The sequence below is a fragment of the Streptomyces sp. NPDC002324 genome, assembly GCF_053593335.1.
On record NZ_JBSFCF010000046.1, the window covers coordinates 1 to 57,671 of the forward strand.

General features: G+C 71.7%; 39 protein-coding genes. 28 read left to right on the forward strand and 11 right to left on the reverse strand.

All coding sequences use genetic code 11. The features are described 5' to 3' along the window. Positions 1 to 281: 281 nt before the first annotated feature. On the forward strand, positions 282 to 1,733 hold the full coding sequence (locus tag ACWCRJ_RS38150) for an aldehyde dehydrogenase family protein (protein ID WP_450943601.1): 1,452 nt from the start codon (positions 282 to 284) through the stop codon (positions 1,731 to 1,733). Positions 1,734 to 1,890: 157 nt separating this feature from the next. Here ACWCRJ_RS38150 and ACWCRJ_RS38155 read toward each other — a convergent pair whose 3' ends face one another. Further along, positions 1,891 to 4,743 (reverse strand): glycoside hydrolase family 3 C-terminal domain-containing protein, encoded by a 2,853-nt coding sequence (locus ACWCRJ_RS38155; protein WP_450943602.1) that lies wholly within the window; start codon positions 4,741 to 4,743, stop codon positions 1,891 to 1,893. A gap of 377 nt (positions 4,744 to 5,120) precedes the next feature. On the opposite strand from ACWCRJ_RS38155, the gene ACWCRJ_RS38160 reads away from it, so the two are divergent. The 6 genes from ACWCRJ_RS38160 to ACWCRJ_RS38185 all read left to right on the forward strand — a co-directional run bounded on the left by ACWCRJ_RS38160 (position 5,121) and on the right by ACWCRJ_RS38185 (position 14,176). After that, entirely contained in the window at positions 5,121 to 6,806 is a 1,686-nt protein-coding gene (locus ACWCRJ_RS38160) for an extracellular solute-binding protein (RefSeq protein ID WP_450943603.1), read from the forward strand. Positions 6,807 to 6,832: 26 nt separating this feature from the next. Then, the gene (locus ACWCRJ_RS38165) at positions 6,833 to 7,873 is read left to right on the forward strand and encodes an ABC transporter permease (RefSeq protein ID WP_450943604.1); all 1,041 of its coding nucleotides are present in this window, start codon (positions 6,833 to 6,835) and stop codon (positions 7,871 to 7,873) included. Next, positions 7,870 to 8,841: a carbohydrate ABC transporter permease gene (locus ACWCRJ_RS38170; protein ID WP_450943605.1), complete on the forward strand. Its 972-nt coding sequence runs from the start codon at positions 7,870 to 7,872 to the stop codon at positions 8,839 to 8,841. Before ACWCRJ_RS38165 ends, ACWCRJ_RS38170 begins: the two co-directional genes overlap by 4 nt. A 244-nt stretch (positions 8,842 to 9,085) precedes the next feature. Continuing rightward, entirely contained in the window at positions 9,086 to 11,308 is a 2,223-nt protein-coding gene (locus tag ACWCRJ_RS38175) for a 1,4-beta-glucanase (RefSeq protein ID WP_450943606.1), read from the forward strand. Beyond that, positions 11,308 to 13,299, forward strand: a complete 1,992-nt coding sequence (locus tag ACWCRJ_RS38180; protein WP_450943607.1) for a beta-galactosidase — start codon at positions 11,308 to 11,310, stop codon at positions 13,297 to 13,299. The genes ACWCRJ_RS38175 and ACWCRJ_RS38180 overlap by 1 nt, the downstream gene beginning before the upstream one ends. Positions 13,300 to 13,429: 130 nt before the next feature. Next, positions 13,430 to 14,176, forward strand: a complete 747-nt coding sequence (locus ACWCRJ_RS38185) for a glycoside hydrolase family 12 protein (protein WP_450943608.1) — start codon at positions 13,430 to 13,432, stop codon at positions 14,174 to 14,176. A gap of 75 nt (positions 14,177 to 14,251) precedes the next feature. Here ACWCRJ_RS38185 and ACWCRJ_RS38190 read toward each other — a convergent pair whose 3' ends face one another. After that, positions 14,252 to 16,462 (reverse strand): alpha-galactosidase, encoded by a 2,211-nt coding sequence (locus tag ACWCRJ_RS38190; RefSeq protein ID WP_450943609.1) that lies wholly within the window; start codon positions 16,460 to 16,462, stop codon positions 14,252 to 14,254. A gap of 105 nt (positions 16,463 to 16,567) precedes the next feature. On the opposite strand from ACWCRJ_RS38190, the gene ACWCRJ_RS38195 reads away from it, so the two are divergent. The 5 genes from ACWCRJ_RS38195 to ACWCRJ_RS38215 all read left to right on the forward strand — a co-directional run bounded on the left by ACWCRJ_RS38195 (position 16,568) and on the right by ACWCRJ_RS38215 (position 23,395). Beyond that, a complete protein-coding gene (locus ACWCRJ_RS38195) occupies positions 16,568 to 17,608 on the forward strand; it encodes a LacI family DNA-binding transcriptional regulator (protein ID WP_450943610.1) in 1,041 nt (346 codons plus the stop codon). 92 nt (positions 17,609 to 17,700) lie between these two features. After that, complete coding sequence (locus ACWCRJ_RS38200) at positions 17,701 to 19,029, forward strand: ABC transporter substrate-binding protein (protein WP_450943611.1); 1,329 nt, start codon at positions 17,701 to 17,703, stop codon at positions 19,027 to 19,029. Positions 19,030 to 19,069: 40 nt separating this feature from the next. After that, on the forward strand, positions 19,070 to 19,993 hold the full coding sequence (locus ACWCRJ_RS38205; RefSeq protein ID WP_450943612.1) for a carbohydrate ABC transporter permease: 924 nt from the start codon (positions 19,070 to 19,072) through the stop codon (positions 19,991 to 19,993). Next, positions 19,990 to 20,820, forward strand: a complete 831-nt coding sequence (locus ACWCRJ_RS38210) for a carbohydrate ABC transporter permease (RefSeq protein ID WP_450943613.1) — start codon at positions 19,990 to 19,992, stop codon at positions 20,818 to 20,820. The genes ACWCRJ_RS38205 and ACWCRJ_RS38210 overlap by 4 nt, the downstream gene beginning before the upstream one ends. Before the next feature lie 100 nt (positions 20,821 to 20,920). Next, entirely contained in the window at positions 20,921 to 23,395 is a 2,475-nt protein-coding gene (locus tag ACWCRJ_RS38215; RefSeq protein WP_450943614.1) for a CBM35 domain-containing protein, read from the forward strand. A 67-nt stretch (positions 23,396 to 23,462) separates the two neighbouring features. Here the strand turns inward: ACWCRJ_RS38215 and ACWCRJ_RS38220 are convergent, their stop codons facing one another. From ACWCRJ_RS38220 to ACWCRJ_RS38235, 4 genes are all read right to left on the reverse strand, one after another. After that, positions 23,463 to 24,650, reverse strand: coding sequence for a sulfotransferase family protein (locus tag ACWCRJ_RS38220; protein WP_450943615.1), 1,188 nt, complete (start codon positions 24,648 to 24,650; stop codon positions 23,463 to 23,465). A 109-nt stretch (positions 24,651 to 24,759) separates the two neighbouring features. Further along, complete coding sequence (locus tag ACWCRJ_RS38225) at positions 24,760 to 25,806, reverse strand: AI-2E family transporter (protein WP_450943641.1); 1,047 nt, start codon at positions 25,804 to 25,806, stop codon at positions 24,760 to 24,762. 305 nt (positions 25,807 to 26,111) lie between these two features. Next, positions 26,112 to 28,163 carry a glycoside hydrolase family 31 protein gene (locus tag ACWCRJ_RS38230; RefSeq protein WP_450943616.1) on the reverse strand — a complete coding sequence of 684 codons (2,052 nt, stop codon included), beginning with the start codon at positions 28,161 to 28,163 and terminating at the stop codon, positions 26,112 to 26,114. A 239-nt stretch (positions 28,164 to 28,402) separates the two neighbouring features. After that, entirely contained in the window at positions 28,403 to 29,413 is a 1,011-nt protein-coding gene (locus ACWCRJ_RS38235; protein WP_450943617.1) for a LacI family DNA-binding transcriptional regulator, read from the reverse strand. A gap of 458 nt (positions 29,414 to 29,871) precedes the next feature. Between ACWCRJ_RS38235 and ACWCRJ_RS38240 the strand changes: the two genes are divergently transcribed. Next, entirely contained in the window at positions 29,872 to 31,812 is a 1,941-nt protein-coding gene (locus tag ACWCRJ_RS38240; protein ID WP_450943618.1) for an acyl-CoA dehydrogenase family protein, read from the forward strand. Positions 31,813 to 31,945: 133 nt separating this feature from the next. Here the strand turns inward: ACWCRJ_RS38240 and ACWCRJ_RS38245 are convergent, their stop codons facing one another. Next, a complete protein-coding gene (locus ACWCRJ_RS38245; RefSeq protein WP_450943619.1) occupies positions 31,946 to 32,401 on the reverse strand; it encodes a lamin tail domain-containing protein in 456 nt (151 codons plus the stop codon). 200 nt (positions 32,402 to 32,601) lie between these two features. On the opposite strand from ACWCRJ_RS38245, the gene dxr reads away from it, so the two are divergent. From dxr to ACWCRJ_RS38275, 6 genes are all read left to right on the forward strand, one after another. After that, the gene (gene dxr / locus ACWCRJ_RS38250; protein ID WP_450943620.1) at positions 32,602 to 33,885 is read left to right on the forward strand and encodes a 1-deoxy-D-xylulose-5-phosphate reductoisomerase; all 1,284 of its coding nucleotides are present in this window, start codon (positions 32,602 to 32,604) and stop codon (positions 33,883 to 33,885) included. Then, positions 33,882 to 35,186 (forward strand): M50 family metallopeptidase, encoded by a 1,305-nt coding sequence (locus tag ACWCRJ_RS38255; RefSeq protein WP_450943621.1) that lies wholly within the window; start codon positions 33,882 to 33,884, stop codon positions 35,184 to 35,186. Before dxr ends, ACWCRJ_RS38255 begins: the two co-directional genes overlap by 4 nt. A gap of 277 nt (positions 35,187 to 35,463) precedes the next feature. Then, positions 35,464 to 36,600, forward strand: coding sequence for a flavodoxin-dependent (E)-4-hydroxy-3-methylbut-2-enyl-diphosphate synthase (gene ispG, locus ACWCRJ_RS38260; RefSeq protein ID WP_005479680.1), 1,137 nt, complete (start codon positions 35,464 to 35,466; stop codon positions 36,598 to 36,600). 242 nt (positions 36,601 to 36,842) lie between these two features. Then, on the forward strand, positions 36,843 to 37,697 hold the full coding sequence (locus ACWCRJ_RS38265; RefSeq protein ID WP_450943622.1) for a GNAT family N-acetyltransferase: 855 nt from the start codon (positions 36,843 to 36,845) through the stop codon (positions 37,695 to 37,697). Positions 37,698 to 37,793: 96 nt separating this feature from the next. Continuing rightward, on the forward strand, positions 37,794 to 38,324 hold the full coding sequence (locus ACWCRJ_RS38270) for a GNAT family N-acetyltransferase (RefSeq protein WP_450943623.1): 531 nt from the start codon (positions 37,794 to 37,796) through the stop codon (positions 38,322 to 38,324). A gap of 90 nt (positions 38,325 to 38,414) precedes the next feature. Next, on the forward strand, positions 38,415 to 40,121 hold the full coding sequence (locus ACWCRJ_RS38275; protein WP_450943624.1) for a proline--tRNA ligase: 1,707 nt from the start codon (positions 38,415 to 38,417) through the stop codon (positions 40,119 to 40,121). A 148-nt stretch (positions 40,122 to 40,269) separates the two neighbouring features. Here ACWCRJ_RS38275 and ACWCRJ_RS38280 read toward each other — a convergent pair whose 3' ends face one another. From ACWCRJ_RS38280 to ACWCRJ_RS38290, 3 genes are read right to left on the reverse strand one after another with little or no spacing between them, the layout of a single operon-like run. Further along, complete coding sequence (locus tag ACWCRJ_RS38280) at positions 40,270 to 41,202, reverse strand: aminoglycoside phosphotransferase family protein (protein ID WP_450943625.1); 933 nt, start codon at positions 41,200 to 41,202, stop codon at positions 40,270 to 40,272. Positions 41,203 to 41,230: 28 nt separating this feature from the next. Beyond that, the gene (locus ACWCRJ_RS38285; RefSeq protein ID WP_450943626.1) at positions 41,231 to 41,686 is read right to left on the reverse strand and encodes a ferritin-like domain-containing protein; all 456 of its coding nucleotides are present in this window, start codon (positions 41,684 to 41,686) and stop codon (positions 41,231 to 41,233) included. Beyond that, positions 41,683 to 42,246: a hypothetical protein gene (locus ACWCRJ_RS38290; RefSeq protein ID WP_450943627.1), complete on the reverse strand. Its 564-nt coding sequence runs from the start codon at positions 42,244 to 42,246 to the stop codon at positions 41,683 to 41,685. Before ACWCRJ_RS38290 ends, ACWCRJ_RS38285 begins: the two co-directional genes overlap by 4 nt. 257 nt (positions 42,247 to 42,503) lie before the next feature. On the opposite strand from ACWCRJ_RS38290, the gene rimP reads away from it, so the two are divergent. From rimP to ACWCRJ_RS38335, 9 genes are all read left to right on the forward strand, one after another. Then, positions 42,504 to 43,022, forward strand: coding sequence for a ribosome maturation factor RimP (rimP, locus tag ACWCRJ_RS38295; protein ID WP_450943628.1), 519 nt, complete (start codon positions 42,504 to 42,506; stop codon positions 43,020 to 43,022). Positions 43,023 to 43,024: 2 nt separating this feature from the next. Then, positions 43,025 to 44,011, forward strand: coding sequence for a transcription termination factor NusA (gene nusA / locus ACWCRJ_RS38300; RefSeq protein WP_013000332.1), 987 nt, complete (start codon positions 43,025 to 43,027; stop codon positions 44,009 to 44,011). Between the two features lie 148 nt (positions 44,012 to 44,159). Beyond that, positions 44,160 to 44,456, forward strand: coding sequence for a YlxR family protein (locus tag ACWCRJ_RS38305; RefSeq protein WP_450943629.1), 297 nt, complete (start codon positions 44,160 to 44,162; stop codon positions 44,454 to 44,456). A 147-nt stretch (positions 44,457 to 44,603) separates the two neighbouring features. Continuing rightward, complete coding sequence (gene infB, locus ACWCRJ_RS38310) at positions 44,604 to 47,744, forward strand: translation initiation factor IF-2 (RefSeq protein WP_450943630.1); 3,141 nt, start codon at positions 44,604 to 44,606, stop codon at positions 47,742 to 47,744. Between the two features lie 196 nt (positions 47,745 to 47,940). After that, on the forward strand, positions 47,941 to 48,234 hold the full coding sequence (locus ACWCRJ_RS38315) for a DUF503 domain-containing protein (RefSeq protein ID WP_046913123.1): 294 nt from the start codon (positions 47,941 to 47,943) through the stop codon (positions 48,232 to 48,234). A gap of 60 nt (positions 48,235 to 48,294) precedes the next feature. Continuing rightward, entirely contained in the window at positions 48,295 to 48,741 is a 447-nt protein-coding gene (rbfA, locus tag ACWCRJ_RS38320; RefSeq protein WP_450943631.1) for a 30S ribosome-binding factor RbfA, read from the forward strand. Further along, on the forward strand, positions 48,738 to 49,652 hold the full coding sequence (gene truB, locus ACWCRJ_RS38325) for a tRNA pseudouridine(55) synthase TruB (RefSeq protein WP_450943632.1): 915 nt from the start codon (positions 48,738 to 48,740) through the stop codon (positions 49,650 to 49,652). Before rbfA ends, truB begins: the two co-directional genes overlap by 4 nt. Positions 49,653 to 49,916: 264 nt before the next feature. After that, a complete protein-coding gene (locus ACWCRJ_RS38330) occupies positions 49,917 to 53,729 on the forward strand; it encodes a trypsin-like peptidase domain-containing protein (RefSeq protein WP_450943633.1) in 3,813 nt (1,270 codons plus the stop codon). 134 nt (positions 53,730 to 53,863) lie between these two features. After that, positions 53,864 to 54,817 (forward strand): bifunctional riboflavin kinase/FAD synthetase, encoded by a 954-nt coding sequence (locus ACWCRJ_RS38335; protein WP_450943634.1) that lies wholly within the window; start codon positions 53,864 to 53,866, stop codon positions 54,815 to 54,817. A 115-nt stretch (positions 54,818 to 54,932) separates the two neighbouring features. Here ACWCRJ_RS38335 and ACWCRJ_RS38340 read toward each other — a convergent pair whose 3' ends face one another. After that, positions 54,933 to 57,542, reverse strand: a complete 2,610-nt coding sequence (locus ACWCRJ_RS38340; protein ID WP_450943642.1) for a nucleotide-binding protein — start codon at positions 57,540 to 57,542, stop codon at positions 54,933 to 54,935. Positions 57,543 to 57,671: the final 129 nt, after the last annotated feature.

Genomic DNA, 57,671 nt, shown 5'->3' on the forward strand with positions numbered 1-57,671 from the left:
CTTCGACCCCGGGCGGGGGGCCGGGTGGGGGCTGATCGCGCAGTTCCCCGCGCCCCTGAAAAGCAGGGGCTGCGCCCACTGCTTTTCATTGAACTGCGCGAGAAGCCCCACCGGCCCGCCCCCACTCCACCACCCCGGCCCAACCACCCCACCCCACCCCTCCAATCCGGCGCACCTCCCAGCCGTAGTCATACGTGCCGGACAAGCGCCCCCTCGCCGTCCCGGCTCTACCGTGGAGCCGGAAGACGACATGTGTACCCACCGAAGGGCCGGGAACGACTATGACCGCCACTACCGCCTTCTGGCTCGCCGGCCGTCGGGCCACCGGTGAGACCACGTTCGATGTGACGTCGCCCTGGGACGGCCGCCTGGTCGCAGCGGTGAGCGTGCCGACGGACGAGCAGGTCGAAGAGGCCGTGGCCGCCGCGTACGCCGTACGGGACGAGTTCGCGGCGACGCCCGCGCACGTGCGGGCCGCCGTGCTCGACCACGTCAGCAGGAGTCTCGTCGAGCGGACCGAGGAGATCGCGCAGCTGATCTCCGCCGAGAACGGCAAGCCGGTCAAGTGGGCGCGCGGCGAGGTCGGCCGTGCGGTCTCGGTGTTCCGGTTCGCGGCCGAGGAGGCCCGGCGGTTCAACGGCGGCGAGGCACAGCGGCTCGACACCGACCTGGGCGGACAGGGGCGGCTCGCCCTCACGCGCCGCTTCCCCAAGGGCGTCGTCCTCGGGATCGCGCCCTTCAACTTCCCGCTCAACCTCTGCGCCCACAAGATCGCCCCGGCGATCGCGGCCGGTGTGCCGATCATCCTGAAGCCCGCCCCGGCGACGCCCCTGTCCGGGCTGATCATCGGTGAGCTGCTCGCGGACGCGGCGACCGCGCTGCCCGCCGGTTCCTGGAGCATCCTGCCGGTCGCGAACGACCGCATGCCCGCCCTCGTCCAGGACGAGCGGCTGCCCGTGATCTCCTTCACCGGGTCCGAGAAGGTCGGCTACGCGATCATGGACTCGGCGCCGCGCAAGCACTGCACCCTGGAGCTGGGCGGCAACGGCGCGGCGGTCGTGCTCGCCGACTACGCGAGCGACGAGGACCTCGACTGGGCCGCCGGCCGCATCGCGACCTTCTCGAACTACCAGGGCGGCCAGTCCTGCATCTCCGTGCAGCGGGTGATCGCGGACGCGTCCGTGTACGACCGGCTGCTGCCGCGCATCGTCGCGGCGGTCGAGGCGCAGGTGACCGGCGACCCGTCCGACGGCGCGACCGATGTGGGGCCGCTGGTCAGCGAGGACGCCGCCAAGCGGGTCGAGGCATGGGTGCAGGAGGCGGTCGACGCCGGCGCCACGCTGCTCACCGGCGGCAAGCGCGACGGCGCCTCGTACGCGCCGACCGTCCTCACCGACGTACCCGCCGACGTGAGCGTCTCCTGCGAGGAGGTCTTCGGGCCCGTCCTCACCGTACGGAAGGTGGAGGGGGAGGCCGCGGCCTTCGCCGCCGTCAACGACTCCAAGTACGGCCTCCAGGCGGGCGTCTTCACCCACGACCTGCAGACCGCCTTCCGCGCCCACCGGGCCCTGGAGGTCGGCGGCGTGGTCATCGGTGACGTGCCGTCCTACCGCGCCGACCAGATGCCGTACGGCGGGGTGAAGCAGTCGGGCGTCGGGCGCGAGGGTGTGCGCTTCGCCATGGACGACTACACCTACGAGCGGGTGATGGTGCTGACGGGGCTCCAGCTCTGAGCGCCCTCGGTACGATTTGCCGCCCGCAGTTCCCCGTCACCTCTAGCTTGTGACAATCGTTTTCATGTAGTCTCGGGTCAGATCCCGGGATGAAGGGGCCCGGCACCGATGCCTTCCGGTGCCGGGCCCCTTCTGTGTGCCGGCTCGCTCCGGACCCTCAACCGGAGAAGCCGACGTGCGCCAGCCGCAGTGGGCCGCGCAAGCCCAGGCGGACGTCGTGCGTCCCGGCCGCCGGTACGGCGGCGCGCAGGGTCGTGTAGGCGTACGGACCCGCGGTGGGCGGGTCGAGCGTCAGGGTGGCCAGTACCGGGCCGCCCACGAGCGAGAACTCGACGCTTCCCGCCCCCGCCGCCTCCACCGTGATCTCGGTGACGCCCGCCCCGAAGTCGCAGGCGCGGTAGAGCAGTTCACCGGGGCCGTCGCCCGCCGGTGTGACCGCGTCGCCGGACGCCTTCGTGCGGTCGACGATCTCCGTGCCGCGCTGTTCGTCGAAGTCCGCCGCGTCCAGACCGCGGGTCACGACCGGGCGCGGGGCGACCGGTGCGCCGTCGACGGTGACGGTCGTACGCAGGCGGATGTCCTCACTGGACGCGCCGGCCAGCACTTCGTAGGCGCCCGGCTCCAGATGCCAGGCGCCGTGGGCCACGTCCCAGAACTCCAGTACCGAGAGCGGGAGTCGGAAGGTCAGCTCCGTCGAGGCGCCGGGCGCGAGCGTGACGCGGCGGTGGCCGGCCAGCTCGCGGCGCGGGCGCGGGACCGACGGGGTCTCGGCGCGGACGTAGAGCTGGGCGACCTCGTCGGCGGTCACCGTGCCCGTGTTGGTGACGGTGAAGGAGACCGTCAGATCGCCGTCCCCCACCTGGGCGGCCAGGTTTCCGTACGCGAACTCCGCGTAGGACAGGCCGTGGCCGAACGGGAACAGCGGGGTGCCCTCGAAGTAGAGGTACGTCTGGCGAGCGCCGATCACGTCGTAGTCGAGGAGGCCGGGGAGGTCGGCGTCGGCCGCGTACCAGGTCTGCGGGAGGCGGCCCGCGGGGGAGACGTCACCGGCGAGGACGCGGGCCAGGGCGGTGCCCGCGGCCTGGCCGCCGTGCGCGGTCCACAGGACGGCGGGCAGGCCGGCGGGGTCGACGGCGTAGGGGTAGGCCGAGACCAGGACCAGCGCCGTGTTCGGGTTGGCGGCGCGGGCCGCGCGCAGCAGCCGTTCCTGGTGGGCGGGCAGGGCGAGGGTCGTACGGTCCTCGGTCTCGCGGCCGTTGATGTGCGGGTCGTTGCCCGCGACCACGAGGACGACGTCGGCCTCGGCGGCCACCCGTGCGACGGCTGCCTCGCCGTGCTCGGTGACGACCAGGTCGAAGATCTCCGGATTGCCGTCGGCAACCTTTACTCCGTCGGCGCCGACAGTGACGTACCGGCCGGTTCCCAGGTGCTTGAGGAGGTGCCCCTTCCCGTGGGGTTCGCAGGGCTCCAGGCGGAACGTCTCCTGGACGATCCAGCCGCCCGGCTGGTCGGCGGAGGCGCGCAGGAAGCCGTCGTCGGCGACCGAGAGATAGCGGCCGTCCGGCGCGCGCAGCGTGAGCACGTCCTCGCCCCAGTCGACGAGGGCCAGTTCGGTGCCGTCCGGGTCGGTGGTGAGCGGCGACAGATCGGTACGGCCGGCCAGGAGCGCCGGATCGAGCGCCCCCTGTGCGCCGCGCACCTCGTCGGCGGCCTCGGGCGCCTCGGGGACGAACACGAACGCGCCGGTGGACCGCGCCCGCAGGCGTACCCGGTCCACGCCCTCCGCGAACATCACGCGCTCGGCGCCGAAGCGGTCGTACAGACCTTCGAGCGGGGTGGAGCGGTGCAGGAGGGTGCCGCTGTACCAGTCGAGCTTGCACTCGTCGGCGAGCAGACCGACGACGGCGATACGGGTGTCGGCGGCGAGGGGGAGCAGGCCGCCCTCGTTCTTCAGCAGGACCACCGCCTGTTCCGCGGCCTCCTGGGCGAGGGCGCGGTGGGCCGGGGTGTCGAACTCCTTGACGTCGGCGTACGGGTCGGCGACGGGGTCGAACTCGCCCAGGCGGAAGCGGACGGAGAGCTGTCGGCGGACCGCCTCGTCGATGTCGGCCGGGGTCAGCAGGGAGCGGGCCAGGGCGCCCCGGACGCGGTCGGTCATCGTCGAACCGTCCGTGCCGTGGTCGGTGAAGCTGTCGACCCCGGCGCGCAGCGAGGCTGCGGTGGCCTCCTCGTGGGTGTCGAAGTAGTGCTCGGAGTCGACCAGGTTCGTCGGCGCGCCCGCGTCCGAGCAGACCAGCAGGGGCTCGTCGGTCCAGGTCCGCAGGTGTTCCGCCAGGTGCGGCGAGACGTGGTTGGGGCGGCCGTTGACCAGGTTGTACGCGGGCATGACGCCGGCCACCGCGCCCGCCTCGACGGTCTCGCGGAAGGCGCGCAGGTCGTACTCGTGCAGGACGCGGGGACGGACCGAGGAGGAGGTGGTGGAGCGGTCGGTCTCGTTGTTGTGCGCCAGCCAGTGCTTGAGGACCGGGGCCGTGCGCCAGTACGTGGGGTGGTCGCCGCGCAGGCCGCGGGTGTACGCGGTCGCGATCGCCGAGGTCAGCCGTGGATCCTCGGAGTAGCCCTCCTCGTTGCGGCCCCACAGGGGGTGGCGCAGCAGGTTGACCGTGGGGGACCAGACGTTGAGGCCGACGCGGTCGTCGCGCGCCCGCATCGCGCGCACCTCGGTGGACACGGCCTCGCCCACCCGGCGCACGAGGTCCTCGCTCCAGGTCGCACCGAGGCCGACGGCCTGCGGGAACACCGTCGCGGGACCCATCCACGCCACCCCGTGCAGCGCCTCCTGGCCGGTGCGGAAGGCGGCCACCCCGAGACGGTCGACGGCGGGCGCGAACTGGTGCAGGAACGCGATCCTCTCGTCCGGGGTGAGCCGCTGGAGCAGGTCGTCGATGCGCTTCGCGAGCGGCAGCTGCGGATCGCGGAAAGGTGGCGTGGGGGTCGTCTCTGCGGTCACGTGGGGATCCCTTTGCGGTGGAGCGACGAGGCGCTTTCGAAGCGCTTCGATGCTCATTCGACGGTGGGGTGGGTGTCAAGAGACCAAGGCGCAACAGATCCGTTTCCGCACCGTCATACAGGCCGGGAGAGCGAAGGTCGGAAGGGGTCGCTCCAGTCCTTCGCACCGCTGAGGAATCTGCGGATCGACCCTTGTGCACCCCCGGTCGTTCACTTAACCTCGCAGCAACATCGAAGCGCTTCGACTGTGGAGGGAGCCGCTTCGCATGCTCACCTCCCTCCGATGATCATCGCTTCTGCACAGCCAGTTCTGTTGAAGACACCGCAGCCGACGGCCACCGCCGGGTGTCCTGGTGTGCGCCATGAAGGGTTGACGCTATGACGCCGAACTCCGCCACCTCCGCCGCGCCCGGCCGGAGAAGCTTTCTCGCCTCCACGGCGGTCGCCGCCGCCGTAGTGGCGGGGGGCGTGCCGCTGCTGTCCGCCTGCGGCGGCTCGCAGGAAGGCCGCAAGGAGGGCACGACGTCGGGCAAGGACGCGAAGAAGATCCTTCCGACGTTCGTCGCCTCGAACGTCGTGGCGCCCGACATCCCGTCGAAGAACGGCTCGGCGGCCGGCTTCACCAAGGCGATCCCCACGGCCGACCTGACGACCTCGGTGCCGAAGAAGCTGGGCAGCGGCGGCGGACTGAAGGTCATGTCGCCGTTCTGGGGGACGCCGCCGAAGGGCGACAACCCGTACTACACGGCGATGAACGAGGCCGTGGGCGTCCAGGTGACCTGGCAGAACCAGGACGGCGTCACCTACGACCAGAAGCTCGGCGCGGTCCTCGCCTCCAGCGACATCCCCGATGTGGTCGTCGTGCCCGGCTGGAACCTGATGGGCAAGATACCGAGTGCCATCAACGCCAAGTTCGCCGACCTCGGCCCGTATCTCTCCGGGGACAAGGTCAAGGCGTACCCGAACCTCGCGGCCGTACCCAGCGAGGCCTGGCAGCGCGGCATCTTCGGCGGCCAGCTGCGCGCGGTCCCGATGCCCGCCCCGTACGTCACGGACATCGCGCCCATGTACCGCCGGGACATCTTCGACAAGAAGGGCTACACCGTCCCGACGAGCCCCGACGAGTTCCTGTCCTGGGCGAAGGAGGCCACCGACGCCAAGGCGAAGGTGTGGGCCTGCGACGACATGAAGTGGTCGGCGTTCAACTTCTACGGCGTCTTCCCCGGCAGCGACAAGGCGCTGTGGTGGAACATGGTCGACGGCAAGCTGGTCAACCGCGTCGAGACCGAGGAGTACCTCGAAGCCCTGGAGTGGACCCGCAAGCTCTACGCGGCCCACGTGGTCCACCCGGACGCGGTCTCCGGCAAGGCGGGCGGCGACGCCCGGAACCGGTTCACCGCCGGTCAGTCCCTCGTCTTCAACGGCAACATCTCCGCCTGGTGGGGATCGGTCTCCGAGCAGGCCACGCAGAAGAACGACTTCGACATGGCCGCGTTCGACATCTTCGGCCCCGACGGCGGCGACCCCACCCTGTGGGCGGTGCAGCCCTCCAACATCTTCACCTTCGTCAGCAAGAAGGCGTCCGCGCAGCAGATCAAGGACTTCCTCGCCCTCTGCAACTACTGCGCCGCGCCCTACGGCACCAAGGAGTTCATGCTCACCTCCTACGGCGTCGAGGGCACGGACTACGACATGAAGAAGGGCCTCCCGGTCAAGTCCACCACGGGCGTCAACGAGGTCAACGGTGCCTACGACTACACCGGCAACCCCGCCCCGTACGTCGCCTATCCCGACTTCCCCGAGGTCACCAAGGGCATCGTCGAGTGGCAGCAGCGCATGGGCGCCTTCACCAAGAAGACCTCCTTCTTCGGGCTCACCGTCACCGAACCCAACCGCTGGGCCAACCTCGCCGACAACTTCGAGCAGTTGGAGGACGACGTCGTGCGCGGGCGCAAGAAGATCGGTGACGTCCAGCAGGCGGTGTCCGACTGGAAGAGCAAGGGCGGCGACGACCTGCGCGACTGGTACAAGAAGCTGCTCGACGACACCGGTTCGGCGAACTGACCCGGGGCCGAGGCGAGGAGAACGCCGTGTCCCACAGCACGGTGCCCCGGCCGAGGGCCGAGGCGAAGACTCCCGGGACGGCCCCGGTGGCGTCCGACGACGCCACCGGGCCGCCGCCCCGGAACGACGGGCGCGCGGGCAGGTTGAGCCTCCGCCTGAGATTCCGGCGTGACCGCACCCTGATCCTGATGACGCTGCCGGCGGTCCTGCTGATCCTGGTCTTCAACTACATACCGATCCTCGGCAACGTGGTCGCCTTCCAGGACTACGACCCCTACCTCAGCGAGAACGGCTTCGTCGCCATCTTCCAGAGCCCCTGGGTCGGCTTCGAGCAGTTCGAACGGATCGTCGCCGACTCGGACTTCTGGCACGCGGTGCAGAACACCTTCGTGCTGTTCTTCCTCCAGCTTGTCCTATTCTTCCCCATCCCGATCCTGCTCGCGCTGCTCATCAACAGCATCGTCCGACCCCGGATCCGGGCGGTCGCCCAGGCGGTCATGTACCTCCCGCACTTCTTCTCCTGGGTCCTCGTCGTCACCGTGTTCATGCAGATCTTCGGCGGGGCGGGCGTCATCGCCCAGACCCTCCGCCAGCACGGCGTCGAAGGCTTCGACCTGATGACCAACCCGGAGACCTTCAAGTACCTGGTCACGGTCGAGATGATCTGGAAGGACGCCGGCTGGGGCATCATCGTCTTCCTCGCCGCGCTCTCCTCCGTCTCCCACGACCTCTATGAGGCCGCGGCCATGGACGGCGCCGGCCGCTGGCGGCGCATGTGGCACATCACCCTGCCCGCCCTGCGCCCGGTGATCGCCCTCCTGCTGGTGCTGCGCGTCGGCGACGCCCTGACCGTCGGCTTCGAGCAACTGCTGCTCCAACGGCAGGCGGTGGGCGTCGAGGCCTCCGACGTCCTCGACACCTATGTGTGGTGGAACGGCATCCGCAACCAGGACTTCAGCTACGCCGCCGCGGCGGGACTCGTCAAGGGCGTGGTCGGCCTCGCCCTGGTCCTGACCGCCAACAAGGTCGCCCATCTCATGGGCGAGCAGGGGGTGTACAAGAAATGAGCGCGCTCCTCGGCAAAGCCGGTGAGGAGACCGGGACCGCCGACCGGCGGGCGACGGCACGCGAACCGAGCCGCTGGGCCGCCCCACCCCGCCCGGTCTGGGAGGAGGAACCCGCCAAGGCGGGACTCGCGGGCAAGGGCATCGCCCTGGGCTTCGCCTGCTTCGCGATCCTCTTCCCCCTGTGGATCGTCGTCGTCACCAGCCTCCAGACGAAGAAGACCATCGACGAGGCGGGCGGCCTCGTCGTCATCCCCGAGGGCATCACCTTCGTCGCCTACCGGGAACTCCTCGGCGGCGGCCAGGTCCAGACGGCCGCCCTGGTCAGCGTGGGCGTCACGGTCGTCGGCACCCTGTTCAGCATGACCGTCTCGGTCCTGTGCGCCTACGGCCTGTCCCGTGTCGGCTCACTCGCACACCGCTGGATCCTGATGACCCTGCTCGCCACGATGTTCTTCGGCGCGGGCCTCATCCCGACCTATCTGCTGGTCCAGGCCCTCGGTCTCACGGACACCTATCTCGCGCTGATCCTCCCGAGCGCGGTGAGCGTCTTCAACATCCTGGTCCTGCGCTCGTTCTTCATGGGCATCTCGCCGGAGCTCATCGACAGCGCCCGCATCGACGGCGCCGGTGACTGGCGCATCCTGTGGAAGATCGTGATGCCGCTGTCGAGGGCGGTCCTCGCGGTCATCGCCCTCTTCTACGCGGTCGGCTACTGGAGCGCCTGGTTCAACGCCTCCATCTACCTCACCGACCAGGACATGATGCCGCTGCAGAACGTCATGATCCAGCTCGTCCAGAAACAGGAACGCCCGGTCGGTCTCTCCGCCCAGATCAACACCGGCCAGCTCTCCCCGCTCGCCATCCAGATGGCGGTCATGGTCATGGCCCTGCTCCCCGTCGCCGTCCTCTCCCCCTTCGTCCAGAAGCACTTCAAGAAGGGGATGCTCACGGGTGCGATCAAGGGCTGACCGGGGCGCCCATGAACTCGGGGGTGCGGGTTCGTCGGCGGCCGCGGGTGCTTCGTGGCTGGTCGCGCAGTTCCCCGCGCCCCTTGAAGGGCTGCGCCCTTCAGCCCCCGGGAGTACCCGGCGCTTTTGAGGGGCGCGGGGAACTGCGCGAGCAACCACACACCACCCGCAGCCGCCGACGCACCGAACCCCCCGAGCCACAAGGCGCCCACCCCGTACCCCTCCCCGCAAAACGAGGTATGCCATGCGCACCCCCCACCCCAGCCGCCGCACCGTACTCGCCGCGACCTCCGCCACCGCAGCCCTCACCACCCTCCCCGCACTCGCCACCCCGGCCCACGCCACCGACGCGAAAAGCGGCCCGGCCGCCGGACGCTACCGCTGGCGCACCGCCGTCATCGGCGGCACCGGCTTCGTCACCGGCGTTCTCTTCCACCCGACCGCGCGCGGCTGCGCCTACGCCCGTACCGACATCGGCGGCGCCTACCGCTGGGACGACCGCAAGGCCCGCTGGACCCCGCTGACCGACCACCTCGGCTGGGACGACTGGAACCTCCTCGGTGTGGAGGCCATCGCCGTCGACCCCGCCCACCCGAACCGCCTCTACCTCGCCCTCGGCACCTACACACAGTCCTGGGCCGGCTACGGCGCGATCCTCCGCTCCGACGACCGCGGCGCCACCTGGGCCCGCACCGACCTCACCGTCAGGCTCGGAGCCAACGAGGACGGCCGGGGCACGGGCGAGCGCCTGCTCGTCGACCCCCGCGACAGCGACACCCTGTGGCTGGGCACCCGGCACGACGGTCTGCTCAGGTCGACCGACCGGGGTGCCACCTGGGCGACGGCGACCGGCTTCCCGGCGACCCCCAGCGCCTCCGGCCAGGGCGTCACCCTGCTCGTCGCCGCCGGACGCACCGTCTACGCCGGCTGGGGCGACGGCGACGGCACCACCGCCAACCTCTACCGGACCGGCGACGGCACCACCTGGGAAGCCGTCCCCGGCCGCCCCACCGGCGCCTTCGCCAAGGTCCCGATCCGCGCCGCGTACGACAGGCACTCCCGCGAGCTGTACGTGACGTACGCCGACGCACCCGGACCCAACGGCCAGTCCGACGGCAGTGTGCACAAGCTCCGCACCGGCACCGGCAGATGGACCGACGTGACCCCGGTGCGGCCGGGCGGCACCACGAGCGACGGCGGCACCGACTCCTTCGGCTACGGCGGGGTCGCCGTCGACGCCCGGCGCCCCGGCACGGTGGTCGTCTCGACCAACAACCGCTGGGCCGAGATCGACACCGTGTTCCGCTCCACCGACGGCGGCCGTACCTGGACGTCCCTCAAGGACTCCGCCGTCTTCGACGTGTCCGAGACGCCCTATCTCACCTGGGGGGCCGACAAGCCGAAGTTCGGCTGGTGGATCCAGGCCCTCGCCCTCGACCCCTACGACTCGAAGAACCTCGTGTACGGCACCGGCGCGACGCTCTACGGCACCCGCGACCTGAAGCGCTGGGCGCCGCGGATCCGGGGCCTGGAGGAGACGTCCGTACGCCAGCTGATCTCGCCGCCGACCGGCGAGGCGCACCTGCTCAGCGGCCTCGGGGACATCGGCACGATGTACCACGAACGGCTCACGGCGTCCCCGTCGCGCGGCATGGCGTCCAACCCCGTGTTCGGGACGGCGACGGGACTGGCGCAGGCCGCCGCGAAGCCGTCGTACGTGGTCCGCACCGGCTGGGGCGACCACGGCAACGGCGCCTCCTCCCGCGACGGCGGGCGGACCTGGGTGCCTTTCGCCGCCCAGCCCGCCATCGCCGAGGACGCGCCCGGGCCGATCGCCACCAACACCGACGGCACCGCGCTGCTGTGGTCCTTCGTGCACTGGGACGGCACGAAGTACCCCGCCCACCGCTCCGCCGACAACGGCGCGACCTGGACCGAGGTGCCCTCCTTCCCGAAGGGCGCCACACCGGTCGCCGACCCGGCCGACCCGGCCCTCTTCTACGCGTACGACACCGACGCGGGAACGCTGTACGCCAGCACCGACAGCGGCCGTTCGTTCGTGGCGCGCGCGAGCGGACTGCCGGGCGGGGACAGCCAGTTCGAGCTGGTCGCGGCCCCCGGGCGCACCGGTGACCTGTGGCTGAGCGTGAAGGGGAACGGGCTCTACCGCTCCACCGACGGCGGGGTGACCTTCGCGAAGGTCGACAGCTGCCGGGCCGCGTACACCCTCGGCTTCGGCAAGGCCGCCAAGGGCGCCCGTTACCCGGCGATCTACCTGGTCGGCACGACGGAGACCGTCACCGCCGTCCATCGCTCCGACGACGGCGCGAAGACCTGGACCCGCATCAACGACGACGCCCACCAGTGGGGCTGGACCGGCGAGGTCGTCATCGGCGACCCGCGGGTGTACGGCCGCGTGTACCTGGCGACCAACGGACGCGGCATCCAGTACGGGGACCCGGTCTGATGCCCGGGGCGACACGACCGTCCCTCGCCGACGCCACGCGCGGACGGGTCCTCTTCGGCGGCGACTACAACCCCGAGCAGTGGCCCGAGGAGACGTGGCACGAGGACGTCCGCCTCATGCGGGAGGCCGGCGTCACCACCGTCACCCTCGGCGTCTTCTCCTGGGCGAAGCTCGAACCCCGCCCGGGAGCACGGGAGTTCGGCTGGCTGGACACGCTGATGGACCTGATGCACGCGAACGGCATCGGCGTCGTCCTGGCCACCCCCACCTCCTCCCCGCCGCCGTGGATGGGCCGCCTGCACCCCGAGACCCTGCCGCGCGACGAGAACGGCCAGGTCGAGTGGTGGGGGTCCCGCCAGCACTTCTCCCACTCCAGCGCCACCTACCGCCGCTACGCCGCCGCCATCACCGAGGACCTCGCCGCCCGCTACGGCGGCCACCCGGCCCTCACCCTGTGGCACATCAACAACGAGTACTGCACCTACGACTGGGGCGACGAGGCGGCGGCCACCTTCCGCGACTGGCTCCGGCGCAAGTACGGCACCCTCGACGTGCTCAACCAGGCCTGGGGCACGGCCTTCTGGAGCCAGGGCTACGACGGCTGGCACGAGATCATCCCGCCGCGCCGCGCCCACTACCTGCGCAACCCCACACACGTCCTCGACTTCAGGCGCTTCACGAGCGACATGCTCCTGGAGTGCTACGCCATCGAGCGCGACATCGTCCGCCGGCACACCCCGCAGATCCCGGTCACCACGAACTTCATGCCGATGTGGGCGGGCCAGGACGCGTGGCGGTGGGCCGAGGAGGAGGACGTCGTCTCGGTCGACGTCTACCCGGACCCGCGTGACCCGCTCGGCGCACAGCACGGGGCGCTGGTGCAGGACATGACGCGCTCCCAGGCGGGCGGCGGCCCGTGGATGCTCATGGAACAGGCCGCCGGCCCGGTCAACTGGCGCGGTGTCAACCACCCCAAGCCGCGCGGCCTCAACCGGCTGTGGTCCCTCCAGGCCGTCGCCCGGGGCGCGGACGCCGTCTGTTACTTCCAGTGGCGGCAGTCCCGGCAGGGCGCGGAGAAGTTCCACTCCGGCATGGTCGGCCACGCGGGCGAGCAGGGGCGCACGTTCCAGGAGGTCAAGCGGCTAGGGGCCGAGCTGGCGGCCGTGGGACCGGCCGTGGCGGGGCAGCCCCTGCACGCCGAGGTGGCGATGCTGTTCGACTGGCACTCCTGGTGGGCGGGCGACCATGACGGCCGGCTGTCGTCCGAGGTCGACCTGGCCCAGGTCGTCCGGTCCTGGCACCGCGCCCTGTGGGAGTCGAACCTCACCACCGCCTTCGCCCACCCCGAGCACGACCTCTCCGCGTACCGGCTGGTCGTCGTACCGCAGCTCTATCTGCTCACCGACCAGGCGGTGGAGAACCTCCTCGCCTACGTACGGGGCGGCGGCACCCTCGTCAGCGGCTTCCTGACCGGCGTCGCCGACGAGGACGACCGGGTCCGCCCCGGCGGCATGGACACGCGGCTCCGCGACCTCTTCGGCATCCGCACCCTGCACGAATGGTGGCCGCTGGACGCCGGGGAGGAGGTCGAGTGCGAGGGCCCGCGGGGGGTGTTCCGGGGCACGCTGTGGTCCGAGGAGATCGAGGCGGCGGACGCGGACGAGGTCGTGGCCTACAAGGGCGGTGAACTCGACGGGCTCCCGGCGGTGTTGCGCAGGGGACGCGCCTGGTACGTCTCCACACTGCCCGAACCCGCGCAGCTGCGGGGCCTGTTGGCGCGGGTCGCGGCCGACGCCGGAGTACGGCCGGTGCTGGACGGGCTGCCCGACGGCGTCGAGGCGGTCCGGCGCGGCGATGTGCTCTTCGTGCTCAACCACGGCCGTGACACGGTCACCGTCGAGGTGCCGGGCACCCCTCGTGACCTGCTCACGGGCGCGATCGTCACCGGCACGCTGTCGCTCGCCCGGTACGGCGTGGCGGTGCTGAAGTAAACCCGACTTTCTCCGGCGCCGAAACGTGCGTGGCGATCGGCCTCGTCGCCGGAGAAGACCGCGTCCCCACCCCGGGGCCGCGGTAGCTCCCCCCGCAGTTCCCCCCACCCATGGAAGGAACCGACACCCCATGGCAACACGCACCCGCACCCGTACCCGCACTCTGGGCCGGATCGGCAAGGTCCTGCTGGCCCCCGTCCTCGCCCTCGGTGCCACCGTCGGCCTCGCCTCCGCCCCCGCCTCGGCAGCCGTCTGGAACAGCTGCGACCAGTGGGGCAACACGAGCCTCAACGGCTACACCCTCTACAACAACATCTGGGGCTCCGGCGCCGGCAGCCAGTGCGTCTGGGCCAACTCCGGTACCAACTGGGGGGTCTGGGCCGACCACCCCAACACCGGCGGCATCAAGTCGTACCCCAACTCCAAGAAGGTGATCAACAAGTCGATCACCTCGCTCGGCTCGCTCAACAGCAGCTACAACGTCACGGTCCCGTCCTCGGGCGCGTACAACACTTCGTACGACGTCTGGGACACGGACCACGACTACGAGATCATGCTCTGGGTCAACTACAACGGCGCCGTCGGTGCCCTCGGCAGCTTCCAGCAGAGCGTGACGGTCGGCGGTCACAGCTGGAACGTCTACAAGGGCCGGGCCTACCGGGCGGACGGCACGTACTGGGACGTCATCTCGTTCCTGCGCACCTCGGACTCGACCTCCGGCACCGTCCAGATCCTCCCCGTCCTGAAATGGATCAAGGACACCAAGGGCTGGATGGGCAACGAGACCATCGGCGACGTGCAGTTCGGTTTCGAGGTCACCTCCTCCTCCGGCGGCCTGAACTTCACCACGAACAACCTGACGGTCAGCAGCAGTTGACGCCCGTCCCGTCCTGATCCGCAGGTGAGACCGAGCCGGCGCCGTACCCCCACGCGGCACCGGCTCGGGTCCGTCCTACGCCCGCGCCCCGCCCTCCGCCGTCAGCCGGAGCAGCAGCACCCCGGGGGCGCGCGGCACCGTCACCCGCAGGGCGCCGGTCCCCGGTTCCCAGACGGCCTTCGCCTCCGTCCGCGCGATCGACGGATACAGGATCTCCACCAGGACCGGGGTGCCCGGCTCCGCCAGGTGTGCCACGGGCAGCCGCACCTCCTCCGCCCCGCCCCGGCGCCACACGGAGACGTACGCCGTTCCGGCCCGCTCCGGCGCCCGCAGTCCCAGCGCCAGCCACTCGTCCGTCCATCCCGGCAGACCGAGCGGCCAGAAGGGCACCGCGTGGGCCAGGTCCCCGCGGATCGCCTTGTACGTGTCCACCGCAGCCCGCACGAGGCCGAGTTGCTGTTCCGTCATGCGGTCGAGGTGGCCCGACAGATGGATGCGGCCGAGGAGGGCGCCGCCCAGGGTGAAGGCGATCAGGTCGTCGTCGTGCTCGGGCTGCGGGTACGCCCACACGGCGCCCTGCTCCGGCGGCACCGCCGTGGGCGCGGCGGCGGCGATCGGAGGGTAACGCAGGGGATCCTGCTGGTCGCTGGTCGACTGGAGCTGCGACACGGCCAGGGTGGCGCCGTCCATGCGCATCCCGCCGGAGGCGCAGTTCTCGACGACCAGGTGCGGGTAGCGGTCCAGCACGTCGGAGAGCCAGTCCAGGTAGGCCCGGGCGTGCCCCAGGAGTCCGGCGCCGGGGGAGAGGTCGCCGACGGCGGTGGTGCCGGGGTCGATCACGATGTTGTAGTCGAGCTTGAGGTAGCCCACGCCCCAGTCGCCGACCAGGCGGTCCACCGTCCTGTCCAGGTGCGCGCGGGCGGCCGGGTGGCGCAGGTCGAGCTGGTGACGGCCCTGCTCGGCCAGCCGCACCCCGTCCCGCTGGAAGAACGCCTCCGACGGCAGTTCGGCCGCGACCGGGCTGCGTACGCCGACGACCTCGGGCTCCAGCCACAGGCCGGGCACCATGCCGCGCTCGCGGATGCGGTCCAGTACGGCCCGGATGCCGCCGCCCGGGAAGCGGCGCGCCGACGGCAGCCATTCGCCCACGCCGTCCCACCAGCCGCCGTCCACGGAGTCGTCGTACCAGCCGGAGTCGATGCAGAAGTACTCCGCGCCCACACCCGCCGCCGCGTCGACCAGCGGCAGCAGCTTCGCGGTGGTGGGGTCCCCCATCAGGGTGTTCATGTAGTCGTTGAACACCACCGGCAGCGCCACGTGGTCCGCGTGCGGCCGCCGGACGGCCCGCCGGTACGAGGTCAGCGCACCCAGGGCCTCGTCGAGCGCGGGGCCGGGCCCGGTGACCGCCCCCAGGGCCAGCGCCACCGGCACCGTGGTGAACTCCTCCCCCCGCCCCAGCCGCACCCGCCACTGGTGCTCGGCGTCCGTCGGGCCGTTCATGGCGAGGTAGGTGCCGTGTGCGCGTTCCCCCAGGTCCCAGCGCCAGCCGGCCGGTGACTCCACCTGCCAGACCCATGCCCGGCCGCCGTCACCCCGTTCCGTGAGCGCCCCCATCGGCAGATGTCCGTCACTGGGCCAGCTGCCCCGCCCGGTGAGGGCGAGCGCCGCCCGGCTGTCGTGCTGATGGACGTCGACGCTGATGTCCGCGACGCTCGCCCGCAGCGGCTCTGCGTACCAACGGCACTCCGCCAGCCAGTCGTTGCGGGCCCGGTGCGCGTCGAGGAGGTCGGGGGAGGGGAGGCCGCCGAGGAGGAGGCTGCTGACGGACTGGACGACCAGGGGCTCGGTGCCGTCGTTGCGCAGGCGTACCCGGGACCGGAGCACGGCGACCCCGGCGGGGGAGGACAGCTCGACGAACGCGGTCAACCCGCAGGCGGGATCGTGGAGTTCGATCGTCAGCCGCTCCCAGCCACCGTCATCCTCACCACCGGAGCGGTGCCCCCGGTACGCCAGCCGCGCACCGAACGCCGTACCGGTGAAGCGTGGCCCGGACCACCCGCTGCCATGCCCGAACGCGGTCAACTCGACCAGGGGGAGGGCGACTTCGGCGTCGACGGTGTCACCGGAGGGGCCGAGCCGGACCAGCCGCAACGTACCGTCGGCGGCCGTCGCGAACCTCGTCTCGATCGCCGGGTGACCCCAGGCGAAGCCCTCCCCGACGCCGTCGGCACCCCGCGCGCCGCCCGTCCGTCCGCTTCCGCCGAAGCCGTCCGCACCCGAGTCCACGTCGCTCCCTCTCCTCAGCCGTCACTTCGCCACTCGCCACGTTCTCCGGCACGTTCTTTGTTACGTTCTCTTGACGACACCTGTGTGACCGGTCACAATCCTGGCATGAATGTGACCGGTCACACAAGCCGCCCGGCGAGCATCCGGGACGTCGCGACCGCCGCCGGGGTCTCGTACCAGACCGTCTCCCGGGTGATCAACAATCACCCCAGCGTCAAGCACACGACGCGCGAGAGGGTGCAGGCCGCCATCGACGAGCTGGGGTTCCGGCGCAACGCCACCGCACACGCGCTGGCCAGCGGGCGCACCCGGGCCGTGACCGTACTGACCGCCAACACCACGCACTACGGCTATGCCTCGATCCTCCAGGGCATCGAGGAGGCGGCGCGGGCGGCCTCGTACGCGGTCGGGATCGGTGTGCTGGAGTCGGCGGACGAGGCCGCGGTCGCCGCCGAGGTGCAGCGGGCTGCGGACGCGGGCGGCGGCCTCATCGTGATCGCCTACGATCCGGCCGGTGTGGCGGCCCTCGGCGCGGTCCCCGCCGCACTGCCGGTCGTCGGCGTGGTCGAGACCCCCGCGACCCCGCCCGGCGGCGACCGCCCCTGGGTGTGGACCGACGACCGCGAGGCCGCCTACGAGGCGACCCGTCACCTGCTCTCCCTCGGCCATGAGACCGTGCACTACGTCGCGATCCCCTCCAGCACCCGGCGGACCAGTGCGGCCCGCACCACCGGCTGGCGGCAGGCCCTCCAGGAGGCCGGGGCACCGGAACCCCTTGCGCTGCAGGGGAGTTGGGGCCCGGCGGGCGGCCACGCGGCCGGGCTCGAACTGGCAAAGGACCCGGCGGTCACCGCGGTCCTGTGCGGCAACGACGACCTCGCGCTCGGTGTGCTGCGCGCGCTGCACGAGTCCGGGCGCTCCGTACCGGGCGAGGTGAGCGTCACCGGGTTCGACGACGCCCCGCACTCCGCCTATCTGACCCCGTCCCTGACGACCGTACGCCTGGACTTCACCGGCCTCGGGCGGGCCGCGTTCGCCCTGCTGCACGGGGTCCTGGAGACGTCCGCGCAGATCGCCCCGCACCCGGTCTCCGTACCGGAACTGGTGGTACGGGAGAGCGCGGGCCCGCCGCCGGCCAAGCCCTGAACACCTCGGACCCACCTCGTCCACCCCCGCTCACCGCTGTTCCGCATCCTGCCCTGCCCTGCCCTGAACCATCTGTTCTCGAAAGGCGCGCGATGAAGACAAGAGCTCTCCCCACGCTGGCCCTCATATGCGCCCTCGGCCTGGCCGCCACCGCGTGCAGCGATCCCACGGCGGGGACCTCCGGCGCGGAGAAGGACACCGGGCGGACGGCCGTCGACCCGACCGCCCGACTCGACGGCGTGAAGCTGACGATGTGGACCGCGCAGAACACGGTCGACGCACCCCGGCAGGTCATCGACGCATTCGAGAAGGCCACCGGCGCCGAGGTCGAGACCCAGCCGGTCCCGGACCCCTACGAGTCGAACGTGCCGACCAAGCTGGCCTCCGGCGACCGCCCCGACCTGATGTTCTGGCAGCCGTCCGTCTCCACGCTCCCCTTCGTCCAGCCGAGCCGGAACCTGCTCACCCTCGACGGCGAGCCCTGGGTCTCCAAACTCGGCGACACGGAGAAGTCGCTCGGCGTCATCGACGGCAAGCGGTACGCGGCGATCGTCACCAGCCCCGCCATGCTCGGCGTCTACTACAACAAGGACGTCTTCCGGCAGGCCGGCATCGCCGAGAAGGACTTCCCCAAGTCGTACGACGAGCTGCTCGCCCTCGGCCACCAGGTCGTCGACGACACGGACGCGGCCGCCTTCTACGAGGCCGGCGGCGACAAGTGGCCGCTTCAGTGGCAGATGCAGGTGCAGCTCACCGACCTCGACAAGCAGTGGTGGGCGGACCTGAACGAGAACAAGGAGAAGTGGACCGACCCGGTCGTCGTCGGCGCGATCAAGAAGTACAAGGACAAGCTGCTCGACGCCGGGCTCGCCCAGAAGAACTACCGGACGGGCACCTTCACCGGGCAGGCCGACGCGCTGTGGAAGGGCGAGGCCGGCATGGTCCTCAACGTCACCTCCTTCCAGAGCCAGTTGCAGGCCAAGTACTCCACGGCGGACATCGACAAGAAGATCGGCTGGTTCCCGATCGCCAACTCGTCCGCCACCGGCCTGTACTCGCCCGACCAGACCAACGGTGTCGTGGCGTTCAGGACCGGCGACGAGAAGCGGCAGAACGCGGCCCGGCAGTTCCTCGCCTTCTGGCTCGGCCCTGACTACCCCGACTACATCAAGGTGATGAAGATCCCGTCCGTGCAGCCCTCCGTACCCACCCCGGACGGCCTCCCGCAGGCGTCGAAGGCCCAGGTCGCGGCCCTGCCAACGGCCATCGGCGTCTTCCAGGCCAAGGCGATCGTCGCCCCGGACACCCACCTCTACCTCGCCGACATGCTCTTCGGGAAGAAGAGCCCGCGGCAGGTCGCCCAGGCCATCCAGGACCAGTTCGCGCAGGTGGCCAAGGCACAGGGCGCGCCCGGCTTCTAGCGGGGGGAGAGGCAGGGCGAGGAGAAGACAGGGCTTTCCCATGGCGGACACGGCCGTACGCACACGCAAACAGGCATCCACGAGAAGCGAACCCCGGCGGGTGGGGCGGCTGCCCCGCGCGGCCGTGCACCACCCCTGGTGGTTCGCGCTCCCCGCGATCGTCGTCTTCGCGGGCTTCTTCCTGGTGCCCAACCTGCTCAACTTCTACTACCCGTTCACCGACTGGTCCTCGTACCACCAGGGCATCGCCTTCACGGGCCTCGACAACTTCACGACCATCGCCGACGACGGCACCCTCGTCCGCGCGATCCGCACGACCCTGCTCTACGCGTTGCTCGCCGCCGTCTTCCAGAACGGCTTCGGGCTGGTGCTGGCGCTGCTGCTGGAGGACGACACCCGCTTCAACCGGTTCTTCCGCGCCGGCTTCTTCCTGCCGGTGCTCATCTCGGCCCTCGCCACCGGTTACGTCTTCCAGGCGCTCCTGAACCAGGACGGCGCGGTCAACTCCGTGCTGGGCACGGACATTCCGTGGCTGGGCTCGACGACCTGGACGCTCGTCGTCGTCACGCTCATCCACGGCTGGAAGTGGATGGGCCTGTCGATGCTGATCTACCTGGCGGGCCTCAAGGGCATCCCGGGCGACATGCTCGAAGCCGCCCGGATGGACGGGGCCGGGCCCTGGCGGACTTTCTGGTCGGTGCGCTGGCCGATGCTCGCCCCGGCCCTCACCTTCAACGTCACCACGGCGCTCATCGGCTCGATGAACACCTTCGACATCGTGCAGGCCACGACCGGCGGCGGGCCGGCCGCCTCCACCGAGGTCTTCAACATCTACATGTTCCGGATCTTCGGCCAGGGCCTGTACGCCCAGGCGTCCGCGATGAGTCTCGTCCTCTTCCTGGTGGTGGTGGCCGTCGCGATCCCGCTGGTCACCGGATTGCGGCGAAGGGAGCAGCTGCTGTGAACCCGTCCGTGGTCTGGCGGTACGGCCGCCCCGCCCTTGTCCTCCTCCTCGCCGGACTCGCCGTCGGCGTCCCCCTGTGGCTGGTCCTCGTCACCTCCGCCAAGCCGCAGGCGGAGGCCATCGAACCCAACCTGGACCTGCCCGCCCACTGGCAGCCCGGCGCCAACTACGACGACGCCGTCGCCCAGGGCGAGATGCTGCGCGGGCTCCTCAACTCCCTGCTCGTCGTGGTCCCTTCGGTGGTCCTCGTGCTGATCCTCGGCGCGGGCGCCGCCTGGGTCTTCGCCCGCCGGAGGTCGAGGATCGTCTCGGCGGCGTACGCGCTGTGCATCAGCGGGCTGCTGCTGCCGCCGGCGGTCATCACGATCGTGATGGAGCTGCGGCAACTGGGGCTGGCGGGCACCCGGCCGGGAATGATCGCCGTCTACACCGGGATGTACCTCTCCACGTCGATCTTCTTCATGACGGGCTTCATCCGCGCCATCCCCATGGAGCTGGAGGAAGCGGCCCGCATCGACGGCGCGAAGCCGCTGCGGATCTTCACCCGGATCGTCCTTCCCCTCCTCCGGCCCGTCATCGCCACCGCGACGATCATGGTGATGCTCTACGCCTGGAGCGACATCTTCTACGCCTTCTTCGTCCTCGGCGGCGGCGACCGGGCCACCCTCCCGCTCAACCTCTACAAGGTCGCGAGCGCCCAGCTCTACCTCAACAACTGGCATCTCGTCTTCGCGTACGTCGTGGTGATGAGCCTGCCGATGGTCGCCGTCTTCCTCGTCGGCCAGCGAAAGATCGTGTCCGGAATCACCAGTGGAGCCGTCAAATGACCGGAGGTCCAGCAGCGTGAGCCCCCACACCGGTACGACCACCCCCATGCGATCCCGTACCAGAACCGCCTTGCTCACAGCACTACTTGGAGTCACCGCCATGGCAGGCAGCACCCTCCCCGCCACCGGAACGGCCACGGCCGCGGCAGCCGCCCCGCAGCGCCTCTCCGTCGACCTCTCCGCCTCCGAGGGCCCGGTGATGCTCGGCGCCAACGGCGCGCTCTACGGGCTCAGCGACGACGGCGTACCCAGCGACGCGGCCCTCGCGCCTCTGAAGATCACCAGCATCTCGCAGAAGCCGGAGGGCGGCGCCCAGCACCCCAACGGCGACGCGCTCACCGTCTCCCGGTCGTTCTTCCGCAACGGCGGCGGCGAGATCAACGTGATGATGCAGGACATCTACGCCAAGTGGCCCTACGAGGACCTCGGCATCGACGACTACCTCCCCAAGGTCGACAAGATCGTCAAGGAGGTGGCGGCCGACCCGAACAGCGACCGCTTCGTCTACATCCCGTTCAACGAGCCCGACCAGATCTGGTACAAGCTCGACGTCGCCGACCAGGCGCAGTACGAGATCAACCGCGACCGCTTCTTCCGGGACTGGAAGACGGTCTACCAGCGCATCCGCGCCGTCGACCCCGACGCGCGGATCGCCGGCCCCAACGAGGCCGCCTACCACACCCGCCTGCTCAAGGACTTCCTCGCCTTCGCCAAGCGCGAGGACGTCCTGCCCCAGGTGATGACCTGGCACGAACTGGGCTCCGGCTCCCTCAGGGACTTCCAGGCCCACTACGACGACTACCGCGCCCTGGAGCGCGCGGCGGGCATAGCCCCGCTGAAGATCAACATCGACGAGTACGCCAATCGCCGCGACCTCTCGGTCCCCGGCCAACTCGTCCAGTGGGTCTCGATGTTCGAGAGGAACAAGGTGTACGCCAACCAGGCGTACTGGGACGCGGCGGGCAACATGGACGGCAATGTCGTCCGCTCCAACATCCCCAACGGCGGCTGGTGGTTCTTCCGCTGGTACGCGGGCCTGACCGGGAACACCGTCGAGGTCACCCCGCCGCAGGCGAACACCATCGACACCCTCCAGGGCCTCGCCTCCCTCGACACCTCCCGCCGCCAGGCGCAGGTGCTGCTCGGCGGCTCCGCCGGTGACACCGACGTCGTCGTCCGCAAGGTCCCCCGCTCCCTCTTCGGCCGCACCGTCACCGCGACCGTCGCCGAGGCCGCCTGGTCCGGCTACGAGGGCCAGCACGCGACCCCGCGCGTCCTGGCCCGTACCAAGGTGCGGATCGCGGACGACGGCACGGTGACCGTGCCCCTGCGGGGCATGCACAAGATGTCGGCCTACCGCGTCGTCCTCACCCCGGGCGGCTCCGGCACCCCGACCGCCCCGTCCGTCCCCTGGACCGCCTCCTACGAGGCCGAGGACGCCGCCATCACCGACGGCAAGGTCTACACCCAGGGCACCGTCGCCAACGCCAACGGCTACGCGGCCTCCGGCACCAAGGACGTCGGCTCGCTCAACCAGGCGGGCAGCAAGGTCGACTTCACGGTGTCGGTGCCGAAGGACGGCACGTACGACCTGGCGATCCTGTACGGCAACCAGTCCGGCGTCCCCGCCACCCAGAAGCTGACGGTCGACGGCGGCGAACCGGTCACGGTCACCTACCCCTCCACCGAGAACTGGACCTACCGCGCGAAGAAGGACGTCACCGTCCACCTCACGGCCGGTACGCACCGGCTGACGCTCGCCAAGGACACCACCGAGGTCACCCTGGACCGGATCGACCTCACCGCCCGCACCGCCGAGCCCTCCGCCTCCTACGAGGCCACGCTCGCGGACATCACCGGCAGGCCCTCGTACGACTACTCCTCGTCGAAGGGCGTCGGCACCGGCGAGCTGGTGCTGCGCTCCGGGGACCGGGCGGTCTTCGACGTGTACGCCCCGCGCGACGGCTACTACCGGGTCGTGCCCCGGGCGTCGGCGCCGGTGAAGCTCGCCCTGCACGGGCAGTCGGTGGCCGCGGTGCCCGGCCGGCCGCTGCGGCTCTACCTGGTGGCGGGCAACAACCGGATCACCGCGTCCGCCGGGCACACCGCCCTGCGCTCGCTCGACGTCACCGGCGCCGGCTCGACCACCGGCACCCTCGCCTACGAGGGCGCCGCGGCCACGCTCGCCGGCGGAGCGAGGCTGGTCGACTCCGCGTACGCCTCGGCCGGGTCGTACATCGGCTGGCTCGGCAACAGCGCGGACAGCACCGCCGAGTTCACGGTGAACGCCCCCACGGCCGGCCGCCACGTCCTGGTCGTCCACTACGCGCACAACGAGCGCCGCGACAACGGCCACTCCTACAACACCGACATCATGTCCCGCACGGCGGACATCACGGTCGGGGCGGCCGAGCCGCGCCGGGTCACCTTCAAGAACACCTGGGGCTGGGACGACTACTGGACCGTCGGCGTCCCGGTCGACCTGAAGAAGGGCGCCAACAAGGTGACCTTCGGCAACGCCGGTGCCTGGGCGCCGAACATCGACCGGATCGAGGTGGGCCGGGTCGTCGGTTAGGCCCCACCGGACCCCGGTCACCGGCGTGCGCCGCCGGTGACCGGGGTCCGTGCCGCTCCGGGTCCCGTCAGGGCCGGTCGACCTCGGCCCGCAGCGCGTTGTACTCGGCGAACGCGGACTCCACGTCGGCCGGGGTCAGTCCGTAGCGGGCCAGGTCGTAGCGATGGGGCCGGCTGCCCCGGGAGTGGGTGGCGGCCGCCGGGAGCCGGGCCGCGTCGGCCTCGGTCCAGCGGGCGCCGACGGCGTCGTACAGCTTCGGGGCGCCGACGGCCGGGTCGGCGCCGAGCGAGGAGTACGGCACGTCCACCAGCGCCGCCGGGGCGATGCCCGTACGGGCGGCGAGACCGCGCCGGACCGAGCGGCTCAGCAGGTCGAGCCAGGTGGCGCCGAGTTGACGCGGGTCGAACCGGCGCAGCGAGGTGACCATACCGACCTCGACCAGGCTGCAGAAGGACGCGACGGCGGCGGCCGGGTCGCGGTGGGTCCACACGAGCATGGCGTCGGGGAAGACCTTGACCAGCGCGTCCAGGTTCCCGGTGTGGAAGGGGGACTTCAGGATCCAGCGGCGGCGCGGACGGCCGTACTGCAGGACCTGGAGGGCCTGCTTGAGGTGACGGTAGTCGGGTGTGAAGTCGTGCTCGAAGTGCCAGGCGTGGTAGGCCGGTATGTGTGCCTGGGCCAGCGGTACCAGGGCGTGCGGCAGGAGGAACGTGCACTCCTCCGGGCCCTCGGCGGTCATGGGGTGGATGTCACGGAAACGCGGGCTGAGCAGATGGCTGCCGCTCAGGACGCGGCGCGCGGTCGTGATCCGCTTCTGCCGTTCCCGGGGCGACGGTTCCAGGTCGGGAGCCAGCAGCTCCCACAGCCGCGGGCAACGGTGGCCTTCCGAGAGGGAGAGCACCCCGTGGGTGAGCGTGCTCGCGGTGCGCGGCAGCCCGACCACGAACACCGGTTTCTCGACGGGCTCCTCCTCGATGGCAGGGTTCTCGGCGATCAGCCGCCGGAACCGCGCCCGGTTGGTGAGATGCCGGCGGACGTGCGCCTGCGCGGACTGCCAGCCGACCGGCCCGAGATCCTCGTCCTTCGCCCACTCCCGCAGCAGGAACCGGAAGTTCTCGACGAACTCCTCGTCCCCGTCCGCCTGTCCGGCCCCGGCGACGATCCGGTCGAAGACCCGGTCCGGGTCGCGGCGGGAGCCGAGCGTGGGCCGGAGTAACAGGTTGGCCAGGGTGAGGGGCAGGGGAGTGGACGCCATCACAGGACTTCCCTTCGGTGCGGACGGGCGAGGGCGGACGCCGGTCCGGTCCGGGCGCGGTCCGGTCGCGGTGCCTCGGCGGCCGCCCGGCCGGGGCGGCCGCCGGTGATCATCCTCCCGTGCGGGCGATCTCCCGCTCCGCCGGGGGTACGGCCGGGCCCGCCCCGTCCCCGTACCGCGCCCGCAGCTCCGACAGCACACCCGACACCGCCGCCGTCAGCGGCACCGCGAGGAGCATGCCGAGGATGCCGGCGATGGAAGCGCCCGCCGTGAGGGCCAGCAGGATCGCCGCCGGGTGCATCTGCACGGTCCGGCTGTGGATCATCGGCTGGAGGACGTTCCCTTCGAGGAGCTGCACCGCGAAGACCACGCCGACCGCCCACAGCGCGGTCACCAGACCCCGGTCCGCGAACGCGACGAGGATCGCCACCGCACCCGACAGGAACGCGCCCAGATACGGGATGTACGCGCCGACGAACACGAGCGCGCCGAGGCCGACGGCGCCCGGCACCTGCAGTATCAGCAGACCGACGGCGATACAGACACCGTCGATGAAGGCGATCAGCGTCGTGCCCCGCATATAGCCCTCGATCGCCCGGAACGCGCGCCGGGCCATCACCTCCAGGGTGTCACCGGAGCCGCGCGGCGCGAGCGAGTGCAGGGAGGCGACCGCCCGGTCGGAGTCGCGCAGGAAGAAGAACATCAGCAGCATCGCCAGCACGGCCGCCGCCACGAACTCGCTGACCGCGCTGACGCCGGTGAGCACCCCGGAGGCCGCGGTGCCGCCGAACTTCGACAGCAGCTCCCTCGCGTTCTTCGCGAGGTCGTCCAGCGACGTCCCCGCGAGCCCGAACTCGTCGCTGAGCGACTTCGCCGCCTGCCTGAGCGAGGAGATGATCTGGTCACCGGTGTCGATCAGGGCGGCCACCACGATGTACGCGGCTCCGCCCATCACCACCACCACGGCGGCACAGGTGAGCCCGGCGGCCAGGGACCTGTTGAACCTCATCGCGACCAGCCGCCGGTAGAACGGGCCGAGCAGGGCCGTACCCAGCAGCGCGATCAGCACCGGCGTGACCGCCGTCTGGAACGTCACGCAGATCCACACGCCCACATAGACGACACCCGTCACCAGCAGGGTCAGCGCGCTCCACACGGCGATGTGCCGCGCGGGCCCCGGCAGAAAACCCCGGGGAACGCCCTCTCCCGACGGCACGTCCGCCCTCGGCGGCGCCGTGTACCCCCCGGTGGTGCGTATCGTCGTGCGTGTCCGATGGACAGGCCTGTGCGCGGGCCCGCCCCGACGGCCCTGCCGTCCCCCGCGTCCTGCGCGGGAGTCTCCCGTACGGCTGTTCATCCTCCGCCATCTCCACTCGTCCAAGGGTCGCGCGCACCCCTGAGGATCATGGGATGGCCGTGGCGCCATAGCGTAGACCCGGCCCGCGAACAGGCATCCGGCACCTACCCGGCGATCGGCACCGAGGCCCCGTCCCGCAGGAACACCGGAATCCGTTCCAGCGGCGCGTCCACGGTCACCGACCGGCCCCCCTCGTACGTCTCGCCGGTCCACGCGTCGGTCCACCGCGCTCCCACCGGCAGATACGTCGTCCAGCGGGTCACCCCCGGCTCCAGCACCGGCGCGACCAGCACGTCCCGCCCGAACAGGTAGGCGTCGTCCACCGACCAGGCCCGCTCGTCGCCGGGGAACTCCAGGAACAGCGGCCGCATCACCGGCAGCCCCTCCTCGTGGGCCTCCCGCATCACCCGCAGCACATACGGCTTCAGGCGCTCCCGCAGCCGCAGGAAGTCCTCCAGGATCGCCCCGGCCTCCTCCCCGTACGACCACACCTCGTTGGGACCCCCGGTCATGGCCGGCCCCAACGGCATCCCGGGCTCACGGAACCCGTGCAGCCGCATCAGCGGCGAGAACGCGCCGAACTGGAACCAGCGCACCATCACCTCGCGGTACGCCGGATCGTCCGGGTCGCCGCCGTGGAAGCCACCGATGTCGGTGTTCCACCAGGGGATGCCGGACAGCGCGGTGTTGAGGCCCGCCGCGATCTGCCGGCGCAGCGTCGGGAAGTCCGTGCCGATGTCACCGGACCACAGCGCGGCCCCCCACCGCTGACTGCCCGCCCACGCCGAGCGGTTGAGGGAGACGATCTCCTCCTCACCCGTCGCCCGCAGCCCCTCGTAGAAGGTGCGGGCGATCTCGGCCGGGTAGATGTTGCCGACCTCCAGGCCGGGCCCCGCCCAGTAGCGCAGGTTCTCCTGGAAGCCCGGTTTGATCTCCGGCTCGCAGGCGTCCAGCCAGAACGCCTTGATGCCGTACGGCTCCAGGTAGTTCTCCTTCACCCGCGACCACACGAACTCCCGGGCCTCGGGGTTCGTCGCGTCGTAGAAGGCGACCTGGACCGTCGAGGCGACCTCCTTGTCCGGCCAGTCGGCGTGCGCCAGCGGGCCGTACTGGGTGCCGATGAAGTAGCCGCGCTGTTCCATCAGGTGGTGGTTCTCGCTCAGCGGCGAGACCGACGGCCACACGGACACCACCAGCTTGATGCCCAGCTCCTCCAGCTCCCGGACCATGGCCCCGGGGTCGGGCCACTCGGCCGGGTCGAACTTCCACTCGCCGAGGTGCGTCCAGTGGAAGAAGTCGCACACGATGACGTCGATGGGCAGGCCCCGCCGCTTGTACTCCCGTGCCACGGCGAGGAGTTCGTCCTGCGTGCGGTAGCGTAGCTTGCACTGCCAGAACCCGGCCGCCCACTCCGGCAGCATCGGCGTGCGGCCCGTCGCCGCGCTGTAGCGGCGCTGCGCGTCGGCCGGGTCGCCCGCGGTGATCCAGTAGTCGAGCTGCCGGGCCGAGTCGGCGACCCACCGGGTGCCGTTGCCGGCCAGCTCGACGCGGCCGATCGCCGGGTTGTTCCACAGCAGGGTGTAGCCGCGGCTGGAGGTGAGCACCGGGATGCCGACCTCGGCGTTGCGCTGCACCAGGTCGAGCACCAGCCCCTTCTGGTCCAGCCGCCCGTGCTGGTGCTGACCGAGGCCGTACAGCCTCTCGTCGTCGTACGCGGCGAAGCGCTGTTCCAGGCGGTGGTGACCGTTGCCGACGGCGGTGTAGAGGCGCGGGCCGGGCCACCAGAAGTGCGCGCGGGCCTCCGACAGCAGTTCGGCGCCGTCGGCGGTGCGCGTGTACCGGATCAGGCCCTCGGCGTCGACCTCGACGGTGAGCGCGCCGACGGTCAGCCGCCCGAGCCCGTCCTCGATCTTGACGCTGCTCTCGGTGCTCTCCGCCTCGTCGAGCAGGGCGCCCGGCAGCCCGTCGAGGATGGGGCCGCCCAGGCGGGCCCGGACCCGGACCGCGTCCGGGCCCCAGGGCTCGATCCGCAGGGTCTCCTGGCGTCCGCTCCACTCCAGGGCCCCGTCCCGCTCACGGAACGTGCCGACGGTGGGGGAGGACTGGGCGAGGCTGACCGCGCCCGTCGGGGTCTGGTTCTCGGCAGGCTGATTCACGAGAGGTCTCCTGGAAGGGAGGAGGAGGTCAGGGAAGAGGAGGTCAGGGAGGAGGGAAGAGGGGGAGGGGACCGCACGGCGGCTTCCGTACGGCGCTTGCGTGCGACGGTCCGCGGCCGGTCGTCCGGCGTCCGTCGCTGTCGGCGTCACTGTCGGCGTCACTGTCGGCGTCGGGTCGGCGCCCGGGTCCGCGGGGCCGGCCCGCGCCGGCGCACGACGCGGGTTCGGCCCGTGCAAGGTCAACCGGCGGTCAGCGGCCCCGTGCTCGCGCGGACCGTCAACTCGGGGGCGAGGAGCACCACTTCGTCGGCGTCCCGGCCCTCCAGCTTGGCGATCAGCTGCTCCACGGCCCGACGGCCCATCTCCTGGGCGGGGATGGCGACGGAGGTGAGCCGTACCGAGGCCTGCACGGCGACCTGGTCCGGGCAGACCGCGATCACCGAGACGTCCTCGGGGACCGCGCGCCCCTGTTGCCGCAGCAGCGCGAGCAGTGGCTCCACCGCGGACTCGTTCTGCACGACGATCCCGGTGGTGCCCGGCCGCTCGTCGAAGATCCGGGCCAGGGTCGCGGCCATCGCGTCGTAGCCGCCCTCACAGGGGCGGTGCAGCACGCGCAGACCCAGCTCCCGCGCCCGGGACCGGAGTCCGTCGAGGGTGCGTTCGGCGAAGCCGGTGTGCCGTTCGTACACCGCGGGCGCCTCGCCGACGACCGCGATGTCGCGGTGACCGAGCATCGCCAGATGCTCCACGCACAACGCGCCCGTGGCCCCGAAGTCCAGGTCGACGCAGGTCAGTCCGCTGGTGTCGGCCGGCAGTCCGATGAGTACCGACGGCTGATCGGTGCCGCGCAGCAGCGGCAGCCGCTCGTCGTCCAGCTCCACGTCCATCAGGATCATCGCGTCGGCGAGCCCGCTGCCGGTGACGCGGCGCACCGCGTCGGGGCCCTCCTCGCCGGTGAGCAGCAGCACGTCGTAGCCGTGGGTGCGGGCCGTGGTGGCCACCGCGATGGCGATCTCCATCATCACCGGGACGTACATGTCGGTGCGCAGTGGGACCATCAGGGCGACGATGTTCGACCTGCTGCTCGCCAGGGCGCGGGCCCCCGCGTTCGGGTGGTAGCCGAGCTCCTGGATGCTCCGCTCGACCCGCTGCCGGGTGCCCGCGGAGATGGACCGCTTGCCGCTGAGGACATAGCTCACCGTGCTCGCCGAGACTCCGGCGTGCTGGGCGACCTCGGCGAGGGTGACCATCCAGCTCTCCAAGCGTGTTTAAGCGCTTCGACAGCGCAGTGTTGCTGAACCAGGGCGAGTGAGGGTGGCACGACAGTAGCTCGGCACCGGATGGGTGTCCATAGGTTGTCGAAGCGCTTCGATAATTCGCCGCACGCCCAAGGAAAAGGGGTGGGGGTGGGTGGGGTGGGCGGCGGGTCCGTGGGGCTTCTCGCGCGGTTCCCCCGCGCCCCTGCGGGGCGCTGTCGTCGGCCACAGTCTAGAACTCGCCGGGCCCCGACGGCCTCACCGCGCACGACGCGGGCGCACGCGCCGGTATCGGCCGCCGGGGGCGCGCGGGCCGGCCGAAGCGGCCGAGCGTGCACGCGAGGGGTGGCGGGCTCATCCCGAATCGGGTACCAACGATCGGGTAGCACCCATCGGTAACCATTCAGGTACCCATCCGGTACGAGATCCCGATTCGCGGCGAGGTGAGCCTCATGTCCGCCCCACCCCTCAAGAAACCCGTCGTCACAGAACGTGAGGCCCGCCAGGTGGCGGAGGCCGCCCGGGAGCAGGCCTGGCGCAAGCCCAGCTTCGCCAAGGAACTGTTCCTCGGCCGGTTCCGCCTCGACCTCATCCACCCCCACCCGCTGCCCACGGACGAGGCCGTCCGGCGCGGCGAGCAGTTCCTGACCAAGCTCCGCGCCTTCTGCGAGACGAAGGTCGACGGCGCACTGATCGAGCGCGAGGCCCGGATCCCGGACGAGGTCATCGACGGCCTCAAGGAACTCGGCGCCCTCGGCATGAAGATCGACCCCAAGTACGGCGGTCTCGGCCTCACCCAGGTGTACTACAACAAGGCGCTGGCCCTGGTGGGCTCGGCCAGCCCGGCCATCGGCGTCCTGCTCTCGGCGCATCAGTCGATCGGCGTACCGCAGCCGCTGAAGCTGTTCGGCACCCCCGAACAGAAGGAGAAGTTCCTGCCGCGCTGCGCCCGCACCGACATCAGCGCCTTCCTCCTCACCGAGCCCGACGTCGGCTCCGACCCGGCCCGCCTCGCCACCACCGCGGTGCCCGACGGGGACGACTACCTCCTCGACGGCGTGAAGCTCTGGACGACGAACGGCGTGGTCGCCGACCTCCTCGTCGTCATGGCGCGGGTGCCGAAGTCGGACGGACACAAGGGCGGCATCACCGCCTTCGTGGTGGAGACCGACTCGCCCGGCGTCACCGTCGAGAACCGCAACGCCTTCATGGGCCTGCGCGGCATCGAGAACGGCGTCACCCGTCTGCACCAGGTCCGGGTCCCCGCGGCCAACCGCATCGGCCCCGAGGGCGCGGGCCTGAAGATCGCGCTCACCACCCTCAACACCGGCAGGCTCTCGCTCCCGGCGTCCTGCGTGGCCGCCGGCAAGTGGTGCCTGAAGATCGCCCGCGAATGGTCGGCGGCCCGTGAGCAGTGGGGCAAGCCGGTCGCCCAACACGAGGCGGTCGGGCAGAAGATCTCCTTCATCGCCGCCACCACCTTCGCCCTCGAAGCGGTGCTGGACCTCTCCTCGCAGATGGCCGACGAGGACCGCAACGACATCCGGATCGAGGGCGCCCTCGCGAAACTCTTCGCCTCCGAGATGGGCTGGAAGATCGCCGACGAGCTGGTCCAGATCCGCGGCGGCCGGGGCTTCGAGACCGCCGACTCCCTCCGGGCGCGCGGCGAACGGGCCGTCCCCGCCGAGCAGATCCTGCGCGACCTGCGCATCAACCGGATCTTCGAGGGCTCCACGGAGATCATGCACCTGCTGATCGCCCGCGAGGCCGTCGACGCCCACCTCACCGTGGCCGGCGACCTGATCGACCCGGAGAAGTCCCTCTCCGACAAGGCGAAGGCCGGCGCGAACGCGGGCGTCTTCTACGCCAAGTGGCTGCCCAAGCTGGTCGCGGGCCCGGGCCAACTCCCGCGCACGTACGGCGACTTCCACCCCGCGGGCCATCCCGACCTCTCCGCGCACCTGCGCTACGTCGAACGGGGCGCCCGCAAGCTCGCCCGCTCCACCTTCTACGCCATGTCCCGCTGGCAGGGCCGGATGGAGACCAAGCAGGGTTTCCTGGGCCGGATCGTCGACATCGGCGCCGAACTCTTCGCCATGAGCGCGGCCGTCGTCCGCGCCGAACTGCTCCGCAGCCAGGGCGACCACGGCCGGGAGGCCTACCAGCTCGCCGACGTCTTCTGCCGTCAGTCCCGCATCCGCGTCGAGGAACTCTTCGGCCGCCTGTGGAGCAACACCGACGATCTCGACCGCAAGGTGGTCAAGGGCGTCCTCGGCGGCGCCTACGAGTGGCTGGAGGAGGGCGTGATCGACCCGTCCGGCGAGGGCCCCTGGATCGCGGACGCGACTCCCGGCCCGAGCGAGAAGGAGAACGTCCACCGGCGCATCCAGTGACCTGACAACGTCACCCCGCGCCTCATGAGGATCGGCCCGCAGGGCCGTCTTCAGGGGCGCGGGGAACTGCGCGAGCGGCCCCCGCGGCGCCGCACCCGCCCGACGACCGGGCGCGGCACCCCGGAAGGCGCGACTAGCAGTACTTGTCGCTGGCGTCCCGCGTGGTCCACGAGCAGGAGTCCGCATTCGCTCCGCTCGCCTTCAGCAGCTTCGCCGTGTCGCTGGTGTTGTTCCAGACATAGGCCTTGCGGTTCTGGTACTTGGTCGCGGTGGTGTCCGTACCCGACCCCGTGCGGATCTTGATGTACTTCTTCGCCCCGATCTTGATGTTCGGGAACGTGTACTTGTGGTTGTCGAGGTCCTTCAGCACCCAGCCCTTCAGCGAGATCGCCGACGAGCTCGTGTTCTTGATCTGCACCCACTCGGCGTTGTACTGCGCGTTGGTCCGCGTGTCCTTGCCCGGACTGTCGAAGTACACGCGGTAGATGACCACACCCCCCGCGGCCTCCGCCGGGCTGCTCAGCAGGGTGCCGGTCAGGGCCACCGCTCCGGCGAGCGCGGGCACGGCGGCGCGTATGCGCTTGCGCATGAATCCCCCCAGGATCCTTGTTCACACGTTCGTGATCGGCTGATACGACAATCGGATCAGCAAGGGAGAAGTCATATCACCCCGCCTTCACGCGTGCTTCACAAACGGAGAAATGGGCTCGTCAACCGCACACGGCACGAAGTGGGTCATCAAGGGGGCGCGCGGTCCTGCCGGACGCCGGATGCGGCCACAATGGGGGGATGAGCGACAGTCCAGCCCCTCTCGCCGATCCGCATCTCGTCTTCGACCCGGTCGACGGCGCACGGGACGTAGTGATCCTCGGATCGACCGGCTCGATCGGCACCCAGGCCATCGACCTCGTCCTGCGCAACCCGGACCGCTTCCGCGTCACCGGGCTCTCGGCCGCCGGAGGGCGGGTGCAGCTGCTGGCCGAACAGGCGCACCGGCTGCGTGTGCGGACCGTCGCCGTCGCCCGCGAGGACGCCGTACCGGCACTGCGCGAGGCCCTGGCCGCCACCTACGGCGCGGGGGAGGCCCTCCCCGAGATCCTGGCGGGCCCGGACGCGGCCACGGCCCTGGCCTCCTCCGACTGCCACACCGTGCTGAACGGCATCACCGGCTCCATCGGCCTCGCCCCGACCCTCGCCGCCCTGGAGGCGGGCCGCACCCTCGCGCTCGCCAACAAGGAGTCGCTCATCGTCGGCGGCCCGCTGGTGAAGGCGGTGGCGAAGCCCGGCCAGATCATCCCGGTCGACTCCGAGCACGCCGCCCTCTTCCAGGCCCTCGCCTCCGGCACCCGGGCCGACGTGCGCAAGCTCGTCGTCACCGCCTCCGGCGGCCCGTTCCGGGGCCGTACGAAGGCCGAGCTGGCCGACGTGACACCCGCCGACGCCCTCGCCCACCCCACCTGGGCCATGGGCCCGGTCATCACCGTGAACTCCGCGACCCTGGTCAACAAGGGCCTGGAGGTCATCGAGGCGCACCTCCTCTACGACATTCCCTTCGACCGCATTGAGGTCGTCGTGCATCCCCAGTCGTATGTCCACTCGATGGTTGAGTTCACGGACGGATCGACGATGGCCCAGGCGACGCCCCCCGACATGCGCGGGCCCATCGCCATCGGCCTCGGCTGGCCGCAGCGCGTCCCGGACGCCGCGCCCGCCTTCGACTGGACCAAGGCGTCCAGCTGGGAGTTCTTCCCCCTCGACAACGACGCGTTCCCGTCGGTCGGGCTCGCCCGCCACGTGGGACAGCTCGCGGGCACCGCCCCGGCGGTGTTCAATGCGGCGAACGAGGAGTGCGTCGACGCGTTCCTGCACGGGGGTCTCCGGTTCGACGCGATCATGGAGACCGTCACACGGGTGGTGGAGGAGCACGGCACCCCCGCCTCGGGAACTTCCCTGACGGTGGCGGACGTCCTCGAAGCGGAGACATGGGCGCGCGCCCGGGCCCGCGAACTGACCACCTCGACCACCTCGACCGGCAAACCCACCGAGCGGACGACCGCGGAGGCCCGTGCATGACGACCCTGATGTTCATCCTCGGCATAGTGGTCTTCGTGATCGGCCTGGCGTTCTCGATCGCGTGGCACGAGCTGGGCCACTTCTCGACCGCCAAACTCTTCGGCGTCCGCGTGCCCCAGTTCATGGTGGGCTTCGGCCCGACCATCTGGTCGAAGAAGAAGGGCGAGACCGAGTACGGCGTCAAGGCGATCCCGCTCGGCGGCTACATCCGCATGATCGGCATGATCCCGCCCGGCCCGGACGGCAGGATCGAGAGCCGCTCGACCTCCCCGTGGCGCGTCATGATCGAGGACGCCCGCGCGGCCTCCTTCGAGGAGCTCCAGCCCGGGGACGAAGACCGCCTCTTCTACCGGCGCAAGCCGTGGAAGCGCGTCATCGTGATGTTCGCCGGACCCTTCATGAACCTGATCCTGGCCTTCGTGATCTTCCTCGGCGTGATGATGACCTTCGGCGCCCAGACCTCGACGACCACGGTCAGCAAGGTCTCGGACTGCGTCATCTCCGCCAGTGAGAACCGCTCGAAGTGCAAGGACAGCGACAAGGAGGCCCCCGCCAAGGCGGCGGGCCTGAAGCCCGGCGACAAGATCGTCGCCTTCGACGGCACCCCGGTCGAGGACTGGTCCGCCCTGCAGGCCGACATCCGCGACAACCCCGGCAAGCAGGTCACGCTCACCGTGGACCGGGGGGGCGAGAAGGTCGACCTGACCCCCACCCTCATCAAGAACCAGGTCAGCCAGACCGACGGCCAGGGCGGCTACGTCAAGGACGAGTACGTGTACGCCGGCTGGCTCGGCTTCACCCCCGCCTCCGACGTCCTCCCGCTCTCCTTCGGCCAGTCCGTCGACCGCATGGGCGACATGATGGAGAACGGCGTCGAGTCCCTGATCGCCCTTCCCAGCAAGGTCCCCGCCCTGTGGGACGCGACCTTCGGCGACGGCGAGCGCGAGGCGGACTCACCCATGGGCGTGGTCGGCGCGGCCCGCGTCGGCGGCGAGATCTTCACGATGGACATCCCCGCCACCCAGCAGCTCGCCAGCTTCCTGATCCTGCTGGCCGGCTTCAACCTCTCCCTGTTCCTGTTCAACATGCTCCCGCTGCTCCCGCTCGACGGCGGGCACATCGCGGGCGCCCTGTGGGAGTCACTGCGCCGGAACACGGCCAAGGTGCTGCGCCGGCCCGACCCCGGCCCGTTCGACGTGGCCAAGCTGATGCCCGTCGCGTACGTGGTGGCCGGCATCTTCGTCTGCTTCACGCTGCTCGTGCTGATCGCGGACCTCGTGAACCCGGTGCGCATCTCCTAGCCACCCGCGGTTCACGGCGGCCGGGCCCCCGCGGTGGGCCCGGCCGCCGTCGTTCGCGCACGAACCGGTCACCCGCGCCCGAACATCGCGGCGGGTATCCCCAACGGGTGGGTTTACGGACGATGGGGGTCCCCCGCCGAGTGGGTTCGAGGTGGGGGCGTGCCCGCGTCCCCGCCCGTGCCGTAATCTCGAAGCCTGGAGCCCGCGCGTACCGGGACCCGATCCTGATCCACAACTTGGGGTTGCACAGCAGATGACTACTGCCATTTCTCTCGGCATGCCGTCCGTTCCGACCAAGCTCGCCGAGCGCCGCAAGAGCCGGCAGATCCAGGTCGGGTCCGTGGCGGTCGGCGGAGACGCCCCGGTGTCGGTCCAGTCGATGACCACCACGCGTACGTCGGACATCGGCGCCACCCTGCAGCAGATCGCCGAGCTGACGGCGTCCGGCTGCCAGATCGTCCGCGTCGCCTGCCCCACGCAGGACGACGCCGACGCGCTTCCCGTGATCGCCCGCAAGTCGCAGATCCCGGTCATCGCCGACATCCACTTCCAGCCGAAGTACGTCTTCGCCGCGATCGAGGCCGGCTGCGCCGCCGTCCGCGTCAACCCGGGCAACATCAAGCAGTTCGACGACAAGGTCAAGGAGATCGCCCAGGCGGCGAACGACCACGGCACCCCGATCCGGATCGGCGTCAACGCCGGCTCCCTGGACCGCCGCCTTCTGCAGAAGTACGGCAAGGCCACCCCCGAGGCGCTGGTCGAGTCCGCCCTCTGGGAGGCCTCCCTCTTCGAGGAGCACGGCTTCCGGGACATCAAGATCTCGGTCAAGCACAACGACCCGGTCGTCATGGTCAACGCCTACCGTCAGCTCGCCGCCCAGTGCGACTACCCCCTCCACCTCGGCGTCACCGAGGCCGGCCCCGCCTTCCAGGGCACCATCAAGTCGGCCGTCGCCTTCGGCGCGCTGCTCTCCGAGGGCATCGGCGACACCATCCGCGTCTCCCTGTCGGCCCCGCCGGTCGAGGAGATCAAGGTCGGCAACCAGATCCTGGAGTCGCTGAACCTGAAGCCCCGCCGCCTCGAAATCGTCTCCTGCCCCTCCTGTGGCCGCGCCCAGGTCGACGTCTACAAGCTCGCCGAAGAGGTCACCGCCGGCCTCACCGGCATGGAGGTCCCCCTCCGCGTCGCCGTCATGGGCTGTGTCGTCAACGGCCCCGGCGAGGCCCGCGAGGCCGACCTCGGCGTCGCCTCCGGCAACGGCAAGGGCCAGATCTTCGTCAAGGGCGAGGTCATCAAGACCGTCCCCGAGTCCAAGATCGTCGAGACCCTCATCGAGGAAGCGATGAAGATCGCCGAGCAGATGGAGGCGGACGGCATCACCTCGGGCGAGCCGACGGTGGCGGTGGCGGGCTGAGGAGGGCTTGGCGTCCTCTGAAGACAGGCCCGGCAGGGCCGTCCTCAGGGGCGCGGGGCTGTTTCCATGTGCGGCTCCGCCACGTGGGCGCGACAAGCCACGAAGCAGCCGCACCCGCCAAGGCACAGGAGCCCCCGAGCCATCAGGCGCCCCGGCCGCGGCGCAGCCGCAGGGCGCCCCGCCACAGCCCGGCAGGGTATCGTGCCAAGACCAGCGCAGACCCCAGGGTGAGGCCCCCGCACGTGTTGACCCAGACCACCACCAGGGTCCTCGAACCGAGTGACCTGGACGCCGCACTCGCCGTCCTGGACCGAGACCCCGTCGCGAACGCCTTCGTGACGTCCCGCGTCCAGGTCGCCGGCCTGGATCCCTGGCGGCTCGGCGGCGAGATGTGGGGCTGGTACGAGGACGGTGCCCTCACCTCCCTCTGCTACGCCGGCGCCAACCTCGTCCCCATCTGCGCCACCCCCCGCGCCGTGCGCGCCTTCGCCGACCGCGCCCGCCGGGCCGGGCGCCGCTGCTCCTCGGTCGTCGGCCCCGCCGAACCCACCGCCCAGCTCTGGCGGTTGCTCGAACCCAGCTGGGGCCCGGCCCGCGAGGTCCGCTCCCACCAGCCCCTCATGGTCACCGACCGGCTCCCGGACCCCGCCGACGTCGTCCCCGATCCCTACGTCCGCCGTATCCGCAAGGACGAGATGGACACGATCATGCCGGCGTGCGTCGCGATGTTCACCGAGGAGGTCGGCGTCTCTCCGCTGGCCGGCGACGGTGGCCTCCTCTACCAGGCCCGGGTCGCCGAACTCGTGGGCTCCGGGCGCTCGTTCGCCCGCCTCGCCCCCGACGGCCGCGTCCTGTTCAAGGCCGAGATCGGCGCGGCGACGCCCCGCGCCTGCCAGATCCAGGGTGTCTGGGTGGCCCCCGAGTTCCGCGGCCAGGGCCTGGCCGCCCCCGGCATGGCAGCGGTCCTCCGCTACGCCCTGGCCGACGTCGCCCCGCTGGTCAGCCTGTACGTCAACGACTTCAACACGGCGGCGCGGCGCACGTACCAGAGGGTGGGCTTCCAAGAGGTCGGCGCGTTCATGAGCGTCCTGTTCTGAGCAGCCGGGCCCCGTGAGGGGCGCGGGGTACCGCGTGACCAGCCACATCCCGCCCGCACCCGGCACACCACCGGTACCCCCCTGTACAGTCCCCGCATGGACCTCGTCATCGGCCCCTTGGACCTCTCCGCCCACGTAGACGAGGCACTGGCCGTCCAAGCGATCGCCTTCGGGCTCGGCCCCGACGAGGTGGCGGTCCGCCGCCAGATCGTCCTCCGCCACATGACGTACCCCGGCGCCCGTGCCCTCGGCGCCACCGCCGCCGGACGGCTCGTCGGATTCGTCTACGGCATGCCCAACGACCGCACCCACTGGTGGTCCACCGTCGTCGAGCCCTACCTCCGCGCCCTCCACCACGACCACTGGCTCGACGACTCCTTCGTGATCACGGAACTGCACGTGCACCCCCGCCACCAGAACCAAGGCGTCGGCCGGGCCCTCATCACCACCATCACCGACAGCGCGGCCGAACCCCGCTCGATCCTCTCCGCGATCGACGTCGACAGCCCGGCCCGCGGCCTCTACCGCTCCCTCGGCTACACCGACCTCGCCCGCCAGGTCGTCTTCCCCAGCGCCCCCAAGCCGTACGCGGTGATGGGCGCCCCCCTCCCCCTGCGCCGCAGGTAGCGCCGTACCCGCACCGGCGGATTTCCACGGGCACGCTCACCCCCGCTAACCTCACGCCATCACCCGATCCGCAGCAGGAGTACGAGAATCATGGCGAACCCACCGGTCCAGCGCATGTCCCAGTTGATGGCGAAGACGCTGCGCGACGACCCGGCGGACGCCGAGGTGCTCAGCCACAAGCTCCTCGTCCGCGCCGGATACGTCCGCCGCACGGCGGCCGGCGTGTGGACCTGGCTGCCGCTCGGCAAGAAGGTCCTCGCCAACGTGGAGCGCATCGTCCGCGAGGAGATGGACGCGATCGGCGCCCAGGAGGTCCTGCTCCCCGCCCTGCTGCCGAAGGAGCCGTACGAGGCGACCGGCCGCTGGGACGAGTACGGCCCCGAGCTGTTCCGTCTCAAGGACCGCAAGGGCGGCGACTACCTCCTCGGCCCCACCCACGAGGAGATCTTCACGCTGATCGTGAAGGACCAGGCATCCTCCTACAAGGACCTGCCGGTGATCCTCTACCAGATCCAGACCAAGTTCCGCGACGAGGCCCGCCCCCGCGCCGGCATCCTGCGCGGCCGCGAGTTCCTGATGAAGGACTCGTACTCCTTCGACACCGAGGACGAGGGCCTCGCCCAGTCGTACGCCCTGCACCGTCAGGCGTACCAGAAGGTGTTCGAGCGTCTGGGTCTCGACTACCGCATCTGCGCCGCCACGGCGGGCGCGATGGGCGGCTCCAAGTCGGAGGAGTTCCTGGCCCCGGCCGGCGCCGGCGAGGACACCTTCGCGGACTGCCCCGCCTGCGACTTCGCCGCCAACACCGAGGCGATCACGTTCGAGCTGAAGCCGGTGGACGCCGAGGGCGTGGCCGCCCTCGAGGAGATCCCGACGCCCGACACCCCGACCATCGAGACCCTCGCCGCCCACCTCGGCGTCGAGGCCTCCGCCACCCTCAAGAACCTCCTCGTGAAGGTCGACGGCGAGATCGTCGCCGTCGGTGTCCCCGGCGACCGCGAGGTCGACATGGGCAAGGTCGAGGCGCACTTCGCCCCGGCGGTCGTCGAGATGGTCACCGAGGCGGACTTCGCGGGCCGCCCCGACCTGGTCCGCGGCTACGTCGGCCCGCAGGGCCTCGGCGAGAAGGTCACCTACATCGCCGACCCGCGCGTCGCGCCGGGCACCGCCTGGATCACCGGCGCCAACAAGCCGGGCACCCACGCGAAGAACGTCGTCGCGGGCCGTGACTTCGAGGTCGGCGCGTACGTCGACGTCGTGGTCGTCCAGGAGGGCGACCCCTGCCCGAACTGCGGCACCGGGCTCAAGCTGGACCGCGCCATCGAGATCGGCCACATCTTCCAGCTGGGCCGCAAGTACGCCGACGCCCTCAAGCTCGACGTCCTCGGTCAGCACGGCAAGCCCGTCCGGGTCACCATGGGCTCCTACGGCATCGGCGTCTCCCGCGCGGTCGCCGCCCTCGCCGAGCAGTCCGCCGACGACAAGGGCCTGTGCTGGCCCGCCGAGGTCGCCCCGGCCGACGTCCACGTGGTCGCCGCGGGCAAGGCCCTCCAGACCGAACTGGCCCTCGACGTCTCCGAGAAGCTGCGGGCCGCCGGCCTCCGCGTCCTGGTCGACGACCGGGCCGGTGTCTCCCCTGGCGTGAAGTTCACCGACTCCGAGCTGATCGGTGTGCCGAAGATCCTGGTCGCCGGCCGCCGCTCCGCCGAGGGCGTCCTGGAGCTGAAGGACCGCCGCACCGGTGAGCGTGAGGAGCTGACGGTCGACGAGGCGATCGCCCGCCTGACCGCCGCCTAGAGGACGCGCCGAGCATCCTCCGGGCGGGCCCCGTAGGTACCCCACAGGTCGCTTGCGGACCGTTCCCCGATCGCAGGGCGTGACAGAACGCCCCTCCGGTCGGGGAACGGCCATGACGACCGGTGAACCGGCTCACCGTCAGAACCGGTCAGAGCCACCCGGCGAACTCGAGCAGCAACTCCGCATCCCTCGGCCGCCCCACGCGCAGCGCCCGTACCCCGGACTCCACGGCCCGGAACAGCGTCCACCCGCGCAACCGCTCCTGATCCACGTCCAACGACTCGGCCAGTTTCCTGACCCGCCGCCGCGTGATCGCCGCCCCCGACGGCGACGCGATCAGATCCTCCACCCGATCCCGCACCAGGCGGGCGAGATCGAACGCACACTCACCCACCACCGGGTCCGGCCCCACCGCCAGCCACGGCAGGCGCTCCCCGGCCAGCACCTTGCTCTGCCGGAACGTCCCGTGCAGCAACCGCTCCTCGGGCGCGTCCGCGAGCAGCTCCTCCCGCACGGCGAGAGCCGCGTCGACCAGGGCGCCGGTCTCCCCGTCACCGGCGGAGCCGGACCGCATCAGCTCGGCCTGCCGCGCCGTCCGCCCCGCCACGGTCTCGAAGACCTGCGCCCCGGGCGGCTCGACCCACAGCCGCCGCAAGGTCGCCGCCGCCTCCAGCAACGCCTTCGCCTCGGGCAGCGAACGCACCGACAGATCGGGACGCAGCCGCTCCAGCAGCAGCAGACCGTGCCCGTCCCCGGGGTCGAGCAACCGCACGGCGCCCCGCCCGTCCCAGTGCGCGAGGGCCGCCCGCTCGCTTTCCGGCCGGGCCCGCTCGGGCGCCACCTTCAGCACGGCGGGAGTGCCGTCGATCAGCCGTACGAGGACCACGAGACTGCTGCGGCCACCGGGAGCCTGTACCCGCTCGACGGTCAACTCGCGTAGATCGACGGCCTGTTGCAGTAGTTCGGGGAGGCTTTCCAGCCATGCGCCGATCCCGTCACCGCCGTCCGGCCGCCGGGTCTCGGCCAGCGCCCGCACAAGCCGCTGCGGCGGTTCGAAGTCCTCGAAAGCCCTGCGCGCCATGTGCGAGTCGTTCCCTTCCGGACCGTGATCAGGAGTGCGGTGCGGCCGACGGACCCGCGGCGGCCGTCCGCTCGGCCAGACCAGGGAAGGCTACGCTCGTGCCCCGCCACCGCACCGCCCGCACCGCCGCTTCCCGCAGGGCCTCGGCCGCGGCGCTCCGCCGGTCACCCTCGGATGCCCGGACGAGGTCGGAGTACACACCGGCCACCCGCTCCTCCAGCTCGGCGGCGAGCCGTTCGGCGGAGCCGGAATCGGTCACCTGGAAGGGCAGCGTGTATCCGGCCGCCGCCACGGCGGGCTCACCGCCCAGGTCCCGCACCACCCGGATGAGCCGGTCCCGGCGGGCCCGGTGCGCGTCGTAGGCCGTCCGCGCCTCGCTCTGCCGCGCCTCGCCGATCTTCCCGCCCACGACGCCGTACCCGTACACCGCGGCGTGCTCGGCCCCGAGCGCCGCCTGGACCGCCTTCAGCTCCCCGTCGCTCACTTCGCACCTTCCGTCAGCATGTACGCGTGCCCGGCCCCCGCCGCCGCCACGGAAGCCATCAGTCGCGCCACCTCGCCCGGCACCTCCAGCAACGCCTTGGCCCGCCGGTCGGCGAGCTTCCGCTCGGCGGCGGCCAGCCCGGCGAGGGCGGCTCCGGGGTTCTCGGGCACGGGCGAGGGGGACGCCGACGCGGAGGAGGAGCCGGAAGCAGAGGCGGACGGAGAAGCGGAGGCCTTGTTCGCGCCCGCCTTCCCGCCACCCGCCGCCTTTCCGCCCCCGAACGCCTTGGCGTGCCGTACGACCTCTGCCCGCAGCGGTGTCAGCAGCGCCGCCAGATCGGGATGCGCGGCGACGACGGCGTCGTACCGCTCGACGAGCGCCTCGCTGTCCCGGGCGACACGCGCGCGTGCCCGCTCCACGGCCGACGGACCGCCTCCGGCGACGTCCGACCCCTCACCTCCGGACGAGCACCCCACGAGCAGGCCCGCACCGGCGGCCCCGACGAGCAAACTCCTTCTGCGCGGCCCCGACAGGGCACGCGACGGCAGGCTGAACGACACAGCAGACGTCCTAGGGAGGTCGTACGAACAAAGAAGCGGTGCGATCACGGTACCCGCGCATGTGATCCAAGGGCGCCACCAGCGCGCCCCAAAGGGGGACGGGGAACCGCGCGGCAGGCCGCACCCCACCCGTACCCGCCCTCCCGCGGCCACCGCCCGGGGCCGGAGGCGGACGGCAACACCCCAGTGGAGCGGCTACCCTTTGACCTGACACGCGCCCTACCCACAACAGCACACGCGGCCGAGGAGTCACCCGGATGAGCACCACCCAGAGCGAGAGGCTGCGAGAACTGCTGGAACCGCTCGTACGCTCCCAGGGCCTCGATCTCGAAGAGATCGCAGTGGACTCGGTCGGACGCAAGCGGGTGCTGCGCGTGGTCGTCGACTCGGACGAGGGCGCGGATCTGGACGCGGTCGCCGACGTCAGCCGCGCGCTCTCGGCCAAGCTGGACGAGACGGACGCGATGGGCCAGACGGAGTACACCCTGGAGGTCGGGACGCCGGGCGCCGAGCGCGCCCTCACCGAGCACCGCCACTACCGGCGTGCCGTGGACCGGCTGGTGAAGTTCACGCTCCGCGAGGACGGGGAACTGGTCGCCAGAATCCTGACCGTGGACGACGACGGCCTCGACCTCGAAGTGCCCGGCGTGAAGGGCCGCAAGGCCACCACCCGCCGGCTCGCCTTCGACCAGATCGACAAGGCCCGCGTCCAGGTCGAGTTCAACCGCAAGGACAAGAAGGACCAGAAGGACATGACGGAAGAGGAGGAGGCGTAGCCGTGGACATCGACATGAGCGCCCTGCGGGGCTTGGTACGGGAGAAGGAGATCTCCTTCGACCTGCTCGTCGAGGCGATCGAGGCGGCCCTCCTCATCGCCTACCACCGCACCGAGGGAAGCCGCCGTCACGCGCGCGTGGAGCTCAACCGGGAGACCGGCCATGTGACCGTGTGGGCGAAGGAGGACCCCGAGGACCTGGAGGAGGGGCAGGAGGCACGCGCGTTCGACGACACCCCGTCGGACTTCGGGCGCATCGCCGCCACCACCGCCAAACAGGTGATCCTGCAGCGGCTGCGGGACGCGGAGGACGACGCGACGCTCGGCGAGTACGCGGGGCGTGAGGGCGACATCGTCACCGGCGTGGTCCAGCAGGGCCGCGACCCGAAGAACGTCCTCGTCGACATCGGCAAGCTGGAGGCCATCCTGCCGGTGCAGGAACAGGTCCCGGGCGAGACGTACCAGCACGGCATGCGGCTGCGTTCGTACGTCGTCCGGGTGGCGAAGGGCGTGCGCGGTCCCTCCGTGACGCTCTCCCGCACCCACCCCAGCCTGGTGAAGAAGCTCTTCGCGCTGGAGGTGCCGGAGATCGCCGACGGGTCCGTCGAGATCGCCGCCATCGCCCGCGAGGCCGGTCACCGCACGAAGATCGCCGTCCGCTCCACCCGCAGCGGCCTGAACGCCAAGGGCGCCTGTATCGGCCCGATGGGCGGCCGGGTGCGCAACGTCATGGGCGAGCTGAACGGCGAGAAGATCGACATCGTCGACTGGTCGGACGACCCGGCGGAGATGGTGGCGAACGCGCTCTCCCCGGCCCGGGTCTCCAAGGTCGAGGTGGTGGACCTCGCGGCCCGCTCCGCGCGGGTGACGGTGCCCGACTACCAGCTGTCGCTGGCGATCGGCAAGGAGGGCCAGAACGCCCGCCTCGCCGCCCGTCTCACCGGCTGGCGGATCGACATCCGGCCGGACACCGAGCAGCCGTCGGAGTAATCACCCGATCGGACGTCCGAACGGGTCACCCGGGAAGGTTCCGGGGGCCGGGGAACAGATCCAAGCCGCATGTCGTTTGGATCACGACAACAACCGTTCGATTTTTGCCCCAAAGGGGTGAGGTCGGTGCGGGGAGGTAGACTTAGCAGTGTCTGGCCGGACGCACGCCCGCGCATGCCCTGAACGCACCTGTGTGGGGTGCAGGCAGCGATCGGCCAAGACCGAACTGCTGCGGGTCGTGGCGATCGAGGACGAATGCGTCCCCGATCATCGCGGTACGCTGCCCGGCCGGGGTGCGTACCTGCACCCCGCCCAGGTCTGTCTCGACCTGGCGGTACGCCGCCGGGCGTTCACGCGGGCGCTGCGTGCCCCGGGAGCGCTCGACACAAAGGCGTTGCGCCGATACGTGGAGCAGACAACAGTTGCCGAACAGGCAACACCGTAAGACGCGTCGCACGGAACCTCCGTGCGGCCCTGGTACCCCGCGAGTTGGAAGTAGGTCGAGATTGCGATGAGCACTCGATGAGCACGCGATGAGTACGCCCATGAAGTAGCGACGGTCCGGACGCACCCGGACCTAAAAAGGAGCGAAGTGGCTAAGGTCCGGGTATACGAACTCGCCAAGGAGTTCGGGGTTGAGAGCAAGGTCGTCATGGCCAAGCTCCAAGAGCTCGGTGAATTCGTCCGTTCGGCGTCCTCGACGATCGAGGCGCCCGTTGTACGCAAACTGACTGACGCCCTCCAGCAGGGCAGCGGCGGCGGCAAGCCCGCGCCGCGCAAGGCCGCCCCGGCTCGTCCGGCGGCACCCTCTCCCGCGCAGGCCGCACGTCCGGCCGCCCCGCGCCCGGGTCCGGCCGCACCGAAGCCGCCCGCCGCGGAGAAGCCCGCCGCGTCGGCTCCGGCCCCGGGCCCGCGCCCGCTGCCGGGTCCCAAGCCGCCGGCGCCGAAGCCCGCTCCGGCCTCCCCGGCCCCGAGCGTGCCCGAGTTCCAGGCGCCCCCGTCGGCTCCGGCCGCCGCCTCCGCGCCGTCCGCTCCGCGTCCGGGCGCCCGTCCCGGTCCGGCAGCGCCGCGTCCCGGTGGTCAGCGTCCGGGCGGTCCCGGCCAGGACCGTCAGGACCGTGGCGACCGCGGTCAGGGTCCGCGTCCCGGCGGCCAGCGTTCCGAGCGCCCCGGTGGCGCCGGCGCGCCCAAGCCGGGCGGTGCCCGTCCGGCCGGTCCGCGTCCGGGCAACAACCCCTTCACCTCCGGTGGCTCCACCGGCATGGGACGCCCGCAGGCGCCCCGTCCGGGCGGCGCTCCGCGGCCCGGCGGCCCCGGCGGCGCCCAGGGCGGCGGTCCGCGTCCGCAGGCTCCCGGCCAGGCTCCCCGTCCGCAGGGCGGTCCCGGTGGCGCTCCGCGTCCCCAGGGCGGTCCGGGCGGTGCCCGTCCCACTCCGGGCGGCATGCCCCGTCCGCAGGCGCCCCGTCCCGGCGGCGGCCCCGGCGGCAACCGTCCGAACCCCGGCATGATGCCGCAGCGTCCGGCTGCCGGTCCGCGTCCCGGCGGCGGTGGCCCCGGCGGCCGCGGTCCCGGTGGCGGAGGCGGTCGTCCCGGTGGTCCCGGTGGCGGCGGCGGTCGTCCCGGTGGCGGCGGCGGTTTCGCCGGTCGTCCGGGTGGTCCCGGTGGCGGTGGCGGCGGTTTCGCCGGTCGTCCGGGTGGTCCCGGTGGCGGTGGCGGCGGTTTCGCCGGTCGTCCCGGTGGTCCCGGTGGCGGCGGCGGTCGTCCCGGCTTCGGTGGTCGTCCCGGTGGTCCGGGTGCCCGTGGTGGCACGCAGGGCGCCTTCGGCCGTCCCGGTGGTCCCGCGCGTCGTGGTCGCAAGTCGAAGCGGCAGAGGCGTCAGGAGTACGAGGCCATGCAGGCCCCGTCGGTCGGCGGCGTGATGCTGCCTCGCGGCAACGGACAGTCCGTCCGCCTGTCGCGCGGTGCGTCGCTCACCGACTTCGCCGAGAAGATCGGCGCCAACCCGGCGTCGCTCGTCGGCGTGATGATGAACCTCGGCGAGATGGTCACTGCCACGCAGTCCGTCTCCGACGAGACGCTGAAGCTCCTCGCGGACGAGATGAACTTCATCCTCGAGATCGTCAGCCCCGAGGAGGAGGACCGCGAGCTGCTCGAGTCCTTCGACATCGAGTTCGGCGAGGACGAGGGCGACGAGGAGGACCTGGTGGTCCGTCCGCCGGTCGTCACCGTCATGGGTCACGTCGACCACGGTAAGACCCGCCTCCTCGACACCATCCGCAAGACGAACGTCGTCGCGGGCGAGGCCGGCGGTATCACGCAGCACATCGGTGCGTACCAGGTCGCGACCCAGGTCAACGACGAAGAGCGCAGGATCACCTTCATCGACACCCCGGGCCACGAGGCGTTCACCGCCATGCGTGCCCGTGGTGCCAAGTCGACCGACATCGCGATCCTCGTGGTGGCGGCCAACGACGGTGTGATGCCCCAGACGATCGAGGCGCTGAACCACGCCAAGGCGGCCGGTGTGCCGATCGTGGTCGCGGTCAACAAGATCGACGTCGAGGGCGCCGACCCGACCAAGGTGCGCGGTCAGCTCACCGAGTTCGGTCTGGTGGCCGAGGAGTACGGCGGCGACACCATGTTCGTCGACATCTCCGCCAAGCAGGGGCTGAACATCGACTCCCTGCTGGAGGCCGTGGTCCTCACCGCGGACGCCTCGCTCGACCTGCGGGCCAACCCCCAGCAGGACGCGCAGGGCATCGCGATCGAGTCCCACCTCGACCGCGGCCGCGGTGCCGTCTCCACCGTCCTCGTCCAGCGCGGCACGCTGCGCATCGGCGACACGATGGTGGTCGGCGACGCGTACGGCCGAGTCCGGGCGATGCTCGACGACAACGGCAACAACGTCGAGGAAGCGGGTCCCTCGACCCCCGTCCTCGTGCTCGGTCTCACCAACGTCCCGGGCGCCGGCGACAACTTCCTCGTCGTCGACGAGGACCGCACGGCACGTCAGATCGCCGAGAAGCGCGCGGCGCGCGAGCGCAACGCCAACTTCGCGCGGCGTGGCGTCCGGTTCTCCCTGGAGAACCTGGACGAGGCCCTCAAGGCCGGTCTGGTGCAGGAACTCAACCTCATCATCAAGGGCGACGCGTCCGGTTCGGTGGAGGCCCTCGAGTCCTCGCTGCTCCAGCTCGACGTCGGCGAAGAGGTCGACATCCGCATCCTGCACCGCGGTGTGGGTGCGGTCACCGAGTCGGACATCGACCTGGCGACCGGCTCCGACGCCATCGTCATCGGCTTCAACGTCCGCGCCGCGGGCCGCGCACAGCAGATGGCGGAGCGCGAGGGCGTCGACGTCCGGTACTACTCGGTGATCTACCAGGCCATCGAGGAGATCGAGGCGGCCCTCAAGGGCATGCTCAAGCCGGAGTACGAGGAGGTCGAGCTCGGCACGGCGGAGATCCGCGAGGTCTTCAAGTCGTCCAAGCTGGGCAACATCGCCGGTGTCCTGGTCCGTTCGGGCGAGGTCAAGCGCAACACGAAGGCTCGACTCGTCCGCGACGGCAAGGTCATCGCGGAGAACCTCACCATCTCCGGTCTGCGTCGCTTCAAGGACGACGTCACCGAGATCCGCGAAGGGTTCGAGGGCGGTATCAACCTCGGCAACTTCAACGACATCAAGATCGACGACGTCATCGCGACGTACGAGATGCGCGAGAAGCCGCGGTCGTAACCAGCGGTGGTCCATGCCGGCCGGGGGTGACCTGTTCACCCCCGGCCGGTGTGGCCGTTCCTGGGGGCTTCGCCCCCTCGGGCCCCACGAACAATCCCGTCGAGGGTCCGCGCCTTTCGATGTACGGTTCTGATGTTCCCGCCCGCGATGCGGCCGGGCCGTCTATCCCGTACCGGCGGGTGAACCGGACACACACATGTACGTGGGGACTCTGTCCTTCGATCTCCTGCTCGGCGACGTACGGTCGCTGAAGGAGAAGCGCTCCGTCGTCCGCCCGATCGTGGCCGAGCTGCACCGCAAGTTCGCGGTGAGCGTGGCGGAGGTCGACCATATGGATCTGCACCGCCGGGCCGTGATCGGGCTGGCGGTGGTGTCGGGTGACACGGGGCACCTGACCGACGTACTCGACCGGTGCGAGCGGCTGGTCGCGGGGCGTCCCGAGATCGAACTGCTCTCGGTCAGACGGCGGTTGCACGGTGACGACGACTGACCGGTCGCAGAGACCATTCAAGAACCAGCAGTAACGCAGAACGAGCTAGGAGACGGACCAGTGGCCGACAACGCGCGTGCCAAGAGGCTGGCGGACCTCATCCGAGAGGTGGTGGCCCAGAAGCTGCTGCGCGGGATCAAGGACCCGCGGCTCGGCTCCCACGTCACCATCACGGACACCCGGGTGACCGGGGACCTGCGGGAGGCGACCGTCTTCTACACGGTGTACGGGGACGACGAGGAGCGGGCGGCCGCCGCCGCGGGGCTGGAGAGCGCCAAGGGCATCCTCCGCTCCGAGGTCGGGCGGGCCGCTCAGGTGAAGTTCACACCGACCCTCACCTTCGTGGCCGACGCCCTCCCGGACACCGCCAAGACCATCGACGACCTCCTTGACAAGGCGCGCGCCTCGGACGCCCAGGTGCGCGAGAGCGCGTCGGGCGCGAAGTACGCCGGTGAGGCCGACCCGTACCGCAAGCCGGACGACGACGAGGACGACGCCGCCGAATGACCGAGCAGCGCCAGAAGAACACCACGCCCGACGGCCTTGTCATCGTCGACAAGCCGTCGGGCTTCACTTCGCACGACGTCGTCGCCAAGATGCGCGGCATCGCCCGGACCCGGCGGGTCGGGCACGCGGGGACGCTCGACCCCATGGCCACCGGAGTGCTCGTCCTGGGAGTGGAGAGGGCGACCAAGCTGCTCGGTCACCTCGCGCTCACGGAGAAGGAGTACCTCGGGACCGTCCGGCTCGGGCAGACGACTCTCACCGACGACGCCGAGGGCGAGATCACGGCGTCGGTCGACGCGTCGAAGGTCACCCGCGAAGCCGTCGACGCCGGAGTCGCGGAGCTGACCGGACGGATCATGCAGGTGCCGTCCAAGGTCAGCGCCATCAAGATCGACGGCGTGCGGTCCTACAAGCGGGCCCGGGACGGCGAGGACTTCGAGATTCCCGCCCGGCCCGTCACCATCTCCTCCTTCGCCGTGTACGACGTCCGGGACGCCGTCGCCGAGGACGGCACCCCGGTGCTCGACCTCGTGGTGTCGGTGGTGTGCTCCTCCGGGACGTACATCCGCGCCCTCGCCCGCGACCTGGGCGCCGGGCTCGGTGTCGGCGGCCACCTCACCGCGCTGCGCCGCACCCGCGTGGGGCCGTACAAGCTGGACTCCGCGCGGACCCTCGACCAGCTGCAGCAGGAGCTGACCGTGATGCCGGTCGCCGAGGCCGCCGACGCCGCGTTCCCCCGCTGGGACGTGGACGACAGGCGGGCGGGGCTGCTGCTGAACGGGGTGCGGCTGGAGATGCCCGAGGAGTACGCCGAGCGCGGGGCCGTCGCCGTCTTCGACCCCACCGGCCGTTTCCTGGCCCTGGTGGAGAGCCAGAAGGGCAAGGCCAAGAGCCTGGCCGTCTTCGGCTAGGGGACGGCACCCCGAGGGGTGCGGGCACCTGCCGGAGCCGAGCGTGGAGCGGCGGTCACGGGGACCGCTGTTCCCGCCGCTCCACGTTCCCCCCTCGGTTCCCCCACCCAGAGGTGTATCCATCTGCCCGGGGCTATTCACCCCTTCGTGCAGGCGCTCGGAGTGAACCGAGGGAGCGGAAGGGGGCGCGTTCGCCGCGCGATCTGTTCCGCTGATCTTCACGTGCCTACCGTCGGAACACAGGTACGACGGGGAGGTCAGGACATGGCGGTACGGGGCCGTCGGGCGACCGACGACGGCCGTCGGGCGGCGCGGGACGAAGTCCTGGTGCGGGTCGGCGATCTGGCGGGACGACCACGCGGCACGGGCTTCGTCGCCGACCACCACGGCACGGTCGTCACCAGCCACGAGGCGGTGGACGGACTGGCCCGCATCGTGGTGCACGCCACCGGCGACCGCGTCTGTGTGGTGACCTCCGACGCGGTGACTCCGCTGCCCGCCCTCGATCTCGCGCTCATCCGCACCGAGGGGCTGTGCGTGGACCCGCTGCCCTTCGCCCTGCGGGACGAGGTCGCGACGGGCGCGTACGTCCGCATCGCGGCCGGCGGCTGGCGCGAGGCACGGGTGCTGGGCACGGCGGATGTCACGTACACGGCGACCGACGGATTCCATCTGCTGCGCGGCGCCCTGGAGCTGGCGATCGGGACGGCCGGAAGCGAGGCGCTGCGGCTGGGCGGCGGCGCGGCCGGCGGACCCGTCCTCGACATGACCACCGGCGCCGTGGTGGGCGTGCTCGGCACGGCGCTTCAGGCGGCGCACCGCACCACCGGCTTCGCCGTGCCCCTGCGCGGCTGGCGAGCCGAGCGGCCACTGGCCGAGCTGCTCGCCCGCAACGCGGCGACCGTGGGCGCGTACGGCACCGATCTCAACCTGGCCGGGGTGCTGGAGCTCACGGCCACCACCGTGGGATCGGACGGACCGGGGCCGGGACTCGGAGCCGTCGCGGCGGCCGGTGACCCGGTCGAACGCGCCGATGTCGTAAGGGAGTTCACCGCCTTCGTCGACGGCCCCGCCATGGTCCTCGGCCTCGTCGGCCCACCCGGCAGCGGGCGTACGACAGAGCTGGCCGCCCTCGCCGCCCGGCGCGGCCGGGGCCCCGAGCCCGCGCCCACCCTGTGGCTCCGCGGCGCCGACCTCCTGTCCGACGACGACTCCGTGGCGGACGCGGCACGACGCGCGCTGGAGCGGGCGGGGCGGATCGTGGCGGCGTCGGCGTCGGCGGGGCACGGGGGCCGGGCGCCGGCGGCGTTCGCGGCCTCGACGGCCCCGCAGGGGTCCGGGGCGCCAGGGACTTTTGCGGCTGCGGAGGACGGGCTCGGTGAGGCGGGACGGTCCTCGTCCGGCCGGTACGGCGGTGAGCTGGGGGACATCCGGCCCGAGCGGCTCGCCCGGCTCGCCGTGGCGGAGGGACGGCCCCTGCTGCTGCTTCTCGACGGGCCCGAGGAGATGCCGCCGACGCTCGCGCACCGGCTGGCCGAGTGGACCGCCGGGACGGCACGGTGGCTGCGGGAGAACGGGGCTCGGCTCGTGGTGGCCTGCCGCGCCGAGTACTGGGAACGGGCCGGGGCGCGGTTCCCGGCGGAGCTGCTGCACGGGCAGGCGGCCGGCGGAGAGGAGGAGTCGCTGCCCGCCTGCGTACGGCTGGGTGACCTGACGGAGAGCGAGGCCCGGCGGGCCCGGCTCCGGTACGGGCTCCCCGAGGACGCGCTCGCCGGGCCCGACGCCCGGCACCCGCTCACCCTGCGGCTCCTGTCCGAGGTGCGGGCGGCGCTCCCGGCCACCCCGGGCGGACGGCCCGGCGAGGATGGCGCCCTCGCCGGGCCGCACCACGCCGCGGCACCCTCCGCCGCCGCGGGAGCCTCCCGCGCCCCCTCGGGACGGCCCGGCCGGGACGAGGTGCTGGGTGCCTACCTGGATCTGATGTGTCTGCGCGTCGCCGTGCGGCTCGCCGCGGTGAACGGAGTGCGGGGGACTGCCGTGCGGCGGCTCGCGGCGCAGGTCGCCGGGCAGGTGCACGAGGCGGCCCGGCGATGTCTGGGCCCCGGCCAGGGGGAGCTGGACCGGACCGCGTTCGAGGCGGTGTTCCCCTGGGGGCCGGTGCCGGGGCGGCGGCTCGGCGGCACCACCGGCTGGGCCTCGGCCGTGCTCACCGAGGGACTGCTCGTCCCGGCGGGCGACGGCTACCGTTTCGCCCACGAGGAGCTGGCCGACTGGATCCAGGGCGCCCACCTGGACCTCGACGCGGCCCTGCACGCGCTGGTGCACCGGGGCTGGGTCGCGCAGGCCGAGGCACGGCGCGGCTGGGGCACGATGCCCTCGGAGGCCCGTGTCCGCCGCCATGCCCGCCGGGCCACCCGCGATCTCCCCGTGCCCCGCCACCGTGTCGGCCCCGTCGTCCACGCCCTGCTCCTCCTCGCCCGGCACCAGGGCCCCACCGAACTCGCCGGGCGCCTGGAGGAGTTGCTCGACGCCCTGGACGTACTGCTGCCGCCGGGCTCCCCGGCCCCCGACGACCCCACCTGGTGGGCCACCCGTCTCCTGTCCGAGGTGCTGCTCCGGGTGCCCGACGCGACGCCGTACACCCGGGTCCTGCGCTTCCTCACCGAGCGGATCGGGGCCTGGCGGGCCCAGGGCCGGGGCGTGCCGGGGGAGTTCGGGCCGGACTTCTGGGCGGCGCTGCCGCTGCCCGAGGCGGAACGGTTCGACCTGCTACGACGCCTGGTCGTCGCCGACCCGGCCACCGGCGCGGGGCCCCGCTACCTGGACGTGGTCTCCCGGCTCCTCGCGGCCCGCCCAGCCGTCGTGCAACCGCTGCTCACCCGCTGGTTCCTCGACGACACTCCGCTGGTCGCGACCCCCGACGCCACTGTCGCGACAGCCGCGCAGGCGCTGCTGCACACCCATCGGCGATGCGCCCTGGACGACCTCACCGAGGCGCTGGTCGACAACGCGCACCGGCGCGGCGACGAACTGCTCGCGGTGCTCTCCGAGGAGGAGCCCTCGGCGGTGTGCCGGGCGGTCGACCGATGGGCGCACGACGACCGCCCGGCCCGGCGGGTCGCCGGGCTCGCGTACGGACTGCGGACCGCTCCGCACGTGGACACGGAGGCCGACCGCGGGCTGCTGCGCCACGCGGCGCTCGCCCTGCTGGGCCGCCCCGCCGATGTCACCCTGCACAGCGGTGCCCTCGCCCTGCTCGTACGGGATCCGCTGACCCGGCCGCGGTATCTGCCGCAGGCGCTGGAACGCTTCGCGGCCGGGGACCCGCAACTGCCCGCGAGCGCCCTGGTCACCGCGCTCGCCACCCACCCGGACCCGGTCCTCGACGCCTTCCGCGCCCGGTTGCGTACCCCGGGCGCCGAGGGCGCGGACGGCGAGGCCCTGCGCACCCTCGCCGAGGTCACCACGCCCGGACTCGCGCGCCGCGTCACCGTCCTGGTCCGGGAGGTCGTCGAGCGGCGCCCGGAGGTGGCCGGGCACGTGGCCGCGTACGTCGACCGCAGGCTGGAGCACGGTCCGGGGACCCGCGCCGTGCTGTTCCCTCTGGTCAGTGGCCTGATCGTGGACGGTCCCGTGCAGGTCCGCGCGGCCCTCGCGGCGGTCTTCGCCGAGCCGGGCACCCCTGCCTCCGGCCCCCTGCGGCGCGAACTGCTCGACCTGGTGATGGCCACCGAGCGGGACCCGTCCGTCCTCGACGCCCTCCTGCGGGCGGCCGCCGCGCGCGGCGTGACCCCGGACACGGAAGGGACGCGGGACGGCAGGGACGGGACGGACGACGCCGCGGCCACCCGCCTGCTGGTCCACCGGGTCGGACTGCTGCTCGTCCGTACGCCGGAAGGGGCGACCCGGTTCGACTGGGCGCTCGTCGACCTGGCCCGCCATGTGCCCGGTTTCGCGGGGCTGGTGGCGGGCTGGCTGAGCGGCACACCCCAGGAGTGGGCGGCGGTGGTCGGGCCGAGCACCCGCCGGATGATCGAGAACCTGGCGGGCGTACAGGGGGTGCGGGTACCCGCGTGAACCGGGCCGACTTCCCGTGCTCCGGGTCACAGCACGGATGCCGATGCGGGCCGAGAGCACCGGGCATGGCACCCTTAGACCTGCGCAAGGGTTAGGCGTCAATACGGACACGGGTTCGACGAGGAGCGGTCACAGTGCAGCGCTGGCGTGGCTTGGAGGACATCCCCGAGGACTGGGGGCGCAGCGTCGTCACCATCGGTTCCTACGACGGGGTGCACCGCGGGCACCAGCTGATGCTCCGGCACGCCGTGGAACGCGCCCGCGAACGGGGCGTTCCCGCCGTCGTCGTGACCTTCGACCCGCACCCCAGCGAGGTCGTGCGCCCCGGCACCCACCCGCCGCTGCTCGCCCCGCACCACCGCCGTGCCGAACTCATGGCGGACCTGGGAGTGGACGCGGTGCTGATCCTGCCGTTCACCTCCGAGTTCTCACGGCTGTCCCCGGCCGACTTCGTCGTCAAGGTCCTGGTCGACAGGCTGCACGCCGAGGCCGTCGTCGAGGGCCCCAACTTCCGCTTCGGCCACAAGGCCGCCGGAGACGTGGCGTTCCTGGCCGAGCAGGGCAAGACGTACGACTTCGAGGTCGAGGTCGTCGACCTGGTCGTCACCGGCGAGGTGGGCGGCGGACAGCCGTTCTCCTCGACCCTGACCCGGCGACTGGTCGCCGAGGGCGACGTCGAGGGCGCGCGCGAGATCCTCGGCCGGCCCCACCGCGTCGAGGGCGTCGTCGTCCGCGGTGCGCAGCGCGGACGCGAACTGGGCTTCCCGACAGCCAACGTCGAGACCCTCCCGCACACCGCGATCCCCGCCGACGGCGTCTACGCCGGCTGGCTGCACATCGACGGCGAGGCCATGCCCGCCGCGATCTCCGTCGGCACGAACCCGCAGTTCGACGGCACCGAGCGCACGGTCGAGGCGTACGCCATCGACCGCGTCGGACTCGACCTCTACGGCCTGCACGCCGCCGTCGACTTCCTCGCCTTCGTGCGCGGCCAGGCGAAGTTCGACTCGCTGGACGCGCTGCTCGTGGCGATGGGCGAGGACGTGAAGAGGTGCCGGGAGCTGATCGCGGCGTACCGGCCGGAGTAGCGAAGCCGGTCGGCTCCGGCCGTCCGAAGTCGGAGCCGACACAGGGCCCGTACCGTTCACGATCCGTGAACGGTACGGGCCCTCTGCTCGTCTTCCCGATGCCTGCCGCCGCCTCTTACTGCTGAGGCGGAGCCGGCGGGTAGGACTGGCCCGGCTGCGGGTGCTGCGGGTGCTGCGGTGGGTAGGGCTGTCCGGGAGCCGGCTGGCCGGGGTGACCATAGGGCTGCGGGGCGGGGGCCTGGCCGGGGGCCGGCTGACCCGGGTAGGGCTGGCCGGGGTACGGCTGGCCCTGCTGCTGCGGATACGGCTGCTGACCGGGGATCTGCTGGCCGGGCAGAGGCGGGGCGACCACCGGCGGCGGGTTGCCGTCCGAAGTCCACAGGCCGTGCGACTGCTGGTGCCTGGCGATGTCCTCGGCGACCATCGCGGCGAGCGTGAAGTACGCCTCCCGCACCTTCGGCCGCATCATGTCGAGGTCCAACTCGGCGCCGGCCGAGAGGTGTTCGTCGAAGGGCACGACGACGACACCCCGGCAGCGCGTCTCGAAGTGGGAGACGATGTCGTCCACCTTGATCATCTTGCCGGTCTCGCGCACCCCCGAGATGACCGTGAGGGAACGGGCAACCAGGTCCTGGTACCCGTGCGCGGACAGCCAGTCCAGCGTCGTACTGGCGCTGCTCGCCCCGTCCACGGACGGCGTCGAGATGATGATGAGCTGGTCGGCGAGGTCGAGCACCCCGCGCATGGCGCTGTAGAGCAGGCCGGTGCCGGAGTCGGTGAGGATGATCGGGTACTGCTTGCCGAGGATGTCGATCGCGCGCCGGTAGTCCTCGTCGTTGAACGTCGTGGAGACGGCGGGGTCCACGTCGTTGGCGATGATCTCCAGCCCCGAGGCCGCCTGCGAGGTGAACCGCCGGATGTCCATGTACGAGTTGAGGTACGGGATCGCCTGGACGAGGTCACGGATGGTCGCCCCGGTCTCGCGCCGCACGCGACGGCCGAGCGTTCCGGCGTCCGGGTTGGCGTCGATCGCGAGGATCTTGTCCTGCCGCTCCGTGGCGAGTGTCGAGCCGAGGGCCGTGGTGGTCGTCGTCTTGCCGACACCGCCCTTGAGGCTGATGACCGCGATGCGGTAGCAGGACAGCACCGGCGTCCTGATCAGCTCCAACTTCCGCTGCCGCTCGGCCTCCTCCTTCTTGCCCCCCAGCCTGAACCGCCCGCCCCCGGACGCCGGACGGCTGCTCTTCGTCTTCTGCTTCTTGCTGTTCAGCAGCCGGTCGGACGACAACTCCACCGCGGCCGTGTAACCGAGCGGCGCCACACCGGGGTTGGTGGGCTGCCGCTGATCATGCTGCACGGGCTGCGGCCAGGCCGCGCCTGTACGAGGGTCCACGGGGGCGGTGGGAGCGGTGGGCGCTGTGGGATACGGGTGCCCCCCGGGCTGGCCGGGCTGGCCCGTGTGCTCCGGGTGTCCGGGCTGGGCCGGGGGCTGGGGGAAGCCGTAACCGCCCGGGGGAGCAGGGGAGTTGGGCGGACCCTGAGGCGCCGGGGCGCCGGGCGGGAAGCCGTAGCCGGGCTGAGGGGCGGGCTGTTCGGGGTGTCCGGGCTGAACCGGGGGCTGCGGGAAGCCGTAGCCGGCCTGCTGGGGGAGGGGCGCGTGCGGGGGTACGGGCGCACCGGGCTGCGGGAAGCCGTAACCAGGGGCCGGCTGTGCCGGAGGCGGGGTGGGCGCGGGGGTGCCGGGCTGCTCGGGCTGGGCCGGGGCGCCGGGCGGGAAGCCGTAGCCGGGCTGAGGGGCGGGCTGTTCGGGGTGTCCGGGCTGGGCCGGGGGCTGGGGGAAGCCGTAGCCGGCCTGCCGGGGGAGGGGCGCCTGCGGGGGTACGGGCGCAGCGGGCTGCGGGAAGCCGTAACCGGCGGGGGGCGGGGCGTGGGGTGCCTGGGGTGCCGTCGGCTGCTGGTCGGGCGCGGGTGCCGGGGCCGGGATGACGGGCGTCGCGGAGGCGTGCGGTGGGGCGGGGGGCAGGGGTGCGCCGGGGGTGACCGGTGCGCCGGGGGCGGTGGGAGCGCCGGGTGATGCGGGGGCGCCGGGGGTGCCAGTGGTGCCGGGCGCGCCGGTTGGCACAGGGGCCCCGGGGGTGACCGGCGCACCGGGCGTGGCAGGTGCACTGGGCCCACCAGAGGCACCGGGCGTGACGTCGACCGGGTTGCCCCAGGCGGCAGGCGCACCCTGGGGGGCCTGCGGGGGGAACGGCTGCTGCTGGGGCGGCGGCACCGGCTGCTCGCCCTGCGCGGCCGCGGGCTGCTGGTTCGGCACCTCGGGATGCACCGGTGCCGTCGGCGCAACCGGCGGCCACTGTGCTCCCGCGGCAGGCGCCGGCGGCGTGGCCAGTTGGTACGCGGGCGGCAACGGTGGAAGCGCACCCTGCTGCGCCGGAGGCGTCCAGGCGGGAGGCGTCTGCGGTACGCCACCGGGGGCGCCCGGAGCGGGCACGGCGTCCTGGGGCGCGGCCGGCTGAGGCGCGGCGGTCGGGGGCTCTACGGTCTGCGGCGCCGTGTCCTGGGGCTCGGCGGTGCCGGGGGCGCCGTCGACGGGCTCGGCAGGAACGGCGCCATGCGGACCGGAGTTCTGCGGGGCGAGGTCCTGCGCAACGGCGGCCTGCGGTGCGGGGCCCTCAGCCGGTGCCTCATGCGGCACGGAATTCCGCGGGACAGAACTCTCGGCCACGGCATCCTGTTGGGCGACCGCACCCGGCTCGGCCTCGCCGGAGACGACATCCTGCCGCTCGGCACCGTCGGCCGACGCGCCCTCGGGGCCACCGGCCTGAGCGACACCGGCCTGAGCGACACCGGCCTG

What these genes read in the sequence shown, in the direction of transcription:
- ACWCRJ_RS38150 (WP_450943601.1), top strand. Translation starts at nt 282, where the DNA reads ATGACCGCCACTACCGCCTTCTGGCTCGCCGGCCGTCGGGCCACCGGT.
- ACWCRJ_RS38160 (WP_450943603.1), top strand. Translation starts at nt 5,121, where the DNA reads ATGACGCCGAACTCCGCCACCTCCGCCGCGCCCGGCCGGAGAAGCTTT.
- ACWCRJ_RS38170 (WP_450943605.1), top strand. Translation starts at nt 7,870, where the DNA reads ATGAGCGCGCTCCTCGGCAAAGCCGGTGAGGAGACCGGGACCGCCGAC.
- ACWCRJ_RS38175 (WP_450943606.1), top strand. Translation starts at nt 9,086, where the DNA reads ATGCGCACCCCCCACCCCAGCCGCCGCACCGTACTCGCCGCGACCTCC.
- ACWCRJ_RS38180 (WP_450943607.1), top strand. Translation starts at nt 11,308, where the DNA reads ATGCCCGGGGCGACACGACCGTCCCTCGCCGACGCCACGCGCGGACGG.
- ACWCRJ_RS38185 (WP_450943608.1), top strand. Translation starts at nt 13,430, where the DNA reads ATGGCAACACGCACCCGCACCCGTACCCGCACTCTGGGCCGGATCGGC.
- ACWCRJ_RS38195 (WP_450943610.1), top strand. Translation starts at nt 16,568, where the DNA reads ATGAATGTGACCGGTCACACAAGCCGCCCGGCGAGCATCCGGGACGTC.
- ACWCRJ_RS38200 (WP_450943611.1), top strand. Translation starts at nt 17,701, where the DNA reads ATGAAGACAAGAGCTCTCCCCACGCTGGCCCTCATATGCGCCCTCGGC.
- ACWCRJ_RS38205 (WP_450943612.1), top strand. Translation starts at nt 19,070, where the DNA reads ATGGCGGACACGGCCGTACGCACACGCAAACAGGCATCCACGAGAAGC.
- ACWCRJ_RS38215 (WP_450943614.1), top strand. Translation starts at nt 20,921, where the DNA reads ATGGCAGGCAGCACCCTCCCCGCCACCGGAACGGCCACGGCCGCGGCA.
- ACWCRJ_RS38220 (WP_450943615.1), bottom strand. Translation starts at nt 24,650, where the DNA reads ATGGCGTCCACTCCCCTGCCCCTCACCCTGGCCAACCTGTTACTCCGG.
- ACWCRJ_RS38235 (WP_450943617.1), bottom strand. Translation starts at nt 29,413, where the DNA reads ATGGTCACCCTCGCCGAGGTCGCCCAGCACGCCGGAGTCTCGGCGAGC.
- ACWCRJ_RS38240 (WP_450943618.1), top strand. Translation starts at nt 29,872, where the DNA reads ATGTCCGCCCCACCCCTCAAGAAACCCGTCGTCACAGAACGTGAGGCC.
- ACWCRJ_RS38245 (WP_450943619.1), bottom strand. Translation starts at nt 32,401, where the DNA reads ATGCGCAAGCGCATACGCGCCGCCGTGCCCGCGCTCGCCGGAGCGGTG.
- dxr (WP_450943620.1), top strand. Translation starts at nt 32,602, where the DNA reads ATGAGCGACAGTCCAGCCCCTCTCGCCGATCCGCATCTCGTCTTCGAC.
- ACWCRJ_RS38255 (WP_450943621.1), top strand. Translation starts at nt 33,882, where the DNA reads ATGACGACCCTGATGTTCATCCTCGGCATAGTGGTCTTCGTGATCGGC.
- ispG (WP_005479680.1), top strand. Translation starts at nt 35,464, where the DNA reads ATGCCGTCCGTTCCGACCAAGCTCGCCGAGCGCCGCAAGAGCCGGCAG.
- ACWCRJ_RS38270 (WP_450943623.1), top strand. Translation starts at nt 37,794, where the DNA reads ATGGACCTCGTCATCGGCCCCTTGGACCTCTCCGCCCACGTAGACGAG.
- ACWCRJ_RS38275 (WP_450943624.1), top strand. Translation starts at nt 38,415, where the DNA reads ATGGCGAACCCACCGGTCCAGCGCATGTCCCAGTTGATGGCGAAGACG.
- ACWCRJ_RS38280 (WP_450943625.1), bottom strand. Translation starts at nt 41,202, where the DNA reads ATGGCGCGCAGGGCTTTCGAGGACTTCGAACCGCCGCAGCGGCTTGTG.
- rimP (WP_450943628.1), top strand. Translation starts at nt 42,504, where the DNA reads ATGAGCACCACCCAGAGCGAGAGGCTGCGAGAACTGCTGGAACCGCTC.
- ACWCRJ_RS38315 (WP_046913123.1), top strand. Translation starts at nt 47,941, where the DNA reads ATGTACGTGGGGACTCTGTCCTTCGATCTCCTGCTCGGCGACGTACGG.
- truB (WP_450943632.1), top strand. Translation starts at nt 48,738, where the DNA reads ATGACCGAGCAGCGCCAGAAGAACACCACGCCCGACGGCCTTGTCATC.
- ACWCRJ_RS38330 (WP_450943633.1), top strand. Translation starts at nt 49,917, where the DNA reads ATGGCGGTACGGGGCCGTCGGGCGACCGACGACGGCCGTCGGGCGGCG.